56 protein-coding genes, 1 other RNA gene and 1 other annotated feature (2 of these 58 only partly in view) are annotated in these 57,671 nt (G+C 45.1%); of the genes, 18 read left to right on the top strand and 39 right to left on the bottom strand.

Annotation, left to right across the window (positions count from 1 at the left end):
• The 3 genes from AC787_RS07405 to AC787_RS07395 form a co-directional block, all read right to left on the bottom strand.
• Positions 1-141 carry the 5' end (the start) of a deoxycytidylate deaminase gene (locus AC787_RS07405; RefSeq protein ID WP_054024190.1) on the bottom strand. Its footprint begins 390 nt before the window's first position, so only the first 141 of its 531 coding nucleotides appear in the window; the start codon lies at positions 139-141; its stop codon lies off the left edge, out of view.
• 153 nt (positions 142-294) lie between these two features.
• A complete protein-coding gene (locus AC787_RS07400) occupies positions 295-1,587 on the bottom strand; it encodes a homocysteine synthase (protein WP_054024189.1) in 1,293 nt (430 codons plus the stop codon).
• 78 nt (positions 1,588-1,665) lie between these two features.
• The gene (locus AC787_RS07395) at positions 1,666-2,214 is read right to left on the bottom strand and encodes a ComEA family DNA-binding protein (RefSeq protein ID WP_054024188.1); all 549 of its coding nucleotides are present in this window, start codon (positions 2,212-2,214) and stop codon (positions 1,666-1,668) included.
• Positions 2,215-2,409: 195 nt separating this feature from the next.
• Here AC787_RS07395 and comER point away from each other — a divergent pair, with 195 nt between their 5' ends.
• On the top strand, positions 2,410-3,249 hold the full coding sequence (comER, locus tag AC787_RS07390) for a late competence protein ComER (RefSeq protein WP_054024187.1): 840 nt from the start codon (positions 2,410-2,412) through the stop codon (positions 3,247-3,249).
• A 40-nt stretch (positions 3,250-3,289) separates the two neighbouring features.
• On the opposite strand, the gene leuS is transcribed toward comER, so the two are convergent.
• From leuS to AC787_RS07365, 5 genes are all read right to left on the bottom strand, one after another.
• Positions 3,290-5,728: a leucine--tRNA ligase gene (gene leuS, locus AC787_RS07385; RefSeq protein ID WP_054024186.1), complete on the bottom strand. Its 2,439-nt coding sequence runs from the start codon at positions 5,726-5,728 to the stop codon at positions 3,290-3,292.
• 83 nt (positions 5,729-5,811) lie between these two features.
• Positions 5,812-6,065 (bottom strand) — a binding site (T-box leader).
• 100 nt (positions 6,066-6,165) lie between these two features.
• Entirely contained in the window at positions 6,166-7,407 is a 1,242-nt protein-coding gene (locus AC787_RS07380) for a CynX/NimT family MFS transporter (RefSeq protein WP_235560924.1), read from the bottom strand.
• A gap of 117 nt (positions 7,408-7,524) precedes the next feature.
• Positions 7,525-8,718: a GNAT family N-acetyltransferase gene (locus AC787_RS33105; protein WP_082360666.1), complete on the bottom strand. Its 1,194-nt coding sequence runs from the start codon at positions 8,716-8,718 to the stop codon at positions 7,525-7,527.
• 142 nt (positions 8,719-8,860) lie between these two features.
• Positions 8,861-9,163: a hypothetical protein gene (locus tag AC787_RS07370; protein ID WP_054024185.1), complete on the bottom strand. Its 303-nt coding sequence runs from the start codon at positions 9,161-9,163 to the stop codon at positions 8,861-8,863.
• Positions 9,164-9,214: 51 nt separating this feature from the next.
• Positions 9,215-9,409 carry a YwbE family protein gene (locus tag AC787_RS07365; RefSeq protein WP_054024184.1) on the bottom strand — a complete coding sequence of 65 codons (195 nt, stop codon included), beginning with the start codon at positions 9,407-9,409 and terminating at the stop codon, positions 9,215-9,217.
• Between the two features lie 127 nt (positions 9,410-9,536).
• Here AC787_RS07365 and AC787_RS07360 point away from each other — a divergent pair, with 127 nt between their 5' ends.
• Together AC787_RS07360 and AC787_RS33700 are read left to right on the top strand one after the other, a co-directional pair.
• The gene (locus tag AC787_RS07360; RefSeq protein WP_054024183.1) at positions 9,537-11,405 is read left to right on the top strand and encodes a DEAD/DEAH box helicase; all 1,869 of its coding nucleotides are present in this window, start codon (positions 9,537-9,539) and stop codon (positions 11,403-11,405) included.
• 243 nt (positions 11,406-11,648) lie between these two features.
• On the top strand, positions 11,649-11,741 hold the full coding sequence (locus AC787_RS33700; RefSeq protein ID WP_152970597.1) for a sporulation protein YjcZ: 93 nt from the start codon (positions 11,649-11,651) through the stop codon (positions 11,739-11,741).
• A 62-nt stretch (positions 11,742-11,803) separates the two neighbouring features.
• Here the strand turns inward: AC787_RS33700 and AC787_RS07355 are convergent, their stop codons facing one another.
• From AC787_RS07355 to AC787_RS07345, 3 genes are all read right to left on the bottom strand, one after another.
• On the bottom strand, positions 11,804-12,601 hold the full coding sequence (locus AC787_RS07355) for a Cof-type HAD-IIB family hydrolase (protein WP_200930704.1): 798 nt from the start codon (positions 12,599-12,601) through the stop codon (positions 11,804-11,806).
• 76 nt (positions 12,602-12,677) lie between these two features.
• The gene (locus AC787_RS07350) at positions 12,678-13,430 is read right to left on the bottom strand and encodes a 16S rRNA pseudouridine(516) synthase (RefSeq protein ID WP_054024182.1); all 753 of its coding nucleotides are present in this window, start codon (positions 13,428-13,430) and stop codon (positions 12,678-12,680) included.
• A gap of 1 nt (position 13,431) precedes the next feature.
• A complete protein-coding gene (locus tag AC787_RS07345) occupies positions 13,432-15,090 on the bottom strand; it encodes an RsmF rRNA methyltransferase first C-terminal domain-containing protein (RefSeq protein ID WP_054024181.1) in 1,659 nt (552 codons plus the stop codon).
• A 142-nt stretch (positions 15,091-15,232) separates the two neighbouring features.
• Between AC787_RS07345 and AC787_RS07340 the strand changes: the two genes are divergently transcribed.
• A complete protein-coding gene (locus tag AC787_RS07340) occupies positions 15,233-15,748 on the top strand; it encodes a thioredoxin family protein (protein ID WP_054024180.1) in 516 nt (171 codons plus the stop codon).
• A complete protein-coding gene (locus tag AC787_RS07335; protein ID WP_054024179.1) occupies positions 15,745-16,281 on the top strand; it encodes a PCYCGC motif-containing (lipo)protein in 537 nt (178 codons plus the stop codon). Before AC787_RS07340 ends, AC787_RS07335 begins: the two co-directional genes overlap by 4 nt.
• 118 nt (positions 16,282-16,399) lie before the next feature.
• Here AC787_RS07335 and AC787_RS07330 read toward each other — a convergent pair whose 3' ends face one another.
• The 3 genes from AC787_RS07330 to AC787_RS07320 form a co-directional block, all read right to left on the bottom strand.
• Positions 16,400-20,008: a LamG-like jellyroll fold domain-containing protein gene (locus AC787_RS07330; RefSeq protein ID WP_054024178.1), complete on the bottom strand. Its 3,609-nt coding sequence runs from the start codon at positions 20,006-20,008 to the stop codon at positions 16,400-16,402.
• Between the two features lie 239 nt (positions 20,009-20,247).
• Entirely contained in the window at positions 20,248-21,051 is an 804-nt protein-coding gene (locus AC787_RS07325; protein ID WP_054024177.1) for a GTP pyrophosphokinase family protein, read from the bottom strand.
• A 17-nt stretch (positions 21,052-21,068) separates the two neighbouring features.
• Positions 21,069-22,166, bottom strand: coding sequence for a quinone-dependent dihydroorotate dehydrogenase (locus AC787_RS07320; protein ID WP_200930703.1), 1,098 nt, complete (start codon positions 22,164-22,166; stop codon positions 21,069-21,071).
• A 174-nt stretch (positions 22,167-22,340) separates the two neighbouring features.
• Here AC787_RS07320 and AC787_RS34355 point away from each other — a divergent pair, with 174 nt between their 5' ends.
• Positions 22,341-22,481, top strand: a complete 141-nt coding sequence (locus tag AC787_RS34355) for a hypothetical protein (RefSeq protein WP_162531870.1) — start codon at positions 22,341-22,343, stop codon at positions 22,479-22,481.
• A 5-nt stretch (positions 22,482-22,486) separates the two neighbouring features.
• On the opposite strand, the gene AC787_RS07315 is transcribed toward AC787_RS34355, so the two are convergent.
• From AC787_RS07315 to AC787_RS07305, 3 genes are all read right to left on the bottom strand, one after another.
• Entirely contained in the window at positions 22,487-23,881 is a 1,395-nt protein-coding gene (locus tag AC787_RS07315) for a L,D-transpeptidase (RefSeq protein ID WP_054024176.1), read from the bottom strand.
• A gap of 155 nt (positions 23,882-24,036) precedes the next feature.
• A complete protein-coding gene (locus AC787_RS07310) occupies positions 24,037-24,273 on the bottom strand; it encodes a ferredoxin (protein WP_053376893.1) in 237 nt (78 codons plus the stop codon).
• 56 nt (positions 24,274-24,329) lie between these two features.
• Positions 24,330-25,616, bottom strand: coding sequence for a DNA polymerase IV (locus AC787_RS07305; protein ID WP_054024175.1), 1,287 nt, complete (start codon positions 25,614-25,616; stop codon positions 24,330-24,332).
• Positions 25,617-25,819: 203 nt separating this feature from the next.
• Between AC787_RS07305 and cimA the strand changes: the two genes are divergently transcribed.
• The gene (gene cimA, locus AC787_RS07300) at positions 25,820-27,436 is read left to right on the top strand and encodes a citramalate synthase (protein ID WP_054024174.1); all 1,617 of its coding nucleotides are present in this window, start codon (positions 25,820-25,822) and stop codon (positions 27,434-27,436) included.
• Positions 27,437-27,495: 59 nt separating this feature from the next.
• Here the strand turns inward: cimA and AC787_RS07295 are convergent, their stop codons facing one another.
• Entirely contained in the window at positions 27,496-28,035 is a 540-nt protein-coding gene (locus AC787_RS07295; protein WP_054024173.1) for a TlpA family protein disulfide reductase, read from the bottom strand.
• Between the two features lie 244 nt (positions 28,036-28,279).
• Here AC787_RS07295 and AC787_RS07290 point away from each other — a divergent pair, with 244 nt between their 5' ends.
• On the top strand, positions 28,280-28,738 hold the full coding sequence (locus AC787_RS07290; protein ID WP_082360662.1) for a Mov34/MPN/PAD-1 family protein: 459 nt from the start codon (positions 28,280-28,282) through the stop codon (positions 28,736-28,738).
• On the opposite strand, the gene AC787_RS07285 is transcribed toward AC787_RS07290, so the two are convergent.
• The 3 genes from AC787_RS07285 to AC787_RS07275 are packed head-to-tail and all read right to left on the bottom strand — an operon-like array spanning position 28,724 to position 31,945.
• Entirely contained in the window at positions 28,724-29,458 is a 735-nt protein-coding gene (locus AC787_RS07285; protein ID WP_054024171.1) for a 3'-5' exonuclease, read from the bottom strand. The two genes, AC787_RS07290 and AC787_RS07285, sit on opposite strands and share 15 nt — an antisense overlap.
• 12 nt (positions 29,459-29,470) lie before the next feature.
• Entirely contained in the window at positions 29,471-30,538 is a 1,068-nt protein-coding gene (locus tag AC787_RS07280) for a DUF294 nucleotidyltransferase-like domain-containing protein (RefSeq protein WP_054024170.1), read from the bottom strand.
• Between the two features lie 42 nt (positions 30,539-30,580).
• Entirely contained in the window at positions 30,581-31,945 is a 1,365-nt protein-coding gene (locus tag AC787_RS07275; RefSeq protein ID WP_054024169.1) for an ammonium transporter, read from the bottom strand.
• 606 nt (positions 31,946-32,551) lie between these two features.
• Here AC787_RS07275 and AC787_RS07270 point away from each other — a divergent pair.
• Both AC787_RS07270 and AC787_RS07265 read left to right on the top strand, forming a co-directional pair.
• Positions 32,552-32,977 carry a MerR family transcriptional regulator gene (locus AC787_RS07270; protein ID WP_054024168.1) on the top strand — a complete coding sequence of 142 codons (426 nt, stop codon included), beginning with the start codon at positions 32,552-32,554 and terminating at the stop codon, positions 32,975-32,977.
• Between the two features lie 36 nt (positions 32,978-33,013).
• Positions 33,014-33,694, top strand: coding sequence for a zinc metallopeptidase (locus AC787_RS07265; RefSeq protein ID WP_054024167.1), 681 nt, complete (start codon positions 33,014-33,016; stop codon positions 33,692-33,694).
• A gap of 92 nt (positions 33,695-33,786) precedes the next feature.
• On the opposite strand, the gene AC787_RS07260 is transcribed toward AC787_RS07265, so the two are convergent.
• Both AC787_RS07260 and AC787_RS07255 read right to left on the bottom strand, forming a co-directional pair.
• A complete protein-coding gene (locus AC787_RS07260; protein ID WP_054024166.1) occupies positions 33,787-34,683 on the bottom strand; it encodes a LysR family transcriptional regulator in 897 nt (298 codons plus the stop codon).
• Positions 34,684-34,717: 34 nt separating this feature from the next.
• A complete protein-coding gene (locus AC787_RS07255) occupies positions 34,718-35,365 on the bottom strand; it encodes a rhomboid family intramembrane serine protease (protein WP_054024165.1) in 648 nt (215 codons plus the stop codon).
• Positions 35,366-35,467: 102 nt separating this feature from the next.
• On the opposite strand from AC787_RS07255, the gene tpx reads away from it, so the two are divergent.
• Positions 35,468-35,986: a thiol peroxidase gene (tpx, locus tag AC787_RS07250; RefSeq protein ID WP_054024164.1), complete on the top strand. Its 519-nt coding sequence runs from the start codon at positions 35,468-35,470 to the stop codon at positions 35,984-35,986.
• A 77-nt stretch (positions 35,987-36,063) separates the two neighbouring features.
• Here the strand turns inward: tpx and AC787_RS07245 are convergent, their stop codons facing one another.
• The 4 genes from AC787_RS07245 to AC787_RS07235 all read right to left on the bottom strand — a co-directional run bounded on the left by AC787_RS07245 (position 36,064) and on the right by AC787_RS07235 (position 39,375).
• On the bottom strand, positions 36,064-36,456 hold the full coding sequence (locus tag AC787_RS07245; RefSeq protein ID WP_054024163.1) for a DUF1499 domain-containing protein: 393 nt from the start codon (positions 36,454-36,456) through the stop codon (positions 36,064-36,066).
• 110 nt (positions 36,457-36,566) lie between these two features.
• Positions 36,567-36,749, bottom strand: a non-coding RNA gene (gene ssrS / locus AC787_RS32900) — 6S RNA.
• Between the two features lie 47 nt (positions 36,750-36,796).
• Positions 36,797-37,573, bottom strand: coding sequence for a YesL family protein (locus AC787_RS07240; RefSeq protein WP_054024162.1), 777 nt, complete (start codon positions 37,571-37,573; stop codon positions 36,797-36,799).
• A gap of 182 nt (positions 37,574-37,755) precedes the next feature.
• Entirely contained in the window at positions 37,756-39,375 is a 1,620-nt protein-coding gene (locus tag AC787_RS07235) for a DEAD/DEAH box helicase (protein ID WP_054024161.1), read from the bottom strand.
• A gap of 194 nt (positions 39,376-39,569) precedes the next feature.
• Here AC787_RS07235 and AC787_RS07230 point away from each other — a divergent pair, with 194 nt between their 5' ends.
• The 3 genes from AC787_RS07230 (at position 39,570) to AC787_RS07220 (ending at position 42,126) form a co-directional block, all read left to right on the top strand.
• The gene (locus tag AC787_RS07230) at positions 39,570-40,370 is read left to right on the top strand and encodes a YitT family protein (RefSeq protein ID WP_054026952.1); all 801 of its coding nucleotides are present in this window, start codon (positions 39,570-39,572) and stop codon (positions 40,368-40,370) included.
• A gap of 137 nt (positions 40,371-40,507) precedes the next feature.
• Positions 40,508-40,702 carry a hypothetical protein gene (locus AC787_RS07225; protein WP_054024160.1) on the top strand — a complete coding sequence of 65 codons (195 nt, stop codon included), beginning with the start codon at positions 40,508-40,510 and terminating at the stop codon, positions 40,700-40,702.
• Between the two features lie 227 nt (positions 40,703-40,929).
• The gene (locus AC787_RS07220) at positions 40,930-42,126 is read left to right on the top strand and encodes a putative glycoside hydrolase (RefSeq protein ID WP_054024159.1); all 1,197 of its coding nucleotides are present in this window, start codon (positions 40,930-40,932) and stop codon (positions 42,124-42,126) included.
• Positions 42,127-42,202: 76 nt separating this feature from the next.
• Here AC787_RS07220 and pfkA read toward each other — a convergent pair whose 3' ends face one another.
• From pfkA to AC787_RS07205, 3 genes are read right to left on the bottom strand one after another with little or no spacing between them, the layout of a single operon-like run.
• Entirely contained in the window at positions 42,203-43,171 is a 969-nt protein-coding gene (gene pfkA, locus AC787_RS07215) for a 6-phosphofructokinase (protein ID WP_054024158.1), read from the bottom strand.
• A gap of 29 nt (positions 43,172-43,200) precedes the next feature.
• Positions 43,201-44,283, bottom strand: a complete 1,083-nt coding sequence (locus AC787_RS07210) for a tetraprenyl-beta-curcumene synthase family protein (protein ID WP_054024157.1) — start codon at positions 44,281-44,283, stop codon at positions 43,201-43,203.
• A gap of 23 nt (positions 44,284-44,306) precedes the next feature.
• Positions 44,307-44,624 (bottom strand): hypothetical protein, encoded by a 318-nt coding sequence (locus AC787_RS07205; protein WP_054024156.1) that lies wholly within the window; start codon positions 44,622-44,624, stop codon positions 44,307-44,309.
• 134 nt (positions 44,625-44,758) lie between these two features.
• Here AC787_RS07205 and AC787_RS07200 point away from each other — a divergent pair, with 134 nt between their 5' ends.
• The gene (locus AC787_RS07200) at positions 44,759-45,946 is read left to right on the top strand and encodes an MFS transporter (protein WP_054024155.1); all 1,188 of its coding nucleotides are present in this window, start codon (positions 44,759-44,761) and stop codon (positions 45,944-45,946) included.
• Between the two features lie 87 nt (positions 45,947-46,033).
• Here AC787_RS07200 and AC787_RS07195 read toward each other — a convergent pair whose 3' ends face one another.
• The 4 genes from AC787_RS07195 to AC787_RS07180 form a co-directional block, all read right to left on the bottom strand.
• Positions 46,034-46,753 (bottom strand): YebC/PmpR family DNA-binding transcriptional regulator, encoded by a 720-nt coding sequence (locus AC787_RS07195; RefSeq protein WP_054024154.1) that lies wholly within the window; start codon positions 46,751-46,753, stop codon positions 46,034-46,036.
• A 161-nt stretch (positions 46,754-46,914) separates the two neighbouring features.
• A complete protein-coding gene (locus tag AC787_RS07190; RefSeq protein ID WP_054024153.1) occupies positions 46,915-47,904 on the bottom strand; it encodes a phosphotransferase enzyme family protein in 990 nt (329 codons plus the stop codon).
• 125 nt (positions 47,905-48,029) lie between these two features.
• Positions 48,030-48,227 carry a cold shock domain-containing protein gene (locus AC787_RS07185; RefSeq protein ID WP_054024152.1) on the bottom strand — a complete coding sequence of 66 codons (198 nt, stop codon included), beginning with the start codon at positions 48,225-48,227 and terminating at the stop codon, positions 48,030-48,032.
• Between the two features lie 81 nt (positions 48,228-48,308).
• A complete protein-coding gene (locus tag AC787_RS07180) occupies positions 48,309-49,010 on the bottom strand; it encodes a methyltransferase domain-containing protein (protein ID WP_152970596.1) in 702 nt (233 codons plus the stop codon).
• Positions 49,011-49,155: 145 nt separating this feature from the next.
• Here AC787_RS07180 and AC787_RS07175 point away from each other — a divergent pair, with 145 nt between their 5' ends.
• The 3 genes from AC787_RS07175 to pepF all read left to right on the top strand — a co-directional run bounded on the left by AC787_RS07175 (position 49,156) and on the right by pepF (position 51,689).
• Positions 49,156-49,389: a hypothetical protein gene (locus tag AC787_RS07175; RefSeq protein WP_054024150.1), complete on the top strand. Its 234-nt coding sequence runs from the start codon at positions 49,156-49,158 to the stop codon at positions 49,387-49,389.
• 132 nt (positions 49,390-49,521) lie between these two features.
• A complete protein-coding gene (locus tag AC787_RS07170; protein ID WP_054024149.1) occupies positions 49,522-49,704 on the top strand; it encodes a hypothetical protein in 183 nt (60 codons plus the stop codon).
• 194 nt (positions 49,705-49,898) lie between these two features.
• Complete coding sequence (pepF, locus tag AC787_RS07165) at positions 49,899-51,689, top strand: oligoendopeptidase F (RefSeq protein ID WP_054026951.1); 1,791 nt, start codon at positions 49,899-49,901, stop codon at positions 51,687-51,689.
• 301 nt (positions 51,690-51,990) lie between these two features.
• On the opposite strand, the gene AC787_RS07160 is transcribed toward pepF, so the two are convergent.
• From AC787_RS07160 to hemG, 5 genes are all read right to left on the bottom strand, one after another.
• Positions 51,991-52,476, bottom strand: a complete 486-nt coding sequence (locus AC787_RS07160; RefSeq protein ID WP_054024148.1) for a DinB family protein — start codon at positions 52,474-52,476, stop codon at positions 51,991-51,993.
• A gap of 1,020 nt (positions 52,477-53,496) precedes the next feature.
• Positions 53,497-54,363 (bottom strand): DUF92 domain-containing protein, encoded by an 867-nt coding sequence (locus AC787_RS07155; protein WP_054024147.1) that lies wholly within the window; start codon positions 54,361-54,363, stop codon positions 53,497-53,499.
• 51 nt (positions 54,364-54,414) lie between these two features.
• On the bottom strand, positions 54,415-55,152 hold the full coding sequence (locus tag AC787_RS07150; protein WP_054024146.1) for a glycerophosphodiester phosphodiesterase: 738 nt from the start codon (positions 55,150-55,152) through the stop codon (positions 54,415-54,417).
• A gap of 24 nt (positions 55,153-55,176) precedes the next feature.
• Positions 55,177-56,466, bottom strand: a complete 1,290-nt coding sequence (locus AC787_RS07145; protein ID WP_054024145.1) for a CapA family protein — start codon at positions 56,464-56,466, stop codon at positions 55,177-55,179.
• A 100-nt stretch (positions 56,467-56,566) separates the two neighbouring features.
• Positions 56,567-57,671, bottom strand: the 3' portion of a protein-coding gene (gene hemG, locus AC787_RS07140; RefSeq protein WP_054026950.1) for a protoporphyrinogen oxidase. 362 nt of this gene lie beyond the right edge of the window; the window shows 1,105 of its 1,467 coding nt (coding positions 363-1,467); its start codon lies beyond the right edge, outside the window — the gene reads right to left on this strand; it ends in the stop codon at positions 56,567-56,569.

Here is a 57,671-nt window from a genome sequence, read left to right as displayed (position 1 = left end):
ACCGAGCAGTTTTTTTCCTTGTACAAGAACAGCTCCAACATGCCTGCGCGGACAACGCGAACGCGTCGAAACCATATAAGCAATATCCATAAAATACGTGTCCCAGTCCTTGCGGTCGCTATCCTTCGTTTGGGTGTTCATAACTTCAACTTCCTCTCTCATGCTGCATCTGATGATCTAGTTGTATTTATTTATCGTTAAATTTGTTGAAATATAAGAAAGTATAACTTTTGCTCCTACTTATCTTATATTTCTCCGTCAACGCTGCTTCAGCATCCAGAGGACGCTAAGGCTTTATTCTTGGCTGGCAGCAATGGCTTGCTCAATGTCCGCCAAAATATCATCAATACCTTCTGTACCGATCGATAGACGAATCATCCCTGGTGAAACGCCCGCATTTGATTGCTGCTCCTCAGACAATTGTAGATGCGTTGTGCTTGCCGGATGAATGATTAGCGACTTGGAATCGCCGACGTTAGCCAAATGGGAGAACAGCTGAACCGAGTTAATGACTTTCTTGCCCGCTTCCACTCCACCTTTAATGCCGAATGTCATAATAGCGCCTTTGCCCTTAGGCAAATATTTTTGTGCAAGGTCATATGACGGGTGGCTTGGAAGTCCTGGGTAATTAACCCACTCAACCGCTTCATGGCCTTCCAAAAATTCAGCTACCTTTTGTGCATTTGAGCTATGACGTTCCATCCGAAGATGCAGCGTCTCAAGACCTTGAAGCAATAGGAATGAATTGAATGGTGAAATGGCAGCTCCCATATCTCTTAGCAATTGCACGCGTGCTTTGATGATATAAGCGACAGGACCAACTGCATCCGTGTAAACAACGCCATTGTAGCTTGGATCCGGCTCAGTCAAGCCAGGGAATTTGCCGCTAGCTTTCCAATCAAACTTTCCACCGTCTACAATGATGCCGCCGATCGATGTTCCATGCCCGCCGATAAATTTGGTTGCGGAATGCACCACAATATCTGCTCCATGCTCAATCGGTCTGCACAAGTATGGGCTCGGGAATGTGTTGTCAACGATAAATGGAATACCGTTCTCATGCGCAATCGCAGCAACCGCTTCAAGATCGATAACATCGCCTTTAGGATTTCCGATCGTTTCGGCATATACTGCTTTCGTACGTTCGTTAATTGCACCGCGGAAGTTCTCCGGATTCGACGGATCTACAAATCTCACTGTAATGCCAAGCTTCGCAAGCGTCATTGAGAATAAGTTATATGTACCTCCATACAAGCTTGTAGCGGAAACGATCTCATCGCCAGCTCCTGCAATATTAAGAATCGCATATGTAATTGCCGATTGACCAGAAGCAACTGCTAAGGCTGCCGGAGCACCTTCTAATTCAGCTACACGTTTCTCAAAAACATCCGATGTCGGGTTCATAATTCTAGAATAAATATTTCCAAACTCCTGCAATGCAAATAAATTAGCTGCATGATCTGTATCTTTGAATCCGTAAGATGTCGTCTGGTAGATAGGTACCGCGCGCGACATCGTAGTCGGATCGATTTGCTGACCTCCGTGGACGGATAGTGTGTCAAGGGTAAGCTTGCGTTGTTCTGACATTTTCTCGACTCCTTCAATGAGTTAATAGATAATGGCAAACGGAAGTGTAAATGCCCGCTTCTTTCCATTCTCTCACAATTATGGACGAGCTACAATGCTATCTTCTATTCCCTGCACTAGTTTTTCTCCAATTCCCTTGACACGGAGCAGATCATTCGCTGAAGCATATTTCCCGTTTTTTTCTCTATCATCAATAATAGCTTGCGCTTTGGATGGCCCGATCCCTTTTAAATCATCGAGTTCCGCTGCAGTAGCCCGGTTGATATCAAGTTTCCCAGCATATCCTATATCTGAATCAGTTACGGGTAATGCAGATGTCATTGGCGCTGTTGAAGCGCCTGTCTCATCCGGCACTGTATTTTTAGCCACGCTCGTAGCTTGTGCATCTAGCTGCTTTTCTGAAATCGCTTGTTTATCACTCTTGTTCTGAGCGACTCCTTCGCCTGCATTCGTCGCATCAAGCGAGGTTATCGCCGTTTTCACAGCTTCGTTTAATGGAACCCACTCTCCTGTTTCCGTCTGTTTAGGCTCCATAAAAGCAGCTGCCAACAATACCGCAGCCGTTAGGATTAATATAGAAGCAAATAAAATGACCTTGCCAGAAATTGTACCAGCTGAAGCTTTCACCTCATCCCATCCCCCTTTGAAAGTGACAAAATAGTTGGTAATTGGTGACATATAAAACAAGTCCTGCGGAATAAGGTAAGAGAGCACATGAAACGGCTAAAGATACAAAAGTCTTTGACTCGGGATTTGTTCGCATATGGCCTTGTCTATTATTTGAAGCTGGCTGTGCGCGCCAAACCTATAGGAGGGTTCAGCATGAATGTCGGATTTATCGGGACGGGCACAATGGGAAGCCTGCTCATTGAAGCTTTGATAGCATCAGGTGCATTATCTCCAAAACAAATTGCCATCAGTAACCGCACCTTTGCAAAAGCGCAAGCTTTGGCCAACCGTTATTCCGGCATGAGAGCCGAATATACGAATGCTGCGGCTGCCTGCGGCTGCGATATCATTTTTTTGTGTGTGAAGCCCTCGGAGTTCAAAACTGTGGTCGACGATTTGAGGTCGAGCGTTAGGCCCAATCAAATTGTCATCTCTATAACGAGTCCAGTGCTTATCTCTCATCTTGAAGGGGAACTCAATTGCAAGGTGGCCAAGGTTATTCCAAGCATTACAAATTATGTGTGGAGCGGAGCATCGCTTTGCATTTATGGTGAAACGATTGATGAAAATGATAAGGCTCAGCTGGAGGACTTATTATCCCATATCAGCCAGCCGCTGCGAATAGATGAAAGCTATACGCGCATCGTATCCGATCTTTCAAGCTGCGGACCTGCCTTTATCTCCTTCCTGCTCGAGCAATTTGTTGATGCAGCTGTTGAAGAAACGGGCATTAGCCGAGAGGAAGCTCTTCGGGTAGCAAGCGCTATGCTGCTCGGAACAGGCTTGCTGCTGACCGAAGGTGGACTTACACCAGCAGAGGTGCAAGAGAGAGTTGCCGTCCCTGGCGGGATTACAGCCCAAGCACTAAACCTGCTGCGCCGCGAGACAGAAGGCGTATTCAATCAGCTCATCCGTACGACTCATGCTAAGTTCGATGAAGATGTGGTCAAGGTCTCGACCGCTTTTATAGGCAAAGAGGTGAACGGTCAATAGCTGTTCTTCAGCTAAAGCCCGCTCACCTCTTCTGTTTGTCTTAACCTGCAACGATGTTGACTAGTTTGCCTTTTACAGCAATGACTTTGCGGATCGTTTTGCCGGAAATAAGCTCTTGCACTTTCTCAAGCTCTTTCGCTAAGCTCTCCATCTCTGCAACATCCATATCAGCTGCAATGGAAACACGATCTGCGATTTTACCGTTAACTTGTACGACGATCTCAACTTCTTGATCAACCGTCCAAGCTTCCTCGAACGTTGGGAATGCCGCGTAGGTAAGTGAATCCGTACGACCAAGTTTCTCCCACAGCTCTTCCGCGATATGCGGCGCAATTGGAGATATCAATTGAACGAATTGCTCCATTGCTGCCTGCGGAAGAACTTCTGTTTTGTATGCTTCGTTGACAAAAATCATCAGTTGACTGATTACGGTGTTGAAGCGCAGACCCTCATAATCTTCTGTAATCTTCTTGATTGAACGATGCCATGTGCGTTTGAATGCATCACTTGTTTCGCCATCTCCGATTTTGGCATTCAGGCTGCCATCCTCATTTACGAACAAACGCCATACACGGCTAAGGAAACGGTATGTTCCTTCAACGCCATTCGTGTTCCAAGGTTTCGTCGCTTCAAGAGGACCCATAAACATTTCGTACATACGAAGCGTATCTGCGCCAAACTCGTTTACGATATCATCAGGATTAATGACATTTCCACGTGATTTGGACATTTTTTCATTGTTGTTTCCAAGGATCATGCCTTGATTGACAAGCTTGTGGAACGGCTCCTTCGTATCTACAACGCCGATATCATAAAGCACCTTGTGCCAGAAACGAGCGTAAAGCAAATGAAGCACAGCATGCTCAGCGCCGCCGATGTAAAGGTCAACCGGAAGCCATTGCTTTTGCTTCTCTGGCGAACAAAGCTGCTTATCGTTTTTAGGATCGATGAAGCGCAAGTAGTACCAGCAGCTGCCTGCCCATTGCGGCATCGTATTTGTCTCGCGTCTTGCCTTCATGCCTGTTTCAGGATCGATTGTATTGACCCATTCCGTCACGTTCGCAAGCGGGGATTCACCTGTTCCTGAAGGTTTGATCGCATCAACATCAGGCAGCAGAAGCGGCAGCTGATCCTCAGGAACTGTCTTCATCGTTCCATCCTCCAAGTGAAGGATCGGAATCGGCTCACCCCAGTAGCGTTGACGGCTGAACAGCCAATCGCGCAAACGGTACGTTACTTTCCCTTTGCCTTTGCCCGATTCATCCAGATGCTCAATCATCTTCGCAATGGCTTCCTCATTCGTCAAGCCGTTCAAGAATTCAGAATTGATATGTTTCCCGTCGCCTGCATAAGCTTCCTTCGAAACATCTCCGCCCTGCACGACTTCAACGATTGGCAATTCGAATTGCTTAGCAAACTCCCAGTCACGAGCATCATGACCTGGAACCGCCATAATAGCGCCCGTTCCATAACCAGCGAGTACATAATCTGCAATCCAGATTTGCGTTTTTACGCCGTTAACCGGGTTGATCGCGTAAGCGCCTGTGAATACGCCAGATTTGTCTTTAGCCAAATCCGTTCTCTCAAGGTCGCTTTTGCGGGCAGCTGCCACTTGATAGGCTTCAACGGCTGCTTTTTGCTCCGCTGTCACGATTTGTGCAACAAGCTCATGCTCCGGTGCCAATACACAGTAAGTCGCGCCAAACAATGTATCTGGACGAGTCGTAAATACGACTAATGCGGAATCATGACCGTCTATCTCAAAGGTAACCTCAGCGCCTTTCGATTTCCCAATCCAGTTGCGCTGCATATCTTTAATGCTCTCCGACCAATCAAGCTCTTCCAAATCATCCAATAAGCGATCTGCGTATTCCGTAATTCTCAAAATCCATTGGCGCATTGGCTTGCGAACAACCGGATGATTGCCCCGCTCACTCAGGCCGTTAATGACCTCTTCATTGGCAAGCACTGTTCCAAGAGCTTCACACCAGTTAACCGATACTTCGGCTACATATGCGAGTCCTCTATTGTACAATTGGATAAAAATCCATTGCGTCCATTTATAATATTCAGGATCCGTCGTACTAATCTCACGATCCCAATCGTATGAGAAACCAAGCGATTTTATTTGTCTGCGGAAATTATCTATGTTTACAAATGTAATATCACGCGGGTGCTGTCCTGTATCAAGCGCATGCTGCTCCGCAGGCAATCCGAACGCATCCCAGCCCATCGGATGAAGAACGTTGTAGCCCTTCATTCTTTTGTAGCGAGACACGATATCTGTAGCTGTATAACCTTCTGGATGCCCTACATGCAAGCCTGCTCCTGATGGATAAGGAAACATATCTAATGCATAAAACTTTGGTTTTTCCGCATCCTCTGTCGTTTGGAACGTTTTGTTTTTATCCCAGAATTGCTGCCATTTCGGCTCGACAACAAGTGGGTTATAGCCGTGAAATTGCTGTTCTTGAGTCATATGCTCATATCCTCTCTCAAATAAATGCTGAATGCTTAATCGCACAAAAAAAACATAAAACCTCTCGCCCCTAGCGAATTATCGCTAGGGACGAGAGGTTGTTCTCCCGTGGTACCACCCTAGTTAGCGGCAGACATGCTTTGTCCATCGCTCACTTGTCGCCCTTATCGCGGGCCAAACGGTGCTTTTTCTCGCAATCGATGCGTTGCTCTCATCGTTACGTTAATCGCACAGCTCCAAGGCGAGCTTCATTTCGCTGCAGGTCCGGCTTCCACCATAAATCGCCGGCTCTCTAGGCCTAACAAACGAAATTACTGTTCCTCTTCAACGCTCCATATGCATAAAATCGTTAGTTTCGATTATAAAGATTGCACGGTTCGGTGTCAAGAGAACGAACAGGAACTTAAATGGATAAGATGCGATTTCATACTCCATTATTATTTCACTTGTAGTCCCGATATTGTTTTATTCGCTCCAGCTCCAAAACCTATCATTCCAAAAATAACAGCAACCACAACTAACATAACTAATGAAATCGTCCAATTGTTCGTCAAATCATGAATAAGGCCAAACAACAGCGGGCCTGCAGCTGCAAGCAGATAACCCAGCGATTGTGCCATTCCCGATAGCTGAGCCGATTGTCTCGTGCTGCTCGTCCGAAGCACGAAAAACATAACCGCGAGACTAAAGCCGGAGCCGCCGGCAATTCCGAGTAATATCATACAAATCGGAATGAGATCCACATTTCCGCTAAGAAGACCTAAGTAGCCGCAAAGCAGCAATATAGAGGTAATGATGACGAGCATTCTTTGACTTGCTTGTTTTCCCGCAATGACTGGTATGATGAATGTGGCGGGCAGACTTACAAATTGCAGCAATGATAGCATCCAGCCTGCATCAATGTGACTCATACCACGGTCAAACAAGATTTCAGGCAGCCATGATATATTAACGTAGAAGCAAAACGATTGAAGGCCCATAAATAAGGCCACCTGCCAAGCTAAGCCAGAGCGTAGCAGACTGCCGCCCTTCTCACCACTCGTTGCTGCCTTGTTTTTGTCCTTGCGGGCAAACGAACGAATTTGCGGTACCCAAGCTGCAGTAGCAATGAGCGCGAGCAGCGCCCAGCAGGCAAGCATCCCTTGCCAGCCAAACGAAAGCTCCTCTGTTATGGGAATGCTAAACCCCGAAGCTAAGGCCGCGCCTAAGTTCATTACGACGGAATACAAACCGGTCATTAAACCGACTGTCGCCGGGAAATCCCTTTTTATCATGCTTGGAAGCAAAACATTGGCAACTGCAATCGCCATGCCAAGCAGGATCGTTCCTACAAATAAAGCTGCTATGGTCGGTAGTGATCGAATAACGATTGCGCCCGTGAGTACAACCATTGCAATAAAAAGTGTATTTTCCATACTTATGCGCTGCGCAATACGTGGCACAAGTGGCGAAATAAGTGCAAACGCAAGCAGCGGCAAGGTCGTTAGCAAACCTGTTAATGCGCTGGAGATGCCGAATGAACGTTGAATTTCAGATACAATTGGCCCAACAGCCGTTAGTGGTGCTCGCAAATTAGCGGCAATTAGCAAAATGCCAAGTAGCAGAAGCCACGTGCTTGTTACAGCCACCTTAGCAGAAGTTGTTGATGCTGATGCTAAATTAGAGTTATTGATTTTCACGAAGTAATCCTTCTTTCTCATGCTGTTCGTTCTAAGTTGTTTATTTTCCCATATAACTGCCTTTAACATTCGACAAAGCGGCTCTATAAGATAATTATAAAATACAAAAAACGGCGATCATTTTTTTGCTCGGTACCAATATTCGTATTGTGGGACATATCCGATTTTATCGTACAGCCGATTGGCCGCTGCGTTATCTTTTACGACAAGCAAATACCCTTCCGTCGCTCCTCGTTCCTTGCCCCATTGCAGCAAATGCAAAACAAGCTGCTCTCCAAAACCTCTATTTCGATAGTTCGGATCAGTAACAATATCATACAGCCCAATCCAGCCATCCTCGATGACCCCATATCCGCATGCCACCGGTATTCCATTATCGTGTAAGATTGCACAGCATTTCACAAGCGGAGATTGTTCTAGCATTTTACGTGTAGTTGACCGCTGCTCATCCGATAATTGGTTAAACACCATAGCGGCATCGAGCCAGCTCTCTGTGGCCTCCTGTTCGAGCCAAATATCTGCGTGAGAGGGCGATGGAATCTCAGATAGATGGATCGTCATCACAATCGTCCGGTCGATAAGCTCATAACCGCGCGACGCCAGTTCCTCATCAAGTGAGGTTGGCTGGATGAAGGGTGTAATTTTAAAAACAGAGCGAACACCCTTGCATTCATACAGCTCCTCACAGGAGCGTATTTTTGCATCAAGCCCCAGAGTATGGCCAAAAACAGGGTTAATCGAATTGGAACGTTTCGTATAACCTTCTGCAAGCCGAAGCAGCCAGCCGTCGTAGACAACCGTTTGCAAAGCCGGCCAACCGTTTAGGCTCATTTCCTCTATTCGAAAATGCAACATTCTCTTAATCTGCTCTAAATGATGCCGATCATGCCATATAAAATCCTTCAAATACTGCCCTGCTTCAAACGCATGCCCGTCCGCATCCACATAGGCAGCTCCATACTGCTCATCTGTTAAATGTGCTATCGTGTCAATTATCCGCTCTCGTATGCTAATGGCTTCACGTACTAACTCCACTATCGAAGTTGACTTGCCATATGTTTTCGCTTTTTCGTTAAACTCATCATAATGTAGGTGTTTGACCGTAAGGGGCAAGCCTGCTTGCACCTTGAGAATCGCCTCTTCATAGAAATACTCATCCCAACGTAAAATATGCGCTGCGACCTCACGAACCGACCATTTCCCCAGCGCTACACTCTGATTCCAAAAACGTTCATTGTAGTGTGCCAAATCCGTAATAAACGTTATCCATTCACCAAAGTTGCATAGAAGTTGCTCTTTTTCGGTAGCCATTTGCAATTCCCTCTCTCAGTAAATTGGTAGACTCATCCAGACTTACAATTATCATAATGGATGATCCATTTATGAGCGAGATTTTTTTCCTTTTTAAAACAAAAAAAGCCGCCTCATGAGCAGCCAATTGCGATTCTGATCCTCATACCATATCAAATCGTTCAAGCTGTTCCAGCTGATTTTCCTTTTTCAATATTTCACGCTGCATTGGTCCAAGCAAATCGAAATGAGGGTACTCTGATCGAGCATGAATATAACGAGGGTTAAGGCCGTTATCCAGACACCAACGCGAGAGCTTCTCCATATCGGAGCAGCCTACCTTCGTTACCGTTCGCATGTCTGGAAACCTCGAATCCAGCCAGTAGTGCGTCAGAAAAGCAATCTCTCCGCGGGCAACGGCTTCCTTCCATTGCTGCATCTCTTTTCTTTTTATGCCAAAAGCCACAGCACATCGCTCCTTAACGTTGAACATTCCTTGCTCGTCGTATAGGTTCCTTTAAGTCAGTATGTTCTTGACTCTACCTACTTGCCCATCATTCAGTCTCACTTTAATACCATGAGGATGTTTAGGCGAATTTGTCAAAATATCTTTCACGACACCTCGTGTCAGCTTGCCAGTCCGTTGATCCTGCTTCAAAACGATGTCCACCGATAGGCCCGCTTTGATCGCGGAGCGCTCTGTTCCATTCATATTTACCATTCCTCTGCTGCTCTAATGTCGGCTTCTAGCATAGCATAAGCAAAGTAAAGATGCACATTATAAGGACAGCTGTTATACTTAACATCAAAAGATGTAAACGAAAAGAGGAAATGTATTAATGTCAAACGCATTTAACGCTTTGGGTATTATCCCCAAGCTAAGCGAATTGCTACACCAAGATGGAATTATCGAGCCGACACCGGTTCAAAAGCAAGCGATTCCACTTCTGCTCAACGGGCAGGATGTTATTGCACAAGCTCAGACGGGCACAGGCAAAACGATTGCGTTTGCTTTGCCTATTTTGCAACGTATTAATATAGAGAAAGAGCAAGTACAGGCTCTCATATTAACTCCAACAAGGGAACTTGCGATTCAAATTACGAGCGAGCTTAAAAAACTTGTGCCAGCTGTTGGCGTAAGCGTGCTTGCTGCCTATGGCGGCCAAGACGTTGATGCGCAAATTCGCAAGCTGCAACGCTCGCCCCATATCGTAGTTGCAACACCTGGTCGTCTAATCGATCATATGAAACGTGAAACGGTCAGCTTAGGCAAGCTGCAAATGCTCGTTCTCGATGAAGCCGATCAAATGCTCCACATGGGCTTCCTGCCTGATGTAGAAAGCATTATTTCACAAACACCGAAAGCTCGTCAAACGATGTTGTTCTCCGCTACAATGCCTGATGCGATTCGCAAATTGGCAGCGGATTATATGAAAACTCCTGTTGACATTCGTGTACGCAGCACAAATGTAACGCTGGACAGCATTACACAAATCGTCTATGAGACGACGGATAGAAGCAAACAGCAGGCACTCGTGCATTTGCTTGAGCGTCATCAGCCTTATTTGGCTGTTATTTTTTGCCGGACTAAGGTTCGCGCGAAAAAACTAAACAAGGAACTCCAAGAGATTGGTATCGAGTCAGATGAGCTGCACGGCGATCTAACGCAAGCGAAGCGCGAGCAAGTAATGAAACGCTTTAGAGACGCTAGACTACAGGTGCTCGTAGCGACTGATGTTGCTGCTCGCGGACTAGATGTTGAAGGTGTAACTCATGTTTACAACTACGACGTTCCACAAGACGGTGAACTGTATATACACCGTATCGGTAGAACAGGACGCGCTGGTCAAGAAGGCGCCGCGATTACACTAGCAACACCTTATGACAAAAACCATTTGATTCTTATTGAACAAAGCATAAATGCTAAACTTACTCGTCGTGCGCTTGACAGCGAAGGCAATGAAACATCTGTACGCGCGCAATCTGGCGATCGACCTGAGAGAGAACGCAGCTCATCTGGCAAAAGCAATACGCGCGGTTCCGGCAGTAAGCCATCCGAAGGTGGACGTCGCGGCGGTCGCGACCGTTCTGCTCAAGGAGATCGCAATGCGAAACCAGGTGGACGTAGAGGCCAACGCGAGACCGTTCGTCCTACTTCTGGCAAACGTACTGGCAGAACGGCTGAGGTTCGCGGGCAAGCTCCCGAAGCAGCTGGCGAAAGTGCAGGCTGGCCAGCTAAGCGCGGTGAGCGATTCGACACCGCAAGCCCCGCTCGCGGTAATGAACGCTCCCAAAGACGCAGCAGCTCAACTCAAGGTGGCGATCGTTCCGAGACTCGTGGCAGCTCAGCTCGCGGTGGCGAACGCTCCGAGACTCGTGGCAGCTCAGCTCGCGGTGGCGAACGCTCCGAGACTCGCGGCAACTCAGCTCGTGGCGGCGCAAGTCGCAATGGGGGTTTTGGTACCCCACGCGTTGCAGAGCATGTCGCGGGCCGTGGCTCTTCCAAGGTCGATAGCCCTTGGGAAGCAGCACGTAGCGATTTCAAAATTAAAACACTAAATGAGCACGAGAATGGCCGCGGAAGCGGTAAACGCGGCAAATCTTCACCTGGTGGACGCAGTAGTTCGCCAGCTGGCGGTCGCAGCAGCTCACGGAGCGGAAGCTCCTTCAATAAACCACGCGGCGGCGGCGGCGGCCGCAATCGCTAATCGATATTGAATGAAGTAAGAGCGGTCAACACAGGATTATAATCCTTGTGAAGACCGCTCTTTTCTTTTACAGAACAATTCATAAAACTAACCCTTCTGACATTCGCCTAATTGTCGGGCTATCTAGACAAATGTCCAATCGTTATGGGTGAATATACATACTATACGGTATACCGAACAACGGGAAAGTACAGCTCGAGCAAACAGCCTGGCTTCGGAATTTTTCGATAGGGGGAAATTAGCATGTCCGGTGTACACGGTGGTTTTTCATCTTTAGGCGTCATCTTGGTGTTGTTCATCCTTCTGGTCATTATCTCCAGATCAGTCATCGTATAAGATGCCTCTACGCAGCCATAAAAAAAAGCGCTTGAGCTAAGCTCTGGCGCTTTTTTCCGTATTTAACTCCAAGCGTGTTCGTAAAGTGCTTTTGCCACGCCATCTTCCATATTCGAAAGGGCAACTGCATTAGCTGCCAGCTTGACTTCCTCAGGAGAATTCCCCATTGCTATACCCATGCCCGCAAATTGCAGCATCGTAATATCATTATGATAATTGCCGATTGCCAGAATTCGGCTTCGATCAATTCCTTTGATTGCTGCAAGCTGCTGCAATGCTCTTCCTTTATTGGCTTCGTTATGATGAACGTCGATAAAAAAGTCTCCGCTGCGAATCGAATGGAGGTGCTTCGGCCATCCCGCCCATTCCGTCTGTACGACATCCATTTGATCTTTCGTTCCAAATACTGTGAATTTCACAAGTCCGCTTGGCAAGCCTAGTCGGAAATCCTGAATCGATGGATTAGCCTGAAAATGACCATACATCGCTTCTGCTTCCGGCGTCATGTTCTCAACCATCATTTCGAATGCTGTGTTCAAATCAAAATGAATCCCGTTCTCACGACAGTATTGAATGAAGCTCAATAAATGCTCGGGTACCATATCGAATTGGTGAACAACTGAACGGTCATCTGCATTGATCGTTGCTGCGCCATTGTGGGTAATAATCGTCCCGCCTAGTCCGAGCTCCTTCAGCACCGGAAGTGCTCCAGATGGTCCTCGCCCTGTACATAACACGATTTGAGCCCCGCGATTGGCAGCCTCATGTACCGACTCTCGAATAGCTTCCGTCAGCACATGATCATCTGTAAGCAGCGTACCATCTACATCTAATGCAATTAAGTCATAATTCAAGCTCATATCTCCACTCCTATTCCACTCTCTTTATAAGTTCTCTCTCTATCTCTTTATTACATCAATCAATAGATATGAATAGTTAATCAATCTTCCTTTTATGTGAGCGCAGAAGCTCTACCTCCTCTTCAGACAGCTCCCGATATGAGCCCTCCTCGAGGTTTTCATCCAGCTTTAGAGGCCCCATCGACACTCTTTTCAAGTATACGACCTTTTTACCGACAGCTTCAAACATTCTTTTCACTTGGTGAAACTTACCTTCCATAATCGTAAGCGATATCCTTGAAATTATCTCATCATCCCGTTGTTCACGATCCATGATTTGCAAATCAGCGGGCATCGTAACGTACCCGTCATCTAAAGTGACGCCAACAGAGAAAATCTGTTTATCTTCTTCACCAACATCTCCAAGAACCAATGCTTCGTAGGTTTTCGCAACATGCTTGCGCGGGGACAACAGCTCGTGAGCGAGCTGTCCATCATTTGTCAGCAAAAGCAAGCCAACGGTGTCTTTATCCAGCCGTCCAACTGGAAACGGATCTCGCTGCCGATCGCTGAGCTCGAGCAAATCGATAACCGTGCGTTCACGACCGTCCTCCGTTGCTGAAATAACGCCCTGCGGCTTATTCAGCATAAAATAAACGACATCCCGATATACAACCGGTGCTCCGTCAAAATAAACCTTTGCATGATCTGGGTCAACGATTAATCCGCTGTCTTTCACCACTTTATCATCGACAACAACCATGCCCAGCTTCACCGCTCTTTTAATTTCGCTGCGCGTACCGAGTCCCATATGAGCGATCAGCTTGTCAATACGAATTCTTTTACTCATTCTACATCCATCTCCATCCTGCTGGCAGTTCATTTTTAATCATTCCAGCGGCATATTTCCCCCAACCGATTGGGAAACCGTCCGTACATACCAAAATATATCCCTTTGAAGGAGCACCATCATGCACCGTTAGTTCGGATTCATTAACAAATAAGGTTTCCCCTTTGAGGTATCGAATCGTCTGCTCGTCAGACGAGCTCCAATTAATGGAGCGCACTGCTTCATCTCGCATTAAACCCAATGCAAGCGGGTGTGACGGTTCAAATCGACCTCGAACAGCTTCACCTACATACCATCCTGCTCTAGCCACGCGCAATCCATCAAGCGGCGGCAGTTCTGCTGGCTGTATATATACGCGTGAACCATAAGCGACTACACGCCCTTGCCAGCTTAAAGCATTTATTGCAAATTGCTCCGCATACTGATGCCATAACTCGATTGGACTCGCTGCTTCCTCGGTAATGTTCAGCGCTGCTCCATCACGATTACTGCCTGCTGATCGCTTGTTAGCAGGGCGTTCCAATCCAGCGTTAGCCCAATCATTTCTAGTTTGACGTTTGCCTGCACGACGTTCATCTCTATGATCCTGCTTCTTCTCTTGTCTCTTCGCGCTGCTTAGCGTTGACTCGCGCTTTAGACTTCCTCCAGTGGACTGAACTCTCTGGCGTTCAACTGAAGCGGCTGCCCCTATCCACTCTGCTGGGCTGCTCACCCGCTCCCCGCTGCGTCTTAGGACAGCCGCATAATGGCCTTCTCCCTCGATTAAATGCGGCCATAGCCTTATTGTCCCTTGAATAGATTGGAGACGCTCAGCGTCTAGTTTCGCCGTCTCTTCGGCTAAATCGGCTCTGCCTGCGGTCCAACCGTACCGAGGAGAAATAGCTTCAATAAAAAAATCATCATGCTCCGCTAGAAAACGAGCAATTTGTTGCTCGTTCTCCTCCGGCGAGAACGTGCATGTCGAATAGACCATTCTCCCGCCCGGTGCCAGCATCGCTGCCGCATGATGCAAAATATCACGTTGCATCAAGGAGCATCTCTCAATTGAGTGCTTCTCCCATTCCGCTATCATTGAATCATCCTTGCGAAACATGCCTTCGCCGGAGCATGGCGCATCGATGAGAATACGATCGAACCATTCAGGAAATACAGATGCAATTGCAGCAGGCTCATCGTTTAGTACGACGGCATTACGAACACCTGCAAGCTCTATATTTTTAGCTAGAGCTTTTGTTCTTTCTCTAGCATTGTCATTCGTGACCAGCACTCCGCTGCCTTGAAGCTTCCCCGCAATTTGCGTCGATTTGCCGCCAGGGGCCGCGCATAAATCAAGAACACGTTGGCCAGGCAGCACGTCAAGCAATTCTACAGGAGCCATCGCACTCGGTTCTTGAATATAATAAAGTCCGGCGTGATAATGCGGATGTTTGCCTGGTCGCTCACCTTCTTTGTAATACAGACCATCCGGAGCCCAAGGAACTTCACGCACCTCTTCGCCCAGGGCAGATAACTTTTTCCATTGCTCGACATTCAGCTTTAATCGATTGATTCGTAAACCATATACTCTTGGAGCATCATAAGAAGACATAAATTTGTCATATTCGTCTCCAAGCAGTTTTTCCATTTTTTCCGTGAAATTACGCGGCAAATTGCCGTTCATGCTCATTTCCTCCTGCCAAATATCGTCGGTGTCAGTGCTCTTACATACTAGTACGGATTTGTTATATAATATATTTAAGTAAGGACATGCTGCTAACAAATAGCTTGTCCTCAATAAATTTGTTTCGGAGGTAGTTGCTTAAATGAAGAAGAAAAAGAAATTGAAAATGATTTATGTGTATATCGGAATCGTTGTTATTTTATTCGGACTAATAACCGTATTAAACAACAGTGGCAAGGTAAACGCCGTCTATGACAAAAAACTCTCAGAGCTGAACCCAGAAACACGTAAGCTGCTTGATGATCCTAATTATCAGAATATCATATTACCGGCTGAATTGGACAAGAAGGTTGCCGATAAGGAAGATTTTTTCGTTTACCTTTTTGCATCTGACTGTCCGCATTGCCAAAGAACAACGCCACAGCTGATGCCATTGGTTGACGAGCTTGGTATTGACCTTCCGCAATTCAACCTAAGAGAGTTTCCAAGCTATTTTAACAAATATAATGTCGAGTTCACACCTACACTTGCTTATTTCAAAGATGGCGTTCAAATTGACAAGCTAGAGGGCGGACTTGCTGAAGAAGGAACTACTGGTTATAAAATAGAAGACTTCAGAGCGTTTTTCAATAAATATTCAGGAGCTGAAACGAAATGATGAAGCGTCAGCGCCAAACGGCTGAGCAGATCACGGAGGAGCAAAAAAATTCCCGCATTCGTAGCATCATGTATGCTTTGCTGCTCGCATTCGCTTTTATTACTTTGCTCACCGCATGCGGCTTAGCAAATGACGACAAGGCAGGCGCTGAGCATCAACACGGTTCCGAAACTTGGCAAACAACCGCATCTTATGACGAGCTTCCCGGATTCCTCTCGGACTATACGCCGCATACGAGCGAGCTCTATAAGGCAGTCCATGCTCACGCTGACATTATGAGCGGTATTACATGCTATTGCGGCTGCTCGGATGGATTAGCCGTTGAAACCCCTCATGATTCGCTTCTGCGCTGCTACGTAGCCGAACATCCCGCAGACGAGGGGGCTGTCACTTGGACCAATCACAGCACAAGCTGCGGCATTTGTAAGAAAGAGATGGAAGAAGTAGTCGCCTTAAGCAAGCAAGGCAAGACCAAGGATGAAATACGTGCAGAGATAGATAAGTTGTACAAGCCAAAAAAATCCAGTGATTAATTTCGAACATAAAATTGAAGAAGCTGTCCAGTAAGGTCGGAGTAGACCCTATTGGGCAGCTTCTTTTTTTAAAAAAATCCCTTATCTCAATAAAAAGCGCCTGTTGCTTAAAATGTTTTTATTTGCTCCAATCAACGATTAATTTTGCCATCAGTACCAGATCGAGAATATCAATAATCTTGTCGTTATTCAAATCTCCGAATTTAACTGCATTCCAGTTGCTGTCGCCTTCCTTCGCACCGTATGATTTCACTAGGATTGCCAAGTCTACGATACTAACCTTCTCATCGTGGTTATTGTCACCAGGGATATTAATAATTTCAAGAACATGCGAATCGCCTGCTATCGTTCGTTCTTCCACACTATCGGATAATACGGCTTTTTTCACAGTGATTTGGGTTGGACCCGCCAACGTTCCTGCCTTAGCTTGGAATGTCAGCTTCAACCAATCCCCATTCGCGTTTGTCTGAGCCTCGTTCAAATGCACTGCGATCAATCTTATTTGTCCATCTTTATCCTTGGTTTCGGGAATCAGAAATTTATTTTCAAACATGGTTTCTGCCGAAACGAAGGTTAACTTGGAAGGATCATATTCAATCGTAATATCTTCCGCCATAACTGAGCTAGCTACGTTTTCTAGACCGTAAGTAAGCGTGATGGAACCTCCGACCGTGACTTTCGCTTCACCTTTTAAGCTGGCCTTTTCCGTCTGCTTTTCAATCACCGTGCCTGTAAAATCAATTTCACTCATGCTCGTAAAGGTGCCTGCTGCATTATAGGTACTCTTCACGACAAATTTGATATACCTGCCGGAAATCGTTTTGTTAAGTGGCGTAAAGTCTTTATACGTACTTCCAGTCCACGTTTTGCCGAAGGTACCCGTCGCTTTATTAGCATCATTCGCAAGGAACGCCTCATCACTCAAATCAGATAAACGATCGGAAGCGTACACTTCAAAATCCTTCGGAAACTCCAGAGCGGTTTGATTCATTCTGCTCGTTCTCTGAACGCCGCTCAAGCTGTGGCTATCCTTCGAGTCAATAATGACCCAATGCGGGAAGTCTGCCGCTGGAGCCTCCCATTTGGAATGCCAAATAGTCGCCTTATCACCATCGAGTATATTTAATGCAAATGCATCTTCATTATCTGCATATGAGCTGAACGAATCGATTGAAAATGTCGATTTAGGAACAAATAGATAAGTTACAGATTCCTTGGCCGCTGCCAAAGCAAGCATAAGATTCACATAAGCCTCATCTATTTCGCTCACAGGGCTGACGGGTGTAACCGCCGATGCTGTGTTCAAGGCAGAACGAAGCTCACTCAGCCTTGCAGCTGAATAAGTGACGCCTACGACACTGTCGCTTGAAGCTTCAAAGGCTGCAGCATCAACCATCAGTACACTTAACTGCTCATACGTATAATAAGGGATGATTTTGTAGGAATCGGATAACGCTTTTATCTCCGTTGCAGACAGCGTCCTCTTCCAAATTTTCAAATCGTCCATCGTGACGTTGGCGCCGCCGTTCCCTTTGTTTCCATCTGCGCCAATAATCGTATTAAAAGCAGTATCTACACTGCTTGTGCCAAGTGCCGCCATCTCCTTGGACGCTTTTTCCACGCCATCGAAATACACTTTGCCAACTTGGTTTGTTCGGTCGACGGTGACCGTAAGCAAATGCCACTCATTGCCTATGCTTCCCGCCGAAGTATCCATTCTATTGGTGCCGTCCGCGATGTTCAACGTCATCGCGTTTGCTACAGCAGGTCCGATATACCAACCGACGTTTTTGCCGCTGTTCCAGTTTTTATTCGAGATAACTGTCTGATCTCCGGATAAATTACCCATATGCCAGAACGAAACAGTAAAGCTGCCATTGCCAAACTTCAGGTCGCTGCGGTTGCCCAGATCGATATGATTCGCATTGCCTGCTTGGATATAAGCTGCTTTACTCGATTTGCCCTGCACGTAAGTTACGCTTCCACGCGATACCGCCGAGCCTGTCACTCCGCTCGCATCATCGTTCAAATTATCGTCAAATTTCATGTCGACTACGAGTTCCTTCCACATCGTTTCAGGATCGATTGGCGTAAGCTCTGGCAGCGTGCCGCCCGTTCGGAATGTCTGCTGGATTGCGCTGGACTTGTTGCCGTAGCTATCAACCGCATAAATAACCGCAGTATACGTCGTTTGCGGTTCAAGCCCGTCCAGAGGAATAGTCATCGCATTCGGAATCGGCGTGAAGAAATAGTCCGAGAAAACATTAACCGATTTCGCTATCGTACCTGTCCTCTTGTTCGTTAGCGTCAGCTCGTAATGATGCATGTTCTGGTCATCCTTGGCTTGGTTGAAGGACAACTTAGGAATGCCATCCAAATCCGTCACTTTCAGATCCGTAACAGCCGGGAATTGCGGTGCTACTTTATTGCGGTTCGCACTCGTGTATTTGAAGTTGCTCTTAATCTCTTGATTCGTATTGCCTTTCAGCTCAATGACCCATTTCTCGCCAGATATCGTGCCCACGCTGTTGAAAGGGGGAACCGGAGTCCAATTATCCATAATGTCAGCGGGATCCGCATTAAATGCGATTCTGTCTACTTCAATCCGGTCCGCATACACTTCGATAAAATCAGCTTGAGATACCGGAAATTCAAAGCGGCTGACAAGTCCTGCATTCGTAACCGCAGAGTAGCCGTGCTCTGCTTCTATGTATGACATCGATCCCAAATTCAAAGCGGTGAAGTCCTTCTGGTAAATGGAACGCTCATCACTATTAGTCAGATGGGAGTGCCCGGACAACGTAATAACCTGCGGGTATCCAGCCAGGTCGCTGTTGAGGTTCGGATTGGATGCCTGCTGTCCATCCATTACCGTACCCGTGATAGGCTGATGAATGCCTACAAAGATCGGTTTATTTTTGCTTAACGGATCAGCTGTAATTTCAGCCAGCCTGCCCTTAAGCCAATTACGTTGGCCAGTGTCAGAGTTGTAGTTGTTTCCGTTCAAGAAAAAGAAATAATAGCCGCCGATTTGGGTTTCATAATAGCCATTGGACTGTGACGTAAACCACTCCGCTGGATAATGTTCGTTTACTTTTGCGACTGTCGCATCATGGTTGCCCATTGCAACATGCATTTTCGTATTTGTCATATTTTTTCTAGTAAGATTGGCTTGGAAAATCTCCCGCACCATTTGATGATCATTCGGTTTGTCTCCCCCGTTATCGTTGATCATATCGCCCACAACGAGAATGGCATCAGGATTTGGGAAGATAGACGCAATCGTATTGAAATAGCTTTCATATCTTGGATCGCCTGTCGTGCGCGAGCCAACATGAACGTCTGACATGGCTACAAATTGCAGCAGCGGCTTCTCACTTGTTTTAATGATGTAACCGAAAGTTACAGGCTTGCTCGCCACGCCATCCTTTATCGCAATAGCACTAAGATTTGTGGTCTTCGCAATCGCAATAGGATTTTTGTCTGCTTTTAAGCTTTTTTCATTAGGCAGCGTACCGTCAAGTGTATAGTAAATATTAGCCTCACTGGTCTTCGTACTTAATACAACTGCTATTGCTGCCTCATAGCGTCCTCCATCCACAGATGCTATAGGTGCTTGTACCGCCGCATCAGCTGCGCTTGCTGAACGAATGAACCATTGTACATTGGAACATAAAACAGCTATTACAATGAAAACAGCTAAACTTCTTCTCCACTTAAAAAACAACTCAATCACTCCTTTTATTTTCTTGTTTCATGTGCATTATATATGTTTTGATTGGTTGTATTGTTAAACTGAAGTCATTTTAACGTTTGTTTATTGTAAATGCTTAAAGTGTAATCTAAACCCTTCGTGAAAAAAAAGACGACTTCTCACTCAATAATTGAGTAAGAGTCGTCTTCACCATACCGATCGCCTAAGATATCCTAATTACTATTTTTATCAGTCTTATGACATCACTTGTGTTAGCTTTGGTTTGCTTTCTTAGCTTTCCCGATTGCTGCTTGAATATCTAGCGATAGCTGATTAAGCTCATGATAGTCCTCTTTTTCAAACTTCTCGTTGAATTTCATTTGAAATTGAGCAGCTTCACGAACCCGATTATAAAAATACAAATCTTGAATGCCTTTAAGCACCTTCGAGACCACATTGGATTGTTCCTCGAATTCGGTCTGTGCATCCAAAATCTCTTTGCGTATGCTAGTCATTTCGGTATCCAGCTGCGAGGCGGCTTCAGCCGCTTTTTTCAACCGTTCGCGCACATCCTCAGGCAAGCTTTCCTTAAACTTGTAATTTAAAGAATGCTCGATTGTAGCCCAGAAATTCATCGCTAAGGTTCGTATTTGAATTTCAGCCAACACGATTTTGTATCCTAATGCTGTTTGAACAGGATATTTTACAATCATATGGTAACTGCGGTAGCCGCTGTCTTTGAAATTCGTAATATAATCCTTCTCATATACAAGCGAAAGATCCTTCCGCGTCCGAATCAGGCCAGCTACTCGGTGAATATCATCCACAAACTGGCACATAATGCGAATGCCCGCAATGTCCTCTATACCCGTATCCAATTGATCCGAGGGGACCTTGAGACGCTTGGCCTTTTCCAAAATACTCGAAATTCGCTTAACCCGGCCGGTGACGAATTCTATCGGCGCATAAGCTTCTCGTATTTTAAGTTCAACCCGCATCGTCTTAAATTTCACTTTAAGTTCTTCAACCGCTTGTTCATAAGGCTGTAAAAAAAGATTCCAGTCTCTACCGTCCATCCGGCCGCCTCCTGTTCTTAAACGTGATCTGCACCAACTGCTTCGGCAATATTGCGGTAGCCATCTTTGCGTAAACATTCCTTCAATCCGTTTGTCAGTTCTCGCAGTACACCAGGCCCTTTGTAGATTAGCGCTGTGTAAATTTCAACAAGAGAAGCTCCCGCGCGGATTTTATCGTATGCGTCTTGTGCTGTAAAAATGCCGCCGGAGCCAATAATCGGCAGCTTACCCCCGGTTTGGCGATAAACCGCCCGAATGACCTCCGTTGAACGATCGCGCAGCGGCTTGCCGCTAAGCCCGCCTGCTTCGCCAGCGTTCGAATGCTGAAGGCCTTTCCGTGACAACGTTGTGTTAGTCGCAATAATACCTGAAACTCCGCTTTCCATAATAGTAGCTACTGTAAGCTCCAGCTGTTCATCTGTCATGTCAGGCGCAATTTTGACGAGGACAGGTTTTGCTTTTGCTCCTGTTTTCGCCGCTTGGGTGTTCATTTCCTTTTTTACGGCGTTAAGTAGATTTCTCAGTTCTTCACCATGCTGCAAGTCGCGCAGATCAGGTGTGTTAGGAGAGCTGATATTGACGACAAAAAAGTCGCCATATGTATACAAATCGCGTATGCATGTCTGATAGTCCTCATGTGCGAGTTCATTTGGCGTCATTTTGTTCTTGCCAATGTTAACCGCAATCGGAATTCTATTTATTTTGCGACGTGACAATTTCTCTGCCATTGCCGCTGTGCCGTCGTTGTTAAAGCCCATCCGATTAATAAGCGCTTCGTCAGATGGAAGGCGGAACAATCTTGGCTGCTCATTGCCTGCTTGTCCTTTTGGCGTTACTGTGCCTACTTCTGCAAAACCGAAGCCTACACTTGAGAATCCGTCCACTGCTTTGCCGTTCTTATCGAGTCCAGCAGCAAGTCCTACCGGATGCGGGAATTGCAAGCCAAATAGTTCTGTAGCAAGTTCAGGCGACTTTGCTACGCCATACATCGCATTCATCAGTCCATTCAGACCTGGAACTACACCGCCAGCAGCTAAGCCGTCAATAACAATATGATGGGCCCTCTCAGGATCCATTCGAAAAAAAATAGGTTTTAAAATTGAAGAATAAATCAACTTACTCACTCCGATCTTAGATGTATGCTCTACCTGACAGTTTATCTTTTTTGCAGCAAAAAGAAAAGAGCCTGCACGCAAGGTGCAAGCATCCATTGTATTGCGGCTTGTCTAGAAAACGATTACAATGAGATCATATTATTTATTACTATGAAATAGAGAGGTTGATTGTCGATGAGTTCACCAAAAAGAAGACCGGCAACAATAAAAGCGAAACCGAAGGATGAAATAAATAAAAAAGCACTCGTATGGATTGGTTCAATCGTCGGTGTAGTCGTTGTAGCTGTCGCGTTGCTTCTAATTTTTACTTCGTAAGCGGTTTACGTCAACCATCTATAAATTTTCGAGGGATTGGTTTCGTTTTGGAGCGGCTCCAGCTTAAAGCGTTCTGCTGGCTGCTGCACCTTAGACGGAAGCGTCCCATTTTTTATTTTGACAACCGTTCCTAGCGGAACCATGTCAAATAACTCCTCCACATCAGCTTTACCCATACGGATACAGCCAAGTGATTCATCCTTGCCGATACTGCCAGGTTCATCTGTTCCATGAATCGCGTAAAGGGTATTCGATAAAGTCATGCCTCGACTTCCGAAATTGCCATCGTCACGCCCATTCGGATTTTTGACCTTCTCACTTATGTAGAAGCTGCCCTCTGGCGTCGCATCGCCCCCAAGACCAACCTTATAGCTGCGCACAATAATATCCCCTTGAATAACAGCAAGTCTATAACTCGCTTTATCCACTACGACCTCTAACGGCTGGCTCCACTGTTTGTCCAAAATTCCGTTTGTGCCGACTATCGGACTCGTTCTTTCCTTAAATTCCTCTTGTGGTTGATTGCCTGCTGCTTGTTCTAGTTCATTAGTCGCTCGATTCTTTTGTGCTTCCGCAGTTTTCAGCTTTCTCAGCACTGCCGGAAACATCGAGCGCATACCGCTGCGTTCCCCAGAGAGAACATTATTCGGATATGGTTTTATGAGATCATCCAGCTTCTCCGGCCATTTTTTGTTTTTGTTCTCATATTGATAAATGCCGCTGGCAAGCGTCCAGTGCGTCTCCTGCTGCTTGCTCCATTCCTTGTACTTTGCAGCTACCGAACTATCCTCAGAAGGCTCACATTCGCACGTCAGGCGATCGTACATCGTTACATCCAGCTTACTGCTTCCGCTTTCCTTCTCAATAGACATGAGCAGCCTTGTATTACCCGACCATTTGCGCCAGCCTGCATCCTCCTCAAGGCGAGCCGCGATGGTAAGCAGTGGCGCTAGTTTAGCGGCTGCGATGAGACTATTCCATGCGCTGCCAATCGGATTTCGTTCCTTACGCGGAATAAACACAACACCAACGGGAGTTGCCTCAACTGCTGCTAGCGGTGAAGGTTGATCAGCCTTTTCCTTAAATACTGCGCCGTTTGCTGGAGCAAGTACAATAAAAAGCAGGAATAAAAGCACTAATGCTCCTAATTTACGCGCTCGTCTTTTTTTCTTCTGCTGCAAATCCCAATCCTTAAGCAATTGCAGTTGATTTTCCGATAACGGATGACTTTCATGCTCGAACGCATCATACACCTCGCCTGCCTGCAAGAAGCAGTAATTCGCTTTGCCTTCCTTGCCGGCGAGCTTGTATTGCTTGCCTAACAAATACCACCCCATCTGGTTATCGGGGTGCCGCTTTACAAATTGCTTCAAATAAATTATATCTTCTGGAGAGTCCATCCCCCATCCTCCCAACATGTGGTATACCCTCTTTATCGGCAGGCATGGTGTATGTTTGTATCCCCTTACCATTTCTGTTCATGCTATAGGTACAAAAAAAACTCCCCTCCGCTGCATACGTAAGCGGAGAGGAGCTTTTTTGGCATGACTAAAAATTAGTAATTAAAAGGTACATCTGCAATTTTGATTGAATCTGTCGGACAGCCGTCAGCTGCATCCTGCAAATCATCGAACAAATCTTCAGGAATCTCAGTGTTGCCTGTATTACCGTCAGCTTTATAAATAACTTCTGCAAGACCTTCGTCATCATAATCATAAATGTCAGGAGCAGTTGCTCCGCAAGCTCCACAAGCGATGCAAGTATCTTTTTCAACCCAAGTAAACTTACCCATGGAAATTCCCTCCCAAATAAATAAACGGAATAATCTCGTTTCTATACAGTCAAGCTTCATTCATCAATATATAACAAACTATCGTCCTTTTGCAAGGATGTACCGCGAATTCGTTTATTCCTAATTAAGGTTGAAGGGTCATCCCCTAGCATCCCCGCCGTCAAAACAGCATCCTCACCATACTTGTCGCGGAGCTGATCCATCGCTTTTGTCAGCGCATCCTTACGCGGCTGTTTCTCGTAGCTGAATAAATCAAGCTGCAAAGCGGTATCAGCAAGCAGAGTCAGGTTCTGAAGCGTTATACCCAGCAATCGAATCGGTTCGCCTGACTTCCAATGCTTATCATATAATCGGCAAGCTTCTTTGTAGAAATCATCCGTCGCTTGCGTTGGTGCTGCGAGCGTATGGGAGCGGGCAATCGTCGTCATATCCGGCTTGCGAATCGTAATCTGAACCGTGGTCGCGACCATCTTCTGCCTTCTCAGCCTGCGTCCGGTCTGATCAGCCAAATTAAGCAGAACACGGTAAACATCGTCTCGAGACGTAATGTCATTCGGAAGGGTTGTCGTATGCCCAATCGATTTGTTCCGTTCCCGATTCGGATTAACTTCGGAATGATCCAGTCCGTGTGCTGCTGATTTCATCCAAGAGCCCACCACGCCAAAATGCTTATTCAACATCATTTCATCAGCTGCAGCCAGCTGGCCAATCGTACGTATGTTGAGCTTTGTGAGCTTATCAGCTGTTTTTTGGCCGATGCCGAACAAATTATCGCATGACTTATCCCAGAGCACCTTTTGTACATCACGAATCCGCAGCACAGTTAGCCCGTTTGGTTTCTTCATGTCGGATGCCATCTTTGCAAGCAGCTTATTTGGAGCTAGACCAATTGAACAAGGAAGAGACCACTCGGACTTGATTCGCTGCTGCAGAGATGCAGCGATTTCGAGCGGCGAGCCGAACATTTTTGAACCGGTAATGTCCATATAACATTCATCAATCGAGACTGACTCAACGAGTGGCGTGTACTGTCTTGCTATTGCCATAAAGCCATGTGAATATTTGCGGTATAATGTGAAATCCGGTTTTATTAATATAAGCTCAGGACAAAGTGTCAGTGCCTGTCTGACCGTCATTCCCGTCTTTATTCCTTTGCTTCTTGCAGCATACGAACAAGTGACGAGAATTCCCTTACGCTGCTCGACGCTGCCGGATACCGCAGTCGGTTTGTCCTTATATTTCTCCGGTTCTTCTGCTTCATGAACAGAACAATAAAAAGCATTCATATCTAAATGAATGATAACTCGGCCCTTGGCCGGATAGAACTCATTCGCATTTGTCATATTCGCGAGACACACCGCCTATTCTAAGCAATAAGCTTACATAAGCTTAACCAACCCAAGCATACAATTCCAATAGGGTCAAGTCAACGAAGTGCCCTCATGAAGACAAAAATTACTATTGCCCCCTCTACTTTCATGACGACAAGTGTTATAATATTAAATTATGATTTGAATAGGCATTCAATGAAGGAGGCGTCCCGTTAATGACAAAAAACATTTCTATATTCGATACGACGCTGCGTGACGGTACTCAAGGTGAAGGGATCAGCCTGTCGGCAGATGACAAATTAAAAATTGCCCAGAAGCTCGACGCGTTGGGCGTTCATTATATTGAAGGCGGAAATCCTGGAAGCAACAGTAAGGATATTGAATTTTTTCAACGGATCAAAGCTTTCAATCTTAGCGCCAAAATTACTGCCTTCGGCAGCACCCGCCGCAAAAACAGTCTGGCAGAGCAGGATGCAAGCCTTGTTCGCATCGTGGAATCCGGTGTTCCTGCTGCTACGCTAGTAGGCAAGTCATGGGATTTCCATGTACATACAGCCTTGCAAACGACTTTAGAAGAAAACATGTCCATGATTTTTGATTCTGTTGCATTTCTAAAGCAAAACCAAATGGAAGCATTGTTCGATGCCGAGCATTTTTTCGACGGCTACAAGAACAATCCAGAGTACGCAATCGCTGTTTTGAAGAGAGCACAAGAGGCTGGCGCAAATTGGCTCGTGCTTTGTGATACGAACGGCGGTACATTGCCTAGTGAAATACATGAGATCGTTACGCGAGTAAAGCAGGAGCTAACGGCTCCTATCGGCATTCATACACATAATGACTGTGAGCTGGCTGTCGCGAATTCGCTCGCAGCAATCGAAGCTGGTGCCCGCCAAGTGCAAGGTACAATTAACGGCTACGGCGAACGCTGTGGGAACGCAAACCTATGCTCCATCATTCCGAACTTACAAATCAAAATGAATTATGACGTTCTACCGGAGGATAAGCTTCGCACATTGACTGGAACGGCTCGTTATATCAGTGAAATCGCGAATGTTCACATGCCTGTCGGCCAAGCTTATGTCGGCAATGCCGCATTCGCTCACAAAGGCGGCATTCATGTCTCCGCAATTATGAAAGATTCCAAAACCTATGAGCATATTCAGCCTGAATTTGTCGGAAACAAGCAGCGCATTCTAGTGTCTGAGCTCGCAGGTCAAAGCAACATTATATCCAAGGCCAAAGAACTCGGGCTAGACGTGAACGCGAATAACGAGAAGACAAAGCTTATTATGGATCAAATTAAAGAGCTCGAGCATCAGGGCTACCAATTCGAAGGCGCCGACGCTTCCATGGAGTTATTGCTTCGCGAGGCATTCGACAGTGACGTAAAAGAATTATTTAAGGTTGAATCATTCAAAATGCTCGTAGAAAAAACAAACGGTCAAATGATTTCAGAAGCCATCGTAAAAATCAACGTTAGCGGCCAGCAAGTTTATATGGCAGCTGAAGGCAACGGACCTGTCAACGCCCTCGATAACGCGCTGCGCAAGGCACTGGTGCAGTTCTATCCGGAAATTGTTGGTATCCATCTATCCGACTATAAAGTCCGTGTAATCGACGAGAAGGACGCCACAGCAGCTAAGGTTCGTGTTCTAATCGAGTCGACTGGACTTAATAATACGTGGAGCACAGTTGGCGTATCGAACAACGTTATTGAAGCAAGCTGGGAAGCTCTCGTAGACAGCATTCGTTATGCCTTGCTTAACATGGTAAAAGTAGACAATACACTTGTTGATCCTATTGATCGCATCGGACTTGTCAATCATTAAACCAAAAAAGAGTCGAACAGGATAATCATACCTGTTCGACTCTTTTTTATTATCGCTCTTTACATCCACTTTTCAATCATGCGTTCCCATTCTGCATACGGAATGACGCCATTGATTCGCTCTCTAATTACACCCTCACTATCAATAAGGAACGTAGTCGGAAACGTATCCACTTTGTATTGCTTCGTTACATCGCCTACTCGATCCATTAATATCGGAAACGTAAACTCGTATTCTTTGACAAATTCTCTAGCAGCCCGTTCTTTATCGAACTTGGTAGCATTAACGCCAACGAGTGAAATTTTTTCCCCATATTGCTCATGCAAGCGCTGCAGGTCCGGCGCTTCCAACTCACAAGGACCACACCATGATGCCCAGAAATTAACGAAAGTCAGTTTACCTATCTTTCCCCCTATTTCATAGGGCTTCTCATCAAGGTCAGGGAGATTGAAGATCGTCGCTTGATAACCCGCTTTCGGCTTAAAATCAGCTGAGGGAGCAGCTAACGTCACCGATTCAGAGTCATCGTTTTTATATTGAAAAACAGCTAATCCAGCAAACAGCAACGCAATGGTAAAAAGTGCTGCGACACGCTTCATGTAGTTCCATCCTTCTCTCACAATATCTTATGCTTATATCGCTTCATGGTATCATGCACCGTATAGAAGCTCAATACACAGGACAAATTAGCCATAAAAACGTCATTTTTATTACGTGTTTTGTAATGGTTACATCTCTATTATCGGTAAAATGAGCGTCGTTCATACTCGATGCCGCGGGAGTTAGCGCAGTTAAGCATATTTCGTTATACTTAATTGATTCGCATTATGAAGAGGAGGCATTATGATGAAATCACAGCAACCGAGTGGCTGTATAACTAAATCGGCATACGAACAGCTTATTCGAATATGTGCGGATGCTAAACCTTTAGAGGCATGCGGAATTATGGCAAGCAGCCATTCTTCTGATTCTATTTCCGCTGATCGGAAAGATGTTGTTATAGATATCGTTATTCCAATAAAAAATATTCATGACGATCCGATGCATTCGTTCTCTTTTGACCCGGCCGAGTGGACAAATGCTTATTATGCCATGCAAAAAAACCGACAAACGCTTGTCGGCTTATTTCATTCCCATCCGCGTACAAAGGCTATACCGTCTTCTAGCGACTCTAACGGTTTCTTACCCGCATCGGAGCTTTCTTATTGGATTGTTTCACTACTTAACAACGAAGCGCCTGACGTTAAGCCCTATCGCCGCTCAGAAGGTTCATTTATTCCGCTGCAGCTAATGCTTACTTAAGTACGCATATAGATCACCGAGTGTCGTAATATTTCTCTCCAAAATACGCGTCAGATAGTTCCGCCACAGCTTTGCTGTCATGATTGAATCCTGCAAAGCATGATGTCGATCCGAAATGGGAATACAGCAGCTCTCGAGCAAATCATCGAGACTGTAACCTTCAAGATTCGGCTCCAACCATTTTGCTACCATCATCATGTCCAGCACTCTGTGGTTCAAATTAATCTTTGACGTCCTCCACAAAGCTGCGTTTAGAAATTGTTTATCGTGGCCAGATGCATGTGCGATTAACAATCGTCTGCCGACAAACTCCATAAAATCATGAAGCACCTGCATTAAATCAGGCGCATCCTGTACCATTTCATTCGTAATGCCGGTCAATTCGATAATCGCTTTTGGAATTCTACGTTTGGGATTAACGAGACTATAGAAGGTTTCATTCTCAACTAGCTCGCCATCTCGAAACAAAACAGCTCCAAATGAAATAATTTCATCTCCGTTATTTGGATAAAAACCTGTTGTCTCCAAATCAAAAACAATGACTTCCAGCTCCCGCAGAGGCATATCAAACATCGATTGTTTACGCTGCTCTTTATTGACGTTCCGAATAAACGCCATTTGCTGCGCATTTTGCGAGCCTAGCATAGAAGCGATGGCAGGCGTAAATCCTCCCATTTTATATAGGTTCCACATGCGACCGACGCCTTTTTGTTCCTTCATTTCTCCACCGCCTTACGTAAACCTGCCCATTGTTTGCTTAAAAACCGTTCGTTGCAGCTTCTTTCCTAGTCGTAGAGCGCTCTTTAATTCATCCGTCATTTCCTTCGTAAGTTTATGGCTCGACAGCTTTCCATTGTTGGCATATAAGCCATCAGTGTTCTTCTCTGTCGTCATTAAACGGAGACGCAGAAAGATTCGAAAAGCTTGATCATATATTGCCGCGTCGGACGAAGACATCTTCCCAGACTTCACAAGCATTTTAATTCTCTCAAGTGTAGAGGTTTCACGGATACCTACTTGAATGGATAATAGCCGAATCGAATTAACCATAGGAATATAAGCGCCGTATTTAATATCTAAACTACCCGTTTCCTCGCCATACTGCTCTTTTAGCAATTGTCCAAAAAAGCCTAACAGCACTTTATGCCGGAGCGTATTATCAAGCATGCGCTGTAAGATGAGCCGGTTGTTAAGCATATCTATAAAAAACAATTCTTTAAGTTCTTCAACCAGCTTAAAATCACCATAAATACAACGGCCATCAGCAATAATAAGTAAATATCGAACAGCTTCCCACGCAGGCTCCTCAAACCAGTGATTCAGTTTTATGCCCCATTCCGATATGGACAAGCACCAATCGGAGTTGCTGCTCAGAACATTCCCCTCACAAGGCGGATATCCTACCATTTGAAGATTGTTAACAATAAGCTCACACAATTCCAAAAAATAACCCTTTACTTTTGTCGAATCAGCCACTGGATCCTGATAGACAACTCCGCTGTCTTGATCGCTTGACAAAGTTTGCTCTTGCCGACCGCCGCTGCCGAACAGTACATATGCGTAAGGCACGGGGGGAGAACCTTTTCCCATCCGTGCCATTTCCGCTTCTGCGAGGATAATCGAGCGCTCTATAACCGCATCGTGCACCTCATTTAATTGTTCATTAAACTGTTCGACTGGACGCGTTGGGAGAAGAGCCTCCATATGTTCGTGAACCTGATCCCGCAAGTTTCGCAGCCTATCTACATGATCAGCTGAACCAATCTGCTTAAGCAGCTGCAATCGCACCGGATCACTCATGCGACGCTCTCTCCTTTCGGTCAGTCCATCACGTTCCTTTTATTATCCTTGAATGTTTTGACCAGCCTTTTTCATTTGCTCAGGATAACCATAAGCTCCATGTTCACTCAGGTCAAGACCGATAATCTCTTGCTCTTCTGTTACGCGGAAGCCCATGACAACCTTCATGATGCCAAGGATAAGGAATGATGCAGCGAGAACGAATGCGCCAACGACTACTACCGATTCAAATTGAACCCAAAGTTGCTTCCAGCTGCCTGTGTCGATCAAGCCGCCTGTACCTACGCCAACTTTATCTGCGAGCTCTTGCGTTGCAAAGATACCATTAGCAAGCGTACCCCACACACCAGCCGCGCCATGAACAGACAAAGCATAAATCGGGTCATCAACTTTAATTTTCTCAAAAAATTTCACACTGTAGAATACGAGCACGCCAGCTACTAAACCGATTACTACTGCCGCCCAAGGAGCGACGTAAGCACAAGAAGCTGTAATAGCAACTAGACCTGCAAGAGTACCATTTAACATAGCTGTAATATCTGCTTTACCTGTAACTGCCCAAGAGATAAGAAGTGCTGCAACGCCGCCTGCGCCTGCTCCAAGCATCGTGTTGAATGCTACATATCCAAAAAATCCATCGCCGATTGCTACTGTACTGCCTGCGTTGAATCCAAACCAGCCAACCCACAGAAGCAATACAGAAAGTGCTGTGAACACTTGGTTATGTCCCAAAATCTCATTCGCTGAGCCATCTTTATTAAATTTACCGATACGAGGTTTAAGTAATACGGTAGCTGCGAATGCTGCAAGTGCACCCGTTAAGTGAACGACCGTGGAGCCCGCAAAATCTTGCGCTCCATCTTCAGCGAGCCAACCGCCGCCCCAGATCCAGTGAGCAACTACCGGGTAGATAATGGCAATGAAGAATATTGTAAATACGATATAAGCGGAAAGCTTAGCTCTTTCTGCAAAACCGCCCCATGCTATGGAAAGCGAAACAGCTGCAAATGCTAATTGGAATAAGAAGAATACTGTACTTGGATAGTTCTCTCCATCTCCAGCAGCTAATGATGGATCGAAGAAGAAATTGCCCCAACCGATTAAAGCATTTATACCGCTATCGCCACCGAATGCAATGCCGTAACCGAAAGCCCAATAGATAAGTGCCGCCAAACCTGTTGTAAAGATTGTTTTACCGGCAACGTGACCCGCATTTTTCATTCGTGTTGAACCCGTTTCAAGAAGAATAAATCCGCCTTGCATGAGAAGAACGAGAATGAATGAGAGCATAACCCATAGAGAGTTGAGACCCATGTTCAACGTAGCTGCGGAAGGATCCTCTGCAAACGCCATTACGGGGAACAATAAGGTGAAGATTCCTAAAGCTAACATCGTTTTCTTAATCATTACGACCACTCCCTAAATGTTATGTTTCCTTACACGATAAGAAAGACTTAATGTCATTATAGTCAGAAGTGCTCAATTTGACAATACGTTTTATCTATTTTTATAAAAAAAATCAAACGTTCGGCATATAATCTAACACGAACGTTAAGAAATAAGGCGAAACAGCTCCAAAATCGTTTGCTGAAGCTCCTTATTCTTCGCATTTTCACTTTATATAGGTATTGATTCCTACTTTTTCTAGTGTGAAACGATAATTTCAATCACACACAGTCGTTTCATGTTACATAAATTGCGTTATATAGTAGAAATCCATGAAACCGTCCAGTCGAAATTAAAAATTGACACTAAAATTGTATAGCCATGTAACACGTTTGACTGTATGGTTACTTTCCTATTATCATTAGAGGAACAATAGTTATACGATTTTCCATAAGATGGTGATTGTGCAAATCACCTCAATAGGTAATGATGTTCTTTTAGACATGACCAGCTATACCAACAGACCTGTTCTTTGACGGCACAACATCTCGCAACGAGATGAAACATAAGCTAAGTACGCAAGCGGAATCTAGCTTACTTACATTTGAACGATTGGAGGATTTGAAAATGTATCGTATCGGGGAACTATCCAAGCTTGCGCAAATCAGTCCACGCACCATTGATTATTACACTTCAATCGGTCTAATAGAGCCTGCAGAGCGTTCTGCCAAAAACTATCGCCTCTATTCCGATGAAACTTTGCAGCGTCTGGAACGTATTGAACAGATGAAAAAAGATAAATATACATTAGATGAGATTAAAGCCACAATTGAAAGCTGGAGCAAAATTACCCATGAGGAGCAAGTCTCACGCAAGCTAACGGACTTGCAGCACCATCTAAGCCAGCTCGAGCGTGAAGTGAAGGAGTTAGAGCCTGTCATTAAGAAGCTCAAGCCTCGTCAAGCCAATCACCTCTATACACGTCTCATGCCGCAGACAGCGGCTTGCATAGAGGCACTCATGCTCCTCATTAATAAGAGCTCCCTCATGTAGCTATATATTTCATCAAAAAAATGGAGGAATGACTCAATGGCGTTTATCTATGTTTTAATCATACTTGCATTTATACTAACTATTTGGGCTCAATTCCGAGTCAAAGGAACGTTTAAAAAATGGACGCAAGTTCAAGCGAACAGCGGGTTAACCGGATATCAAGCTGCACGAAGAATGCTTGATTCAAACGGACTGCATGATGTTCCGATTGAACCTGTACGAGGCACGCTTACCGATCATTACGATCCGATTCACCGTGTTGTACGTTTGTCGGAGCCTGTATATTATGAAAATTCAATTTCAGCGATTTCTGTCGCTTGTCATGAAGTCGGGCACGCCATTCAGCATGCGGAGCATTACCCGATGCTCGTGCTCAGGCATCGCATATTCCCAGTCGTAAATTTTGCATCCGGTGTAGCGCCATTTCTCTTTATTGCCGGTATCCTATTCTCAGCATTCAATCTGATCGGGCTAGGCATCATATTTTTCTCAGTAGCAGTAGCCTTCCAGGTCATTACTCTCCCAGTAGAATTTAATGCCAGTAACCGAGCTAGAGACATCATGGTTGCTGAAGGGTTCATAACAAATGATGAGGAACGCGGAGTTGCAAAGGTGCTTAACGCAGCAGCTTTAACGTATGTAGCAGCGGCTCTCTTGTCCTTGCTGGAACTCGTCAGGTACATCTTAATCTTCGTAGGTGGCAGCCGTCAGGAATAAGCGCTTATGTCCTATAGCTAAACAAAAGAGGAGCAGTTCCACATCGGTCATCATCGACCGATAGGAACTGCTCCTCTTTTTTTGTTCTTTATCTACTTCATCGTGTTCTGGAAATAACGAAGCAAAAAGCCATGGAAAACTTTTGCCACTAAAGGCAGTTTCTCATTTGAACGCTGGATTAGACCGATCGTGCGAGTCACTTGAGGTTTAATCACCCGAACTTTGGTCGGCTGCAAAGGCCCTGTATAGTGAAGTGCCATCTCTGGAAGAAGACTTACGCCCATCCCAGCGGCTACCAACCCGCGAATGGTATCCGTTTCTTCACCTTCAAATCCGATCTTCGGCGTAAAACCAGCCTCTTGGCAAGCGCCCCAGACGATTGGTCTAAGCGAATAGCCTTCGCTAAACAACACGAACGTCTCATGCTCCAGCTCTTTCAGTTCAATCGATTCTTTGTCTGATAAACGATGCCCCGGCGGCAATATCGCATATAGCTCCTCTGTCAGCAAAACCTCGCCGCAAACGAATTCATGTTCATCCGGGAAAGGAGATATAAATGCCAAATCTATTTCACCTTTCACCATGTCTCGAATAAGCGACGGGTACATCCCCTGCTTAAATTTAAATTTCACATTTGGATGGAGCTTGCGAAAAGCTGCCACAACCTGTGGAATTAATGAAATTCCAAGGCTATGCGGAAATCCCAGTCTAATCTCGCCCTTCTCTGGGTCTAAAAATTCATGTATTTCAATGACAGCACGTTCCAGATCAGCCAATATAACTTCAGCACGCTTTAGAAAAAGCTGGCCGACTGGTGTGAGCTGCAAATTTCTACCTTTTTGAACGAACAGTTTTACGCCAAGCTCTTCTTCAAGCTGATGAATCTGCCTACTAACCGCAGATTGCGCCACATGCAGTTCTTCCGCCGCTTGCGTTACATGCTCTTTTTTCGCTACCTTTACAAAATAATGAAGCTGACGAAGTTCCATACCGGTTCAATTCTCTCCCGTACTTGCATAGTTTTTATGAGTGTCGCTGTTTCTTTTGAGTCTTTATACGGTCAAAGCCCTTATAGAGCAAGAAGCCTGCGAGAGCCCCACCAACATGTGCCCATAGATCAACTTTTGCTACGATAATAGAATATATAACCCCAAATATTAATATCGTATACACCGTTTTGCGCGAGCTCTCATCAAGCTGAGCCTTGCGGAACACTGATATGAACAGAAACGCGCCATACACGCCATAAATCGCGCCAGAGGCCCCTACGCCTACATGACTATAAGGATCATCTTGCAGCACATTTACTAAAGCGCTCAGTACATTTCCCGCAATCCCACAAAGTAAATAAAATAAAATATATCTGGTTTGTTTAAGCAAATACTCTAGCGGCGGCGCAAACACGAGCAAAGCAAACATATTGTAGAGTAAATGTTCAAATCCCGCATGCATGAACATGCCTGTTATATAACGCCATGGCTGTTCTAACCCAAATGGATCATTAACAGGGTCAGTAGCAAACGCTCCATACTGATAAGCATGCAAGGAATCATTAGGATCGCCATTCCATAAGACTACAATGAAATATAAAATATTTAATACAATCAATATTGATGTGACCGGATACAGCTTTAGGTAAGAGCGAAAGCTCTCATATCGTAAGAAGATCATGGGAATATCCCCTTTCTCAATCCAACAATTGGACAAGGTTGTTTGATAACGATTATAATAAATCTGGTATTAACCATACAATTAAGAGGAGGAAAATCACAAATGACACAAGAACGTAATGGAGCTGCCACTTTCAAAGGCAATCCGATCACATTAGTAGGACCAGAACTAAAAGCAGGGGATCAAGCCCCAGATTTCAATCTAAACAAATCGCTCGTTGAAAATGTTTCCCTTAAAGACTACTCCGGAAAAATTAAACTAATCAGCGTTGTGCCTTCCATCGATACTGGTGTTTGCGATGCGCAAACTCGTCGTTTCAATGAAGCAGCTGGAGAACTTGGCGACAACGTTGTTGTCTTGACCGTCAGCGTAGACCTACCTTTCGCACAAGCTCGCTGGTGCGGGGCTGCTGGAATTGACAAAGTTGTATTGCTGTCTGATTACAAAGCACATAGCTTTGGCGAATCATACGGCGTATATATTAAAGAACTTGGTTTAGATCAGCGTTCAATCTTCGTTATCGATGCCAATGATACAATCCAATATGTTGAATATTTGCCTGAAATGACAGAGCACCCGAACTATGAGCAAGCAATCAACGCAGTAAAAGCACTCGTGTAATTCGCAAACAAAGAAGTTTTTTATCAATATTGCAAACAAAGCGAGTGAAGGCTACCCTTCCTCGCTTTGTTTATGTATTAATTATTAACTTTAAATGCAGCTAACTTCTTATCGAGTGTACGGTATAAATCCAGGATGACTCTGTAATTAGAACCAAGATCCCCTAGCGAGCCACGGGAAGCTGAATAAATATCGACAGCCGATTGCAGCGGGTTTACGCTAATGACGGAAACAGTGATGTCCATCGTTCTACCAAATGCCGTGCGCTTCTCCAGGACAATCTCCCCTACGGATTGCACTTCATGAAGAACCTTATACCCTTGCATCTTCTTAAGAGTCGATATCACTTCTTCCCAAGCTTTGTCCTTCTGCAGCTTGTAGAAATGAGATTTGAGCATTGGATCCTTAGCTCTGTCGCCCGTCTGTTCATGACTGCGCAGCAGCCCGATCAAGGTCCGCTTCAACAACAACGATCTCCCCCTCCGGCATCTATGTACATTACTCTATATGATACCATGATTTGTCCCATGAAAAAAGAGCTATCACTGGATTTAACCAGCAAATGCTCTTTATTTGAAAATGAGAACCCGCCTATGCCGTCCGACTCACATGTTTCTGAACCCGCTTACGCAGGTGGGTGACCGCAGAACCGCTTTTGAGATCCCCTTTCGGGGGCATGTCAGCTGCGTTTCGATGTTGGTCTCCCGTGAAACAGCCATTGGTTCAAAACAGCGTAAAGCCGTAACGAGCATCGCAGGAGGTATTGCTATTATAGACTGAACAAAAGAAAAAGTAAACTTTGACGGGCTGTTATTTACTGGTGCCGCTCGAATCTTCCTTAACTAAATCGATACGGTCAAGCTCAGCAGCCTTCTCTGCTTCTTCTTCCTCTGCCAAACGCGCCTTCTCCGCTTGGTCCTGCAGCTTTTGGTATATCAAGTTGAAGTTCCAGAACGCCAGGTAAGCGATGATGCTGCCCATAAAGAACGGTATAAGAAAAGTGAATCTAGTACTGAAATACATAACCGCACCGCTCATAATAGCTGTAGATAGCGAACGGAAAGGTTTGCCGATCGTAATGAGAACAGCATTTTTCAGCAATTGAAACGTTTTCATATGATAGTGGACAAGCATTGAGAAAAAATTAAATAACGAAACCATTAGCAGCAGCAAAAATGCAATGAAAATGTATGAAAGCAAATTCAATTGTTCACGATATACGATAAAGTCAACAACCATAATCGCAAGCAGTATCGTATAAATAATACCGCCTAGCATACTTTGCTTATAATTTTCCTTGTAGCCGCGGAAGAACGTTTTGAATAGCGCGACATCACTCTCGCCCATTACCCATTTGCGCGCAACCGCAAACATAGCTGCGGTAGCTGGAAATAAGGAGAACGGCGCGACGACTGCCATCGCAATAAGTGCGGAATAAATTTGATTAACATCCTGCGACAAAACCAATCCCCATGCAAAAAAAGCGAATGGAATCGAACAGACCAACCACAAAACATTAATAACTGCCAACCTCATGATCCATTCCGAAATTCGGTAAAACCCACCCATTAGCCCCTTTGGTTCCATCGGATCTGCCTCCAGAAAAGTAAGATTACTCCCACTAGACTACAAAGAATAGCGGAATTCGTATATCTGTTTTGTAAAAAGACAACCAATAGAATAATAATAAAAAAATCGAGGTCGTCCAGATGCCCGTTAGGGATCACGGACTTCCTCGATTTTTTTGGTTATACAAGGGTAACTCTTAATTAGTTATTTACATAACCGTCGGAAGAGCTTTTTGGACGACGGTTTTCTGGGCGTCCTTCGCTGCTTCTTTTACCAGCGTATCCGCCACCACTGCTGCTGCCGCCACGGGACTCATAGCCACCGCGCGAGCTGCCACCAGTACTGCTGCTGCTGCTGCTGCCGCTGCTGCGTCTGTCATCGCGTCCGCGATATCCGCCGCCGCCAGTGCTGCTGCTGCGGTTGCCACCGTATGATGAGGATGAGCCGCTGCGGTTGAATGGACGACCGTTTGAACGAATATCCGGCTTGCGTTTTTTCGCGCGAAGCGGATCTTCCGGCGTCAATTCGATTTCTACGTTTTTCTTCTCGCCAGTCAGCAATTTAATTGCTGCTGAGAGCAAGTGAACGGAATCATATTGCTCAAGCAATTGAATCGAAATCGCTTTGTACTCGGAGAACTCATCGTTTTGAACGACTTCAATAAGACGTTCAGCTGTTACGCGTTGTTTGCCTTCAATCGCTTCTGCAATGCTTGGAAGCGGTTTGCGGTTCATCTTCTGACGTGTAACTTTCTCGATGAAGTGCAAGTGATCTGTTTCACGAGGAGTAACGAATGACCAAGCTGTACCTTCTTTACCTGCGCGGCCAGTACGACCGATACGGTGAACATAGCTTTCAGGATCTTGAGGAAGGTCAAAGTTGATAACATGCGTTACGCCGGAAACATCAAGGCCACGAGCAGCAACATCAGTCGCTACCAGTACATCAATGCTGCCATCGCGGAATTTACGCATTACGCTATCGCGTTGGTTCTGCGACAAATCGCCATGCAAACCGTCTGCTGTATATCCACGTTTTTGAAGCGCTTCGCTAAGCTCATCAACCCGGCGTTTTGTACGACCGAAAATGATAGCTAGCTCTGGAGATTCCATATCGAGCAAACGGCTAAGCGCTTCGAACTTCTGGCGCTCATGCACTTCAATATAAGATTGCTCAATAAGTGGTGCTGTGATTTGTTTTGGAATAACTGAAACATGCTCAGGGTTTTTCAGAAATTGTTGTGCTAGCTTCTGAATGTTTGTTGGCATAGTTGCAGAGAACAGCATTGTGTGACGCTCGTCTGGCACTTGCTTCAGGATAGATTGAATATCTTCCATGAAACCCATATCGAGCATTTCATCCGCTTCATCCAAAATAACGGTTTGTACATCTTCAAGACGGATTGTTTTGCGGTTGATGTGATCAAGCAAACGTCCTGGTGTACCAATAATAATTTGAGGTTTCTTCTTCAATGCACGGATTTGACGACCAATTTCCTGTCCACCATAAATCGGCAACGAGCGAAGACCTTTGTACCTTGTTAACTTCCCGATCTCGTCAGCCACTTGAATAGCGAGTTCACGGGTTGGCGTCATTATTAATGCGACAATGCGTTCCTCGCTTGTCGGAATTTTGTTAATGAGCGGAATTCCGAATGCCGCTGTCTTTCCTGTACCCGTCTGTGCTTGGCCAATTAAATCTTGCCCTGCCATAGCAATAGGGATAGCTTTGTCTTGAATCGGGGTAGATTCCTCGAATCCAAGTTCGGTAATTGCTTGTAACACTTTTGGTTCCAAGCCAAATTCAGCAAATGTTTTCAAACTTTTCTCAAACTCCTTTTATCTGCAGCCTACTTAAGAATATCCAAATCATTATAGCACACAATCAATCGTGAATACCAGCAATCCAATTTAAGCCATACTAAGCATGCCAAAATAAAGGAATTAAACAAGTCGGTTGCATTGGAGCGATTTTATTGAATCCGCATTCCCTGCGTTACCTTTTTACCATCCCCATGATGACGGTTGGAGCCTTCCTCATCGCATTAGGCTTCAATTTCTTTCTAATTCCGCATCAGCTGCTCAGTGGCGGAATATCTGGTATTTCTATGATGGTCGGCTATATTACCGGCGGAAACATCGCCCTGCTTTATTTTATCCTCAATATGCCTGTACTATTATGGGGATGGTTCATCGTAGGTCATCGTTTTATTATATGGAGCGTCTACACCGTTGTCGCCTCCACTGTGTTCCTTCAGGTGATTCCAGTAATGAAAATTGCTAATGACCTTATGCTTGGTGCTGTATTCGGCGGTATTATAATCGGATTCGGCAGCGGATTAACATTAAGGTACGGCGGCTCCTCTGGCGGATTCGATATTATCGCCTCGATTGCAACGCGAAAACACGATTGGCCGATAGGAATGATCATTTTCTTATTGAACGGCGTAGTTATTGCTGTGTTGATTTTTTTTACACAAGACTGGAATTTAGCCTTATACTCACTCGTTGCCATTTTTTCCGCTGGAAAAGTAGTAGATCTCATCCACGTGAGGCATATTAAACTTACAGCATTCATCATCACGACCAAAACCGATGAGCTTTTGACGAAGCTGCTCTTACACCCCCGCGGAATTACAATAATAAAAACACGCGGTGCATATTCTTCGGATGAACGCGATATGCTGATGACTGTAAGAACGAAATATGAAATAGCAGAACTTTGCAAAACGATTACCACCATCGACCCGCGTGCATTCATTAACATCGTAGAAACGGTTGGTGTCATCGGCGATTTTCATAAGCCAAAAGACTAAATCATATACGCAGGTATGGATTTTACACCGTATCCCTATGTTTTTGAAAATGATCCTGATATAATGTTTGTATCCCGTAGTTTGGTTTCTTGCCATATGATTTCCCCTAAACATTAGATATGAAAGGGTGATGCTCAATGGATATGGAAACGGTCAAATTGTCTCAAATTGTAGAGAAGCTTGCCCCAGAGCTCAGTCCTTTTCTTACGAAACGCGAATTGGACATCAGCATTGTGCTGCGTGACGGTCTTGCACTATTAGAGCCTGCTGACGCAATGGAAATTGTACAGCACAGTATTTGCAATCAGCAGAGAGAAGCTTTGTTACAATGACAATGCGGGACACACGGATTATTTATGCGCCAGTCGAGTCACACTCGGCTGGCTTTTGTTTGTTTTGGACGTGATTAGCATTAAAAATTCAGCTTATCTAAAGTCAACTTTTCAGCTATCAAGCAAATAATCAACATGAATTTTGTTACAATTTCAAAAAAGTTAATGACCCAGACATGCCATCTGCTTTATAATTTGAACAGAATAGCTAACGGGGAGAGAGCAAAATGGACATCATCATTTCAACATTGCTGCTGCTGTATAGCTTGCTCACTGGAAGCGGAGAGCATAATGCCGCAGCAAAGCAGCTTGCAATTGCATACCTAAATTCCGCAGCTGGTCAAACAATGATTAACCCGGATGCGTCCGCAAACGGAGGAGAAATCCCAGGAACAAATCACGCTGGAATCGTCAAAAAAGATCCACAACCTGAAACACCTCCGATTAAAGGCATCTACGTTACTGCTCATAGTGCAGGTGGAGCGCGTATGGAATCACTTTTAAAACTGCTTGACGATACAGAGCTCAACAGTATGGTAATCGACATTAAAGATGACAACGGCTACATTACATATCCTACTGCAACACCGGAGCTGCTTGAGGTTGGAGCTTCCAAGAAATATATCCGAGACATCAATGAACTTATGCTTACCTTAAAAAAACATAACATCTATCCGATTGCCAGAATTGTCGTCTTCAAGGATACCGTGCTTGCGCGAAAGCAGCCTGAGCTCTCCTTCCTTCACCAAGATGGAACGATATGGAAAAACAATCGAGGCGAGAGCTTCGTAAATCCTTATCGCAAAGAAGTGTGGGATTATAATATCGCCGTCGCGAAGGAAGCCGCAAAACTCGGGTTTAAGGAAATCCAGTTCGACTACGTTCGGTTCCCAGAAGGTTTTGATAACAAATCAGACACACTGACCTTCAGCAAGTCTGAACAAAGCCGAGTCGACACAGTCGCCGGTTTTGTCAAATATGCTAGAGAGCAGCTTCAGCCACTTGGCGTCAGAGTATCGGTAGATATTTTCGGTTATGCGGCATCTGTACCGACTGCTGAAGGAATCGGCCAAGATTTCGTAAAGATTTCAGATGATGTGCATGTCATTTCGCCTATGGTTTATCCTAGTCACTATAGTACCGGCTGGTTTAAACAGAAAGATCCTGACAAAAGCCCATACGAGACTATAAAAGGCGCCATGCTTGATACGCATAAGAAGCTTGATCCGAATATGGAGGTTAAACCAATTATTCGTCCATGGATTCAAGATTTCACCGCAAGCTGGCTAGGTGCCGGTCATTATGTGAAGTATGGCAAAGTTGAGGTCGAAGCTCAGATTAAAGCTTTGAAAGAAACTGGCATCAAGGAGTTTCTGTTATGGAATGCGGGCAATAAATACACACCTAACGTAGAATATGACTAGCTTAAACCGCATATAGACACACAAAAAAGGTCCACCTTCGCTATCGCAGCGTTAGTGGACCTTTTTTATTTATCGTTTATTGAGACAATCGAAGCGCCAGCTCATACATGTCTGTATCGAATGGTTTCTTCGTATTTACTACAAGATCAATATCTGTCGTTACAAGCTCACCTTTAACGACGCCGCAACCTTTGCCCGAATCGCCAGCCATTAGCTGTCTAACTGCAAAGTCGCCAAGTCGGCTTGCTAGAATACGATCGATTGCCGTTGGTGTACCGCCGCGCTGGATGTGTCCAAGAACAGTTACACGAGGCTCAATTCCACTGTTAGCCGTAATCTGTCTAGCCACTTCCTCGCCTTTTCCAGCGCCTTCTGCTACAACGATAATACTGTGACGCTTGCCTTTGGCAAAATTCGTCTTCATACGCTCAGCAACCTCAGTTAGCTCAAAAGGAACCTCTGGTACTAGGATCGTCTCCGCACCGCTTGCAAGTCCAGCATGAAGCGCGATATCGCCGCAATGGCGACCCATAACTTCAACGACCGATGAACGCTCATGTGAAGACATTGTATCGCGAATTTTGTTGATGGCATCTACTACGATGCTAACCGCTGTATCAAAACCGATCGTAATATCCGTGAACGGAATATCGTTATCGATTGTGCCTGGAAGTCCCATCGTCTTAATGCCTAGCTTGCTAAGCTTGTTAGCGCCATGATAGGAGCCGTCGCCGCCAATAACGACCAAACCGTCGATTCCTCTTGCACGAAGCACCTCAGCGCCGCGTTGCTGGCCTTCAGCTGTCATAAACTCCTTGCATCTAGCTGTTTGCAAAATCGTACCGCCGCGTTGAATAATATCGCCAACGCTTCTCAAATCCATTTGTCTTAGATCGTCGTTAATAAGCCCTTGATAACCACGTTGGACACCATATACATCTAAACCGTGAAATAATGCACTCCTTACAACAGCACGAACGGCTGCGTTCATTCCTTGCGAATCTCCTCCGCTTGTCAATACTGCGATTGATTTGACTGCAGACATGGTCATTCCTCCACATTGTTTATTTATAGTTAAGCCTGTTGTTTCCGAATCCAGATGCTGTTAATAAGGAAAAACAGACGCGTTAGCGGGCTGTTCTTCATTAGCCTCCTAGAAACATCTCTGACATCCGCCTGGTGGCGAACCTTCGGGTCTGACAAATATAAGGCTAAAAGCCCTTCAATAATCAAACGATGAAAACGAGAAGCAGGAAGCTGCTTCACATCCTCACGCGCTCGGTTCACAATTGTGCCGATACGCTCAACAAGCAGACTGTCATTATCATAATAATTGCAAAAATTAAGGTCTCCGCCTACATGATCCTCTTCTTGATCGATTAAATAATCGAGCAAAATATGAAGTCCGCAAACATGCGGAAAATAAATATTTTTGATCACTGCTGCGTCCTTCGAGGATAAACATTGTTCGCTTGCCGCTAGAAACAACATGAACATGCCAAGCGTCGAGCCTGACGCTGCTGCAAATTCATTCCACTTCAAGTTTGGATAGTCCTCGCGATGCTGCTCCCACCACGCAAACAAATGCTCCTCACGCAATTCTTTGCGTATATGCTTGTACACCTGCAGATCGCCATAAAGAGTGACAAGCTCGATCACATGCTGCTGCACACTTCCGTAGGATGGCAATTGCGCGACATGGATTTGACATGTCCGGACGAGATGATGCAAATATCCCCCATCATCCTTTTCCTCGCGAAATGCATAATAATCCTGAAGCTTGGCTTCGGGATTGACGGCATCGAGCATCGATTGATGCAATAATCGGAAATCATTCGGATCAAGAGAGGTGCTGCGGTCGCATAGATTGTCCAAGTAGTCGCTAATGGTCTGCAAAGCAACAATTAACGGTATGAGCACATGTCTCTGCTCCAGATTTGCTGCTGCGTAAACAGCGCCGCCTTGGCAATGAAACTTCTTGCTCTCCATGCTGCTAAGAGCTTGCGTTCGCAGCTCTGCATCCGGTATCCGAAGCGCAAAGACGCGATGTTGCTCCAGCTCTCGTGCCACTTCGGGAAGCACATATTTATATACGCGATGCATGAGCTTTAATGGGCTCTGGGGCACTCGATGGCCTGTCAAAGTCGTCAATCTCATGATGCACCTCTCCTCAAAATCGTTCATGAATGCCAGCGCGGCTCTAATTGCTGCTCTAAGCGATACCAAATATGAAGATCGTTTATCCTACTTGCATAATCGGCAATTTCATAATTTAGTATACAAGATTGCTCAAAGCTATCTTCTTCGAACAACTCCGCCTGCTTTTCATTAATGAACATTTCAAACTCTTTAACGCGATCGGGAATCGTCCCTCGTATGAGTTCCCATTGCAAGACGATCGTTAGCTGCACAGCTGCTGCATACTGCTCCCATTCCATTTCCAGCACGGGAATATGGATCCGAAGCCGTTCATTCCAGACAAAACGATAAGCTCCCATTGTAAACCTCCGCCTCTAAATGTATCATCTCAGCTCATAATAATCCAGCTTCAAATCTCATTGGTTCGATTACTATTCCATGTTATACTGAGTTCCATATTGTTTCAGTATAGAGATGGAGTGAGCTTTAAAAGATGGATACATCTGAGATTGCGCCTGCAGAGCGCTCTTCGACTGCACGCAAGGAAACTCTTTCATTGCGTATTTTCAGCTTTTCTGCCTATTCTACGGCGGCGATGGTTGTATCCTTTATCCCGTTATATTTTTTGGATAGAGGTTTCTCTGAGCAGCAAATTGGGATCATTTATTCGACCGGACCATTTATATCAATTTTTGCCAATATCATTCTCGGGATAGCTAGCGATAAATTCAGAACGATAAAAAAACTGCTTATGCTTCTGTTATTTGGTCAGCTTGTCATGATTTCATTGCTCTTCCCTATTGAAAACTTTGCTCTCGTTTGCCTTGTCATGATGGGCTTTTATTTTTTTCAGACACCTATTAATCCATTAAGTGACAGCTTGCTGTTATTATCAAGTCAATACACCGGAACTCCATACGCTTTGATACGCATATTCGGCTCGCTTGGTTTTGCAGTAACCGCTTATACGTTCGGACTTATTCTAAAAGAAATTGGCTCACAGTGGACACTTCCACTTGCACTTTGCACCATTGCCATCACGCTTGCTTTAACGACTAGGATTAAGGACTATCAGGGAAGCGCCCGCAAAATCGATTTCTCTGGCTTCTTCAAGCTTATTCGCCAGCGCGATGTCCTATTGTTCTTTTTAATTATTTTGACCATATCGATCCCGCACCGCATGTACGAAGGTTTTCTTGCCGTCACCATGCGTCAGATGGGAGCCAGTGATTCCCTAGTTGGACTAGCATGGCTCGTTTCCGCTTTGAGCGAGATTCCGATCCTGTTTTTACTCGGCAAATACGGCCATAAATTTAAGGAGCTGCCGCTGCTTATGATCGCATCCATTATGTATGCAATCAGACTTTGGCTGCTTAGCGATATTCAAGATCCACGCTGGGTTATTGCTACTCAAGCGATGCACAGCGTTTCGTTCGGCATTTATTTCTCAACTGCGCTGCGTTATTTGTCCCACCTTATTCCGGACGAGTTCCGAGCATCCGGTCAAGCCGTTTATGCCGTTGTCTGGACAGGACTTGCAGGCGTTATCAGCGGCATGTTCGGCGGTTATGTATATGAACATTTTGGACGCGAGACCTTCTTCCGTATGGGTGCTGGCTTCGCTCTGGTTGCTGCGGCCGCCTTCCTTACAAGGTACTATTTTAGTCGAACGAATCGATAACGAGCTCTATATCAGAAAACAAAGGCTGCTCCAGAAGGCGTATCACATACGCTTGGAGCAGCCCTTTTTGTATCGCTTAAGCTGATACTATTCTACAATTTCGAAATTGGAGTATACATCCTGAACATCGTCATTGTCTTCAAAAGCATCCATCATCTTAAGCAGCTTGTCTGCATTCTCGCCTTCGACTTTAACAATCGTTTGCGGAAGCCAGCGAACGCCAGCATTTACGAAGGTATATCCTTCCTTTTCAAGCGCATTTTTCACCTGCTCGAACTCATGCGGATGCGTCAAAATCTCAAAGCTGTCGTCATTGACGATAACGTCCTCAGCTCCCGCTTCAAGTGATACCATCATCATCGTATCCTCGTCTGTCTCATGCGCTTCACGGTCAACAACGAGCAATCCTTTATGATCGAACATATAACCTACGCAGCCGCTCTCACCCATATTGCCGCCACGTTTGTTGAACGCAGAACGAACGTCCGCTGCCGTACGATTCCGATTATCCGTCAAACATTTAACCATAATAGCTACACCGCCTGGGCCATAACCTTCATACATAATATCATCGTATTCGACGCCATCTCCAGCACCAGCAGCTTTCTTGATCGCCCGCTCGATATTATCGTTTGGCATTTGCTCCGCTCTTGCGTTCGCAATCGCTGTTTTCAAACCAAAGTTTGCGTCTGGGTTTGGTCCGCCTCTGCGAGCTTGTACGTAAATTTCACGTCCGAGCTTGACGAACTTGTTATTTTTAGCCTGATCGGCCTTTCCTTTACGGTCTTTGAACAATTTAAATTTCATTATGCTCGCTCCCCTGACAAAGTTTCCATGCAACAGTTTATCACTGCAAACAGGTCTTGGTCAATGAAAGCAAGCGCAAACGGCGGTTATTCCAAGTCATCTTTTTATAAAATTATGGCTTAGATATCCTTTATTGTTGATGATGGTTTAATGGTCCAGCTTTAAAATGTATAAAAAATACTTTGATTATTTATAAAAGGCAGACAGTATGTTTTACAAAAGATTGGCATGCGCTCCCTCATCCAGTTATGTCTCTCTTCATTGTCCAGATGAAAAGCGTAATAACCAAGGATGGATAGCAGCATAAACCCTTCTATCCGCCTCATATCCTGTACCGAAAATGGTGCTGTTTTGCTCGTATAACCTGCTATAAAATGATCACGTTCATCTGTTTTTAAGCTAAGGACACATCCAGCGACATCATAAAGATAATAACCAAAGCCAAACAAACAGAAATCAATTAGAGCAAGCCCATCCTCCGTTACGAGAAGATTGCCTTTGTTAATATCCGCATGAATGATACCCCATGTACTGGTTGCCATAGAGTAAGCCTCTAAACTTGAGTTAAGCGATTCAAAAAAATGGTTTAACGTGTTCATATCTTCGGCCGAAAAAATACCCATGGATACGCCTAGCGCTAACCTTTTCAACATCAACTCATTTTGCGCAATGCCGGCATATGCTGGTCGAACATTGCTCATTCCCATGTCTGCGCCTCTGCTGAATTGATGAAGGTTAGCCACTTGTTCCCCAAAATGAATAATATGTTCCTTCGGGATCGTCTCATTCTGTTGCATGTCCCTGCCTTCAATCCATTTCAGAAGTGTGCAATGAATGACTTCTCCATCTACAGTCACCAAAGTGACCCAATCACCCATTTTGTTACGCACCGGAGTCTGTACCCTTAAATCTGAGTCTATTCTCTCTTGCACTTGCTGCAATAATAACATCTCAGCCTTGAGACCTTCATAGGTATGCTGTAAACCACTCATATTGGAAATCACAGCTTTATGTATTCTTAATAGATATGATATTCCATTTGTTTTATCGATCACTTTATAGGTCAAGTTTTCGTTATGCCGAATAAATGCGATGGATGGATCATGAATGGAGTAATCGTTTAAAATCCCACCAATTATTTTATCGTCCAACTACTTCCCCTCCAATACAGGTTACTTAATTTGGGAATTTTTAATTAATATAACATAGAACAATTATAAAAAAAGGACTCCCTGTTTCCAGGGAGCCCTCTCCAATCGTCCATTCGCACATTTTACTATAGTTTAATGACGTTGGCCGCTTGAGCACCGCGGTTACCTTCAGTAATGTCGAATTCAACCGCTTGCCCTTCATCCAAAGATTTGAAGCCATCGCTTTGAATCGCTGAGAAATGCACGAATACGTCTTCTCCGCCCTCTGTTTGGATAAAGCCGTAGCCTTTCTCTGCATTAAACCATTTAACTGTTCCTTTCAATTGAACAACCTCCTAAATATGACCGCCGTTTTTTGAACGTGCGAGTAAAATTATTATAGCTATCCCATTTTGAAAAAGCAATTAAAGTAAAATTTTCAAATATTGACTAGATCCAGGGATAAACGGAAGATTTGAGTTTCCTAGTTCTGCACGTCCTCCGTTAGCGGCTATCATCTCAATTAGGTTATCGAGTTCAGTGTATGGCTCCCAGTTAAGTGAAATAAGCGGATAAATTCGAATTTGGCCGCCAGGCTTACCTATACGCATCAGCTCTAAAATAGCCTGTGAATGAAATTCATGCCCAAATTGGCTCGCATACAAAAACATAAAATGACTGCACAAAATGAGTGAAAAACGATTATCCTTGAAAGGCAGCTCTGGAAGCTTGCCATCTATATAGATTTGTTTATTCTCGTTTCTTAATACATCAGCTTTAAATCGTTCAATTGACGCTTCGCGGCCAGCTCGATGATTCTCAACCGATCCATAATAGCTCCAGTCGAAAAGCTCCTGAATCTTAGCAATTTTAGCTGTCGATGTCTCAATTTCCTCAGCAGCCTCAGAAATCCATTTCTCAATCCCTGCTCCGTAACGTGGATCAACAGCTTTCGCTGAAAAACCTCTATCGTTTACTTCTGCCGTGAAGGACGATCCTCCGGCTGCAACATCGAGAATTTCTCCAGTAGCTAGATCCTCCGGCTGCAAATCAAACATCCTTAAATACTCTTCGTAGCTTCTGCATGTCATAGCGACACCCATTTGTTCATAGCCCTGTTTACTCATTCCTACACTCTCCTCAGCTCGTCTCATCTCATCTTTTCTCGTTACAGCCATAGCTTCTTCTTGCAGTGTCGTATTGATTACCGCCGCCATAATGGCTATGATGATAAGAATACCATAATTAACTACTATAAGGGTGGAATTACGAATGTTTAAGAAACACGAAATTTACAAGACCGACAAATACAATATGTTGACGGTTGAAGTTCAAGGCAAAACACTTATTGTTCGCGAAATTTCTGATCAATGGGGCGAGGACACGCATACTTTTATTAGCCGCCCAGAAATGCTTCATTGGGCACAGAACCGGTTTCGCGCAGCCGACTTTGTTGGACGCGAAGAAGAGCTTGCATCCATTATGAGTGCATTAAAGGAAGTATAAGCAACACATTTCTAACCAACCAGCAGGATATTTTACACGCCGCGGCGAACATATCGTTACGCATTTGTGCATAGGTACAATTAGAATGCTGCCTTTTGAGGCCAGCCTACAATCAGGAGGACTTACCTTCAAATGGATGCTACCGCTTCAGTTATTTTCATTATTGCAGCCTTCGCGCTAGGAGCAATCGTTATCATGAAACGAGATACCTTGCCCCCTGGTATGCGCCGAGGTCTTGCACTTGTATCCATTGGATTTATTGCATTTGCGTTTTTTCTAATCGTATATGCTTTTTTCACAATGGGTACAACTTAGCCAGCAGACTGCTGAATATTCGATATCCCGTACGGACATAGTAGAAACAAACTGTGTCCCGAGGTGATAACTGGATGAAATGGCTTCCCCTGCTGCTTGTTTTAAGCCTCGTGCCGGGTGCTTCCGCTACTAATGATGCAGCGGCACATGCCGAGCATGCTTTACCAACCTTATCCATACCAAGGAGGAATTCGATGAATCACGTACCTAAACGTTCAGAATCCGCACCTGAGACCCGCTGGAAGCTAGAGGATATTTTCCCAAGCCAAGCGGCATGGGACAAGGAATATGCAGAAGCAAAAGGATTAATCAAAAAAATATCTGAATACCAAGGCAAATTAGCCGATGTCGCCCAGCTTAAAGCTTGCTTCGAGCTTGAAGATGAACTGTCGATGCATGTTGAACGGCTTTATGTATATGCAAATATGAAGCATCACGAGGATACGGCAGAACCTACATACCAGGCTCTGTCCGATAAATCCAAAAAACTAAGTGTTGAATCAGGCGAAGCGTTGTCATTCATCACACCAGAAGTACTCAGTCTATCCGATGAGAAGCTGGAGGAATTGATATCGAACGAATCTGTAGCAATATTCCGCCATACTCTCGAGGAAATGCGTCGCCAGAAAGCACACATTTTATCAAAAGACGAGGAAGCGCTGCTTGCTCAAGTAGGCAACATGAGCTCCGCATCCGGTACGATCTTCAGCATGCTGAACAATGCAGACCTCAAATTCCCTAAAGTAAAAAACGAAAACGGCGAATTGGTTGAGCTCACTCACGGCAGTTACATACAGTTTCTTGAAAGCAAAAATCAAGATGTGCGCCGCGAGGCGTTTAAAGCAGTGTACGAAACGTATGGCAAGCTTAAAAACACACTTGCTACTACATTGACTGCAAATGTTACAAAAAACAGCTTTTATGCCAAAGCTCGCAAATATGATTCTGTGCTCGATATGTCCCTTTATGGAGATAACATCCCGCAGGAAGTATATACGAACCTAATCAACACCATTCATAAGCATCTTCCGCTGATGCACCGTTATATGGAGCTTCGCAAAAAGCTGCTAGGTTTGGATGAGCTGCATATGTACGACTTGTTCGCTCCACTCGTCGACGAGTTCAAGATGGACATTACGTATGAAGAAGCCAAAAAAACAGTAAGCGAAAGCTTGAAGCCTTTGGGCGAAGATTATTTGAAGGTGCTGCAAGAGGGCTTCGATAATGGCTGGATCGATGTTTACGAGAATGAAGGCAAACGCAGCGGTGCTTACAGCTGGGGCGCATTCGGAACGCATCCGTATGTATTGCTCAATCATAAAGACAACTTGAACAGCATGTTCACTTTGACGCACGAAATGGGGCATGCACTGCATTCCCACTATTCGGACACGAATCAGAACTACCGCGATGCGCAATATACGATTTTCCTAGCTGAGGTTGCTTCTACGCTAAATGAAGCGCTGCTGATGGATCATCTCCTCGGCAAATCGACTGATCCAAAAGAAAAAATGTATTTGCTCACGTATTATGCGGATCAGTTCCGTACAACCGTATTCCGTCAAACGATGTTTGCAGAGTTCGAGAAAATCATACATGAGCGTACAGAGCAAGGCGATTCGCTAACGCCGCAAGAGCTCAGCAAAATCTATTATGATCTTAACGTTCAATACTACGGCACAGGTATGGTCGTTGATAAGGATATCGAAATAGAATGGGCTCGTATCCCCCATTTCTATAACAGCTTCTACGTGTACAAATATGCAACTGGCTTCTCTGCTGCAACCAGCTTCTCCAAGCAAATTTTGGAGGAAGGCGAGCCTGCGGTTGAGCGTTACCTTGGCTTCCTAAAAAGCGGCGGCAAAGACTTCTCGATTAACATTTTGAAAAAAGCGGGCGTCGATATGTCTTCACCTGAGCCAATTGAACAAGCAATGAGCGTCTTCGAAGAGCTTATTGGACAGATGGAGCAGTTAACGAAGTAACGCAAACAGAACAATAAAAATGTAAAGACCGTCAAGCTCACACTTGACGGTCTTTTGTTGTTCATTTAGAAGAAATTGATCGATTAATTATGGGGCTAGCATTATATTCTTGAAATAATTTGTGAATAGTCTCAAAATAATTCCATGAATCATAATATCTAAATCATCCATATCAAAATCTTCGATAATTCATTCCTAGACTAGTCTTTCCTTGGCATTCACATAGGACATTTTTTGTTAATTGAATTCACCAAAAGATTCCTTAGCGATGCTAAGAAATCTTTTGGATGTTCTATTAGAATTACTTTTTACGTATCACTGAAGTTGATATATACTGTTCTTTCAAACATAGTTTTGCAATATAGAATAGTTGTCCCATATGCTCAGAATAATGGGCAGCGCATTGATGCAGCATATCCAGATTCGTTCTTTCCCGATTTCTAACCATTTGTGTTTGTTCCAATGTCTCGTCCGTAATCATTTGAATCGTATTGATGACCAGCTGCAACCTATCTTGAATGATGGTTTGTAACTCTGCCTTCTTAACGTATGTAGGTTTAAACTCATTCTCACGGCTTCTATCGCTATCTTCACGTAAAATACCTTTAACGATTCTTTCTTCGATATTGCCATCCATGTGAATAATCAACATCGAAATGCTGTGACTTGATTGATCAGGCTGCCAATTTAGCTGTTCATCATCAAGTTGATCAACCGCTTTAAGTATTCTTCTTCGGATTTCCTTAAACTTTATAGTTAACCATTCTCGATTGAAATTGTAATCCACTATAGTCCCTCCCTGTGTAATGAAAGATTTATTTTTTACATATTTTTTAAAAATTTAAGTAACAATTATAGGATAACAATAACATAAATTCCCGGTAACATTCGGGGTTTTTGACTACGGCTTATGGATACTTTACTCTATAAGCACGTATGTGTGCTTACAAGTAAATAGATTGGTTACTTTAACGCTGTAAGAGCTTATGTGTGCTTATAGCACGGGTATGAGCTTGTTCGTGCGTCGATTTCACTCTGTAAGCACGTATTTGTTCTTACAGGGAGGTAGATGGGTTACTTTTAACGCTGTAAGAGCGTATGTGTGCTTATAGCACGGGTATGTGCTTGTTCGTACGTCGATTCCTCTCTGTAAGCACGTATATGTTCTTACAGAGAGATAGATGGGTTACTTTTAACGCTGTAAGAGCGTATGTGTGCTTATAGCACGAGTATTTGCTTGTGCGTACGTCGATTTCACACTGTAAGCACGTATATGTTCTTACAGAGAGGTAGATTGGTTACTTTTAACGCTGTAAGAGCGTATGTGTGCTTATAGCACGGGTATTTGCTTGTTCGTGCGTCAATTTCACTCTGTAAGCACGTATATGTTCTTACAGAGAGGTAGATGGATTACTTTTAATGCTTTAAGAGCGTATGTGTGCTTATAGCACGGGTATGTGCTTGTTCGTATGTCGATTTCACTCTGTAAGCACGTATGTGTTCTTACAGAGAGGTAGATGGGTTACTTTTAACACTGTAAGAGCGTATGTGTGCTTATAGCACGGGTATTTGCTTGTTCGTACGTCGACTTCAATCTGTAAGCACGTATATGTTCTTACAAGTAGGTAGATGGGGTACTTTTAACACTGTAAGAGCGTATATGTGCTTATTGGTTGGTTTTGCGGTTGTTCGAGTGAAATGACATTTTTGCTGCACTTATTTCACAGTGCAGCAAAAAAAGAAAAAAAGACTGCTCAGGTGAATTTCTTCATCCTGAACAGTCTTTTTTATCGGCTAATCGCATCGGTCATAGAAAAATATGACCGATACCCCATGCTAGCGCGCCTGCGAACAACGACGACAGAAGGTTCACTCTGTCGTTATTCAGCCAGGCGAAGCCGCGCACTTGATCCGCCGCGCTGCCGCAATGCGCGGCGCGCTCGATCTCGCTGCCGCATACCCGGCAGCGATACATGGCCTGGCCGGTTGCGCCGAGCAAAGAGTCGGCGAAGGCACCGGCCAGGCCGGCGGCGGCCGCTGCGGCGATGTATACCGCCGCTGCGGCTCCGCCGCCAAGCGTACCCGCAGCAGCCTCTGCTGGCTGCGGGGCCGCAAGCAGCAGCACGGCAACGGCGCCGATGAACACGGCGCCTGCGAGCGCTGCTGCACTGCCGAGCGGCGTGACACCGCCGCTCGTTCCAGGAGCGACCAGCTTGCCGCTCGTCACCGATCGCGGCGCTATCTTGCTTAGGGCCCCAATTTCAGTGGCCCATGTATCCGCGTTTACGGCAGCCATTACGCCGATGTACGCGAATAGCCAACCCTGATCTGGCCATATTGCATTAGCAGCGCATAGTAGGAGGCCAACACCGCCGTTTGCCCACACTTGCCCAGCATCACGGCGCCCTGTCTTCTCATATTTTGCTTCGGCAGCTTCCTTCGCTCGGTGCTTTCTCTTCCACTTGGACCATACACTCGAAGAAACAAAAAAACCAATCAATAATCCGAACCAGACGGGTTCCCCAAGTGTTACGAAACCTGTTCCCATTATGATCGCAGAGCATGCGCCTGATGCAGACAACGAACGAACGTGATAGGCTGCTGCGGCAATAAAGCAGCTTCCTACTAAACCGATAATGAGACGCAACCACCATTCATCTATCCATCCTACCATCTAGTGAGCGACCTCCTGCTTATGCAAGAACCGAAATAAAAACTTGATTCCTTATTCATTGTTCTCAGCCCGCAGCTCATGCCAGCGTTCTGGGTAATTTGTGCATATTAATAATTCCGGATCAAGTGCAGCAATTTTACGAATCGCACGTTTCTCATTGATCGTCCAAGCCATAATTTGAATGCCTGCATTTTTCAAAAGCTCGACTCTTTCCTTGTTCAACTTGGAATAGCTGATCGATAAAAAATCAGCGCCGAGCTCCATTAGCTCCTTCGGCAGCGAATTGCGCCAGCCATCTATAATAAGACCCGTGCGAATTTGGCTGGAAAGCCGCTTCATTCGATATAATGTTCCTTCATGGAAGGAAGTGATGACCACTTCATTCTCCGCTTGATAAGCCTGTATACAATCGAGCACCTTCTGCTCGATCAACGGATAACGGATACCATCCGTCTTCAATTCAATGTTAAGCTTACAGTGGCCGACAGCTTCTTTAAGCACCTGAGCAAGAGTCGGAATTTGCTCTCCTTGATACTTTTGTGAAAACCAATTTCCCGCGTCCAGCTCAGCGAGCTCAGCAGCCGTCTTTTTTTTCACATCGCCTTTTCCATCCGTCGTTCTACGCAACGTATAATCATGGATTACCATCGGTACATGATCCTTTGAAAGATGAACATCAATTTCAATCCATTCGATATCTGGATCAGCGAGCGCCAATCGTATTGCTGCCATCGTATTTTCCGGCGCGCGGCTAGACCAGCCTCGGTGCGCTACGCACGGATTTTTCATTAAACGATCATCCTCTCACTCGGCTCATTGTACTGGTGTAATTCGTCCATCCTCATTCAGCTTTACGCCAAAGGAGACCGACGTCAGCCGATCGAGTAACGCTTTTGCTTTTTCTCCCTCTAATGGAGTCGGCTGCGCATTGACTGTAAACATCGGATGAAACGTCATCTCACAATCCCCGTTTTTTGAGCATATAGCGTCAAGTACACCTGTCTCGCCCGCTGTCTCCTTAGGATATGAGGTAAAAATAAAGTTTCCTAAACTGTATGCAATCCATTTGCCTTTATACATTTCAAAGCCTTGCATCACATGTGGATGACTCCCGATCACAAGATCCGCTCCAGCATCGATATATTGTTTGCCAAAATCCTTCTGATAAGGCTCTGGCTGATCCACTCGTTCTTTGCCCCAGTGCACCATCACAACTACGATGTCTGCTTCCTTCTTTGCTTTCGCAATCGCTTCTGTCGCGCGCCTTGTATCGTAGGTTTCTGCTAATCCTGGTACATTTTTATCCGCTTTCCATGAAGAGAACGGCACCACTCTGCTCAGGCCAATATACGCTACTTTAATACCTCGAACCTCTTTGATAACTGGGGTAAACGCCTCTTTATCATTATTCCCCGCACCCATATGCGACAAGCCCGCTTCATCCAAATATTTCATGGTGTCGAGCATACCCTCAACGCCTTGATCAAGCGCATGATTATTCGCTAGGCTCATAACATCAAAGCCTGCATTGCGTATCGATGGAAGCACGTCCGGCGAACCTTTAAACACATAAGGTGTTCCCTCTACCGGGGTTCCCCGCTCCGTTACTGGAAATTCTAAATTTCCAGCCGTCAGATCCGGTTCGCTTAAGTAAAGCATAGAAGGTTGATAGAGATAGTCATAGCCCTCACGCGCAGTAATTGCACTCACATAATCAGAAACCAACAAATCTCCTACAAAGGAAAGGCTAATTTTCTCTTCCTCATTGCCTGCTGCGTCAGGCTCCAATACAGCAGAATTATCTTCTTCATCAGGAAGATTAGACCCTGTTTCTTTCCCTGACAAATCTACATCTTCCGTAAAATCCGGCTCTTTTCCTGAACCTTCATTACCAGTGTTAACAGCTTGATTTTGTCCTTTATTCTCACCGTTTGCGAAACTCAACAAACCCTTTAGTTTATCTGAATTTTCAGCAGCAAGCCAGACTCCGAACACGACTATAATGATGCCTAGCAGCGAGAAATTAACGATTAATAGTCTTCGAAGCCTCTTTTTACGTTTAAACTTGTCCTGCTGATGCGTTTCGGAACGTGATACGTGCATGGAAGATGGCTCCTCTTTAATAGATTAAAAGTCCATGAAAAGTTAGACTCTTCCATTATAGCAATGATCCATCTTCGCGGGGAGAACTATTATTGTTAACTTACTTTAATAGTTCCTTAGCAGCTTCCTTGCCCTGTCTGATGCAGTCCGGAAGACCTACCCCATCGAATGCTGCACCCGTTATCCAGACGCCTGGCAGCTCCCGTTCGAAGCGATCTCGAAGCTGCTTCATATTATCAACATGCCCTACGGGATATTGCGGCATTGAGCGAGGCAACCTCGTAATCTCAACAAACAACGGATTTGCCTTTATGCCCATCGTCTCTTCAATATCTCGCCGTACAACCTTAATAAGCTCCGCATCCGGAAGTTTGACGCTTTCTTCATAACCCGATCGTCCCACATAGCAGCGCAGGAGCACCTTATCATCAGGACTCGAATGCAGCCATTTATTTGACGTCCATGTGCAGGCCGTAATTTGCAAGCCTTCCGAGCGAGGCACAACGAATCCTGATCCGTCAAAATTCAGCCCAAACGTTGCTTTATCAAACGCCAGCACTACGTTCGCAACTGAAACATAATTAATCAACCGCAGCTCGCTAACTTCCGTCAAAGGCGCTAGCAGCTCTACCGCATTATATGCAGGTGCTGTCATCACGATTTGATCAGCCCACAGCCTCTCACCGCTATCGAGGACAACCTCATAACGAGCTCCCTCTGCCTCAATTGAAACCTCTTGATCGCTACCCGGTGCTTGATCCGCACAACGTTTAATTTCCAAAACCTTCGTACCAAGTCGTCTCTGCAACTTGCTCAAAGACTTATCAAGTGCATCAACGAGCGTAGACAAACCACCCTTAAACGTCAAAAAAGTTCCACCCTTTGCCACAGCCGGAAGTGCTCCTGCAGCAGCACTTACTTTACGGTTATGCTGCATGCCGCGAATAAGGCTGCCATGTTTGCGCTCTGACGCTGCAAATTGCGGAAAGGTCGCTTGTAGACTTAGCTTCTTCAAGTCACCTGCATAAATGCCTGCGAGCAGCGGCTCCGCAATGCGCCGCATGACTTGATTACCCACTCTACGCTCCAGAAATCCACCAAGCGATTCATCGCTTTGCTCCTTGCGTACTGGAATCACCAGATCCATTAATGCCCGCAGTTTACCGCCCCATGACAGCAAGCCTGTTTTCACGAAAGGTCCAATT

The organism is Bacillus sp. FJAT-28004 (genome assembly GCF_001280845.1).
Lineage (GTDB): Bacteria > Bacillota > Bacilli > Paenibacillales > Paenibacillaceae > Pristimantibacillus.
Note: the sequence above shows the minus strand (reverse complement) of the source record. Positions and strands in the feature narration are given on the sequence as shown.

Bases quoted from the DNA above. Each gene is read 5' to 3' on its own strand.
- AC787_RS07305 (WP_054024175.1), bottom strand. From the start codon at position 25,616: ATGACAAATGCGAATGAGTTCTATCCGGCCAAGGGCCGAGTTATCATT.
- tpx (WP_054024164.1), top strand. From the start codon at position 35,468: ATGACACAAGAACGTAATGGAGCTGCCACTTTCAAAGGCAATCCGATC.
- AC787_RS07260 (WP_054024166.1), bottom strand. From the start codon at position 34,683: ATGGAACTTCGTCAGCTTCATTATTTTGTAAAGGTAGCGAAAAAAGAG.
- AC787_RS07340 (WP_054024180.1), top strand. From the start codon at position 15,233: ATGAAGAAGAAAAAGAAATTGAAAATGATTTATGTGTATATCGGAATC.
- AC787_RS07360 (WP_054024183.1), top strand. From the start codon at position 9,537: ATGTCAAACGCATTTAACGCTTTGGGTATTATCCCCAAGCTAAGCGAA.
- AC787_RS07155 (WP_054024147.1), bottom strand. From the start codon at position 54,363: ATGGTAGGATGGATAGATGAATGGTGGTTGCGTCTCATTATCGGTTTA.
- AC787_RS07345 (WP_054024181.1), bottom strand. From the start codon at position 15,090: ATGAACGGCAATTTGCCGCGTAATTTCACGGAAAAAATGGAAAAACTG.
- AC787_RS34355 (WP_162531870.1), top strand. From the start codon at position 22,341: ATGAGTTCACCAAAAAGAAGACCGGCAACAATAAAAGCGAAACCGAAG.
- AC787_RS07150 (WP_054024146.1), bottom strand. From the start codon at position 55,152: ATGAAAAATCCGTGCGTAGCGCACCGAGGCTGGTCTAGCCGCGCGCCG.
- AC787_RS07175 (WP_054024150.1), top strand. From the start codon at position 49,156: ATGTTTAAGAAACACGAAATTTACAAGACCGACAAATACAATATGTTG.
- AC787_RS33700 (WP_152970597.1), top strand. From the start codon at position 11,649: ATGTCCGGTGTACACGGTGGTTTTTCATCTTTAGGCGTCATCTTGGTG.
- AC787_RS07295 (WP_054024173.1), bottom strand. From the start codon at position 28,035: ATGAAGCGTGTCGCAGCACTTTTTACCATTGCGTTGCTGTTTGCTGGA.
- AC787_RS07265 (WP_054024167.1), top strand. From the start codon at position 33,014: ATGGCGTTTATCTATGTTTTAATCATACTTGCATTTATACTAACTATT.
- AC787_RS07350 (WP_054024182.1), bottom strand. From the start codon at position 13,430: ATGAGTAAAAGAATTCGTATTGACAAGCTGATCGCTCATATGGGACTC.
- AC787_RS07290 (WP_082360662.1), top strand. From the start codon at position 28,280: ATGATGAAATCACAGCAACCGAGTGGCTGTATAACTAAATCGGCATAC.
- pfkA (WP_054024158.1), bottom strand. From the start codon at position 43,171: ATGTCTGCAGTCAAATCAATCGCAGTATTGACAAGCGGAGGAGATTCG.
- AC787_RS07400 (WP_054024189.1), bottom strand. From the start codon at position 1,587: ATGTCAGAACAACGCAAGCTTACCCTTGACACACTATCCGTCCACGGA.
- AC787_RS07335 (WP_054024179.1), top strand. From the start codon at position 15,745: ATGATGAAGCGTCAGCGCCAAACGGCTGAGCAGATCACGGAGGAGCAA.
- AC787_RS07220 (WP_054024159.1), top strand. From the start codon at position 40,930: ATGGACATCATCATTTCAACATTGCTGCTGCTGTATAGCTTGCTCACT.
- AC787_RS07270 (WP_054024168.1), top strand. From the start codon at position 32,552: ATGTATCGTATCGGGGAACTATCCAAGCTTGCGCAAATCAGTCCACGC.
- AC787_RS07230 (WP_054026952.1), top strand. From the start codon at position 39,570: ATGATGACGGTTGGAGCCTTCCTCATCGCATTAGGCTTCAATTTCTTT.
- AC787_RS07180 (WP_152970596.1), bottom strand. From the start codon at position 49,010: ATGAGTAAACAGGGCTATGAACAAATGGGTGTCGCTATGACATGCAGA.
- AC787_RS07365 (WP_054024184.1), bottom strand. From the start codon at position 9,409: ATGAATGGAACAGAGCGCTCCGCGATCAAAGCGGGCCTATCGGTGGAC.
- AC787_RS07275 (WP_054024169.1), bottom strand. From the start codon at position 31,945: ATGATTAAGAAAACGATGTTAGCTTTAGGAATCTTCACCTTATTGTTC.
- leuS (WP_054024186.1), bottom strand. From the start codon at position 5,728: ATGACTCAAGAACAGCAATTTCACGGCTATAACCCACTTGTTGTCGAG.
- AC787_RS07145 (WP_054024145.1), bottom strand. From the start codon at position 56,466: ATGCACGTATCACGTTCCGAAACGCATCAGCAGGACAAGTTTAAACGT.
- AC787_RS07255 (WP_054024165.1), bottom strand. From the start codon at position 35,365: ATGATCTTCTTACGATATGAGAGCTTTCGCTCTTACCTAAAGCTGTAT.
- AC787_RS07210 (WP_054024157.1), bottom strand. From the start codon at position 44,283: ATGAGATTGACGACTTTGACAGGCCATCGAGTGCCCCAGAGCCCATTA.
- AC787_RS07325 (WP_054024177.1), bottom strand. From the start codon at position 21,051: ATGGACGGTAGAGACTGGAATCTTTTTTTACAGCCTTATGAACAAGCG.
- AC787_RS07285 (WP_054024171.1), bottom strand. From the start codon at position 29,458: ATGAAGGAACAAAAAGGCGTCGGTCGCATGTGGAACCTATATAAAATG.
- pepF (WP_054026951.1), top strand. From the start codon at position 49,899: ATGAATCACGTACCTAAACGTTCAGAATCCGCACCTGAGACCCGCTGG.
- AC787_RS33105 (WP_082360666.1), bottom strand. From the start codon at position 8,718: ATGGCTACCGAAAAAGAGCAACTTCTATGCAACTTTGGTGAATGGATA.
- AC787_RS07170 (WP_054024149.1), top strand. From the start codon at position 49,522: ATGGATGCTACCGCTTCAGTTATTTTCATTATTGCAGCCTTCGCGCTA.
- AC787_RS07310 (WP_053376893.1), bottom strand. From the start codon at position 24,273: ATGGGTAAGTTTACTTGGGTTGAAAAAGATACTTGCATCGCTTGTGGA.
- AC787_RS07240 (WP_054024162.1), bottom strand. From the start codon at position 37,573: ATGGAACCAAAGGGGCTAATGGGTGGGTTTTACCGAATTTCGGAATGG.
- AC787_RS07225 (WP_054024160.1), top strand. From the start codon at position 40,508: ATGGATATGGAAACGGTCAAATTGTCTCAAATTGTAGAGAAGCTTGCC.
- comER (WP_054024187.1), top strand. From the start codon at position 2,410: ATGAATGTCGGATTTATCGGGACGGGCACAATGGGAAGCCTGCTCATT.
- AC787_RS07280 (WP_054024170.1), bottom strand. From the start codon at position 30,538: ATGAGTGATCCGGTGCGATTGCAGCTGCTTAAGCAGATTGGTTCAGCT.
- AC787_RS07315 (WP_054024176.1), bottom strand. From the start codon at position 23,881: ATGGACTCTCCAGAAGATATAATTTATTTGAAGCAATTTGTAAAGCGG.
- cimA (WP_054024174.1), top strand. From the start codon at position 25,820: ATGACAAAAAACATTTCTATATTCGATACGACGCTGCGTGACGGTACT.
- AC787_RS07195 (WP_054024154.1), bottom strand. From the start codon at position 46,753: ATGAAATTTAAATTGTTCAAAGACCGTAAAGGAAAGGCCGATCAGGCT.
- AC787_RS07205 (WP_054024156.1), bottom strand. From the start codon at position 44,624: ATGGGAGCTTATCGTTTTGTCTGGAATGAACGGCTTCGGATCCATATT.
- AC787_RS07355 (WP_200930704.1), bottom strand. From the start codon at position 12,601: ATGAGCTTGAATTATGACTTAATTGCATTAGATGTAGATGGTACGCTG.
- AC787_RS07200 (WP_054024155.1), top strand. From the start codon at position 44,759: ATGGATACATCTGAGATTGCGCCTGCAGAGCGCTCTTCGACTGCACGC.